The organism is Streptomyces sp. NPDC034670 (genome assembly GCF_055574875.1).
On sequence record NZ_JBVITR010000003.1, the window covers coordinates 18,480 to 61,608 of the forward strand.

Here is a 43,129-nt window from a genome sequence, read left to right on the forward strand (position 1 = left end):
GTCCCTCCTCCCGAAACATAGAAGAAAAGAACCCAGGAGGGGCGCGCCGGGGGCCCCCCCCCCCCCCCCCCCCCCGCCGGGGGTCAGTCCCGCGCGGACGCCCGCCCCCGCACCGGTCCCGCCCGCTCCAGCAGTCCCGTCCGCGCCGCCAGCGCCGCCGCTTCCAGCCGCGACCCCACGCCCAGTTTCATCAGCACCCGCTGCACGTGCGTCCGCGCCGTCGACGGGGCGATGCCCATGCCCGCCGCGATCAGCCGGGTGTCCTCGCCCTCGGCCACCCGCACCAGCACCTCCACCTCCCGCGGCGTCAGCATCCGCAGCAGCCGCTGCCCCTCGTCGTCCGGCTGCGCCGCCGGGTTCAGCAGTTCGCCGAACGCCCCCTGCAGCAACTGCGGCGCCACCGCCGCCTCCCCCGCCCGCGCCTTCATGATCGCCCGCTCGACGCCCTCGATGCGCTCGTCGTGCCGCACGTACCCCGACGCCCCCGCCGCGAACGCCGCCGCGATCCCGCGCGGGTTCGGCACCGGCCCCAGCACCAGCACCGCCACCTGCGGCCGCTCCCGCTTGATCCTCACCACCGGGTCGAAGGTCCCCGGCTCCGCCGGTGCCGCCGTCCCCAGGAGACACACCTCCGGCGCCCGGCTGATCACCAGATCCGCCGCCCCCGCCGCCGGCGCCGCCGAGGCCAGCACCCGGTGCCCCCGCAGCTTCAGCGCCGAGGCCAGCGCCTCCGCGAGCAAGCGGTGGTCGTCGACCACCATCAGCCGCACTCCCATCGGACGCCCAACCCCCCTACCGCGCGCACCCCCGTGCGCCGCCGTCCCGTCCGGACCCCCCGGCGGGTCCCCGTGGATGCCCCCGGAAGCTACACGCTTGTTCGACGTCGCGCTCCCCCTACCGGCGAGAATCGCCCCGGATCACCGAAATTCTCGTATTCGGTGGCGAGGGGCGCACGACGAGCGGTACGCGCACGGCCCCGTCCCTGACCGGGACGGGGCCGTGCGGCGGGCCGGGCGGGCGACCGGGGATCAGCCGGTGCCGAACGCGATCGCCAGGTACCTCTTCTCGGAGTCCGTGAAGCTGCTGGCGTACACGGCCGACATGTACAGCCTCCCCTGCGAGAACAGGAACTCGGCGTGCTCCGGCAGCATCCGCGTCTCCACGTCCCGCACGGATTCCGTCGCCGGGTTCTCCATCAGCTTCGTCTGCCGGAAGGAGCCCCCGTCGATGCTCACGACCTGCCCGCCCTTGTCGTACGGCGGGCGCTTGTACGCCAGGATGTTGCCGCCGTCCATCCGCAGCGGAGTGATCGTGTAGCCGTCACCCGCGTCGGCCCGCTGGCCGGTCTTCTTGCCGGTCGCCAGGTCGAAGGCCACGACCTCGTTGGTCCGGCCGTACTTGCCCGTGCTCTCGCTCTCCTCGGTCGCGATGTACAGCCGGTCGTTGCCGACCGCCAGTCCGCTGCACTTCTCGATCTTGGTGATGGTGTCGCAGCGGGCCCCGTACTCCTCGCCCGGCGCGGAGATGCGCGCGCGCAGCTCGCCGGTCCTGTTGTCGATGGAGAAGAAGTCGGAGATGCCGCTGCCGTCCCCCGCGGAGTCGCCGACGTCGGCCGCCACCACGAGCGGGTCGGTGGAGACGACACCGGCGTAGTCGATGCCCTCGTCCATCTTGTACTCGCTGATCACCGTCCCGGACTTCGGGTCGACGGTCTGGATGTGCAGCTGCTGCCGGCCGTACGGGCCGCACCTGCGCACCGCGACCAGCTTCTCGCCGCCGCCGTACCCCGCGTCGTAGCAGGAGTCGGCCCTCTTGGGGGCCCACAGCTGCTTGCCGGAGGCGATGTCCCAGGCGGCGCCCCCGCTGGTGCTGCCCGCGGCGACGGTGCCCCCGCCGAGGGTGACGTTGTTGAAGCTGATCGGCATGGTGCCGCTCTCGGCGGACTTGGACCACACCTCCTTGCCCGCCTCCAGGTCGATCAGCCCGACCCGCGTGCAGCGCTGGGGCTCGTTCTTGGTCGGCATGGCCGGCTTGTAGACGATCGCCGTCCTGTTGTCCCCGGTGACGTGGCCGCTGGCCTCGCACACCGGGCCGGGCAGGTCGATCGTCCACCGCTTGGTGCCCTTGTCGCGGTCGTAGCCGACGATCTCGGCGATGCCGCTCTTGGCGTACACCGTGTCGGTCACCCAGGACCCCGCGGTGACGACGGTCGAGCTGTCCTCGGGGACCTCGGGCGCCGGCACCTGGAAGAGGACCTTGGAGCCGGGGTCGGCCGGGGCCTTCTCGTCGCCGCCGGCGGTGGTGCCGCCCCCGCCGCCGTTCTCGGCGTCCCGGTCCCCGGTGCCGCCGGAGTCCGCTGAGGTGTTCTTGTCGTCGTCCTTGCCGAAGGACGCGTACCAGACGCCGGCTCCGACGATCAGGGCGATGGCCACGACCGCGGCGACGATGATGGCCAGCTGCGCGTTGACCTTCCGTCCGCCGCCGCCCGGCTGCACCTGCATCGGCACGGTCGCCTGCGGATAGCCGTACCCGGGCTGGCCGTACGGCCCCGGCTGCTGCGGCTGCCCGTACGGCCCCTGCTGCGGCCCGGGGTAGCCGTACCCGGCCGGAGGCTGCTGCCCCGGGTAGCCGTACCCGGGCTGCGGGGCGGCCGACGGGGGTGTGGGCGGGGCGGCCGGGGGCGACTGCGGGGCCTGCGGGTACCCGTACCCGGGCTCGGGAGCCTTGGTGAGGTCGGGTCCACCCGGAGCGGGCGGCTGCTGCGGGGACGGGGCGGCCGGGGGCGACTGCGGGTACCCGTACCCGGGCTCGGGAGCCTTGGTGAGGTCGGGTCCACCCGGAGCGGGCGGCTGCTGCGGGGACGGGGCGGCCGGGGGCGCCGGGTCCTGCGGCGGGCCGAAGCCCGGCTGCTGCGGAGGCTGGTCGGACGGCTGAGGCGGCTGGGTCATGGCGTGAGTACCTCGGGGAGGGGGACGGGCTGCGACGGGCGGGCGACCGGGCGGGGCGAGGGCGCCGGCCGTCCGGGGCCGGCCCGCCGCGCCGCCGCCGTGCGCCTCACTTGCCGTAGGCGAGCATCAACTTCTCCTTCGCCTCGTCATTGCCGGTCAGCCGGGTGGTCGAGATGTAGAAGCGTCCGTCGACCCAGTCGATCGACCTGCTGTAGAAGCTGTTCTCGATCTTCGCGACGCCCTGCGGGTTCTGCATCAGCCTGACCGGCTCGTGGTCGCTTCCGGTGGTCGGGATGGCCACGACCTGGCCGCCCGCGTCGTAGGAGGGCTCCACGTAGGCGATGAGCTTGCCGCCCTCGACCTTCAGCGGCACCATCGACTCCTCCGCCGGGGACTTGACCCGCCACTTCTCCTTGCCGTCGGCGAGGCCCACCGCGACGATCTCGTTGGCGCCGGTGGTCGCCTTGGTGGGCAGGTACAGGGTGTCGGCGTCGGCGGCGACGCCCTCGCAGCCCTGCAGGTCGCGCGCCAGGATGGCCCAGCCGCAGGTGGGGGCGAAGTCCTCGTCGAAGCCGACCTCGGAGCGGAACTCGCCGGCGGGGGTGAAGGTGGAGATGTTCCAGGCCTTCTTGTCCCTGTTGGTGCTGTAGACGACCAGCGGGTCGACGGAGTAGGCGCGCTCGACGCGCCAGCCCTTGTCGAACTTCCGGGTCCACTTCACCTTGCCGGTCTTCGGGTCGAGCTCCCGGACCTCGTCGTGCGCGTTGTCGGTGCCGGCGCCGCAGGAGGCGACCTGGACCAGCCGCGTGCCGCCCGCGAACCCGGCGGGGAAGCAGGCGTCGCCGTACTTCTTCGACTCGAACAGCTTCTTGCCGTTCGTCACGTCGTACGCCGTGCCGGACTGCGAGCGGCCCACCACCAGCGTGTTGCCGGCGAGGGTCAGCTCGATGGAGAGCGCGGAGTCGAACAGCGCGCCGTCGGCGACCTCCTCGGTCCAGCCCTTCTCCCCGGTGTCGAGGTCGACGAGCTGGAGCTGGTTGCACTTGGCGCGGTCGCTCTTGCCGCTCATGTGCGCGACGACGATCTTGTTGTCGGCCGTCTTCTCCGGGGTGACCGCACAGATCTTGTGCGGGAAGACCAGGGGCTCCCAGGCGGGCTTGCCGTCCCCGACGCGGTACGCGGACAGCTGCGTGTAGGCCGCCTTCACCGCCGTTCTGTCGGTGATCCACATGCCGGGGGCCTCGGCGCCGGAGCCGGGCGCGTCGGGCGCCTCCTTGTACCAGAGCACCTTGGACTCGCCGGCCTTGCGGCCCTCGTTGAGGTTCTCCGGGTCCTCGCCGCCGTCGCCGCTGCCGTCACCGGGGTTGACCGGGGCACCGGAGGCGCCGGACCCGGGCTTGGCGTCGTCGCTCTGCCGGGCGACCGGCTTCTCGTCCTTCTCGCCGCCGCCGGAGACCGCCCACACGGTGCCGCCGACGAGCAGCAGCGCCACCGCCGCGGCACCGACGACGAGGGCCGGCTTGCCCTTGAAGGGGTTGCGGGAGCCGGATCCGGGGGGCGGCGTGCCGGGCGCCCCGGGGAACTGCGGCTGCGGCGGGTAGCCGTAGCCGGGCTGCCCGTACGGCCCCGGCTGCTGCGGCTGCCCGTAGGGGCCGGAGGCGTACGGCCCGGAGGCGTACGGCCCCGGCTGCTGCGGGTAGCCGTACCCGGGCTGCGGGGCACCGGACGGCGGCGCCTGCGGCGGGCCCTGCGGGGGCGGCGGCGTCTGCGGCGCCCCGAACCCCCCGCCCGGCGGCGGGTCCTGCGGCGCTCCGAAACCACCCTGCGGCGGCGGGTCCTGCGGCGCTCCGAAACCACCCTGCGGCGGCGGGTCCTGCGGCGCTCCGAAACCACCCTGCGGCGGCTGGTTGGGCGGCTGAGTCATCAGCGCGTTCCCCCTTACTCACTGATTTTTAGCCACGCCCTGAGGTACGTGAGGAACCCAGAGCCGTCTGCGGACAGTTCTCAGACGGGCTCTTTCTATCACCCGGCACCGACGGCCCACCGGGCCGCTTCCGCCCCTGTTCCCAAGGGAGGACCGGCCCGTGATGCCCCTGTTACGCGCCTTCACGCCCTCTTCACGCCGCACGTGCTCCCGCACGCGGGCGCGTGCGGGAGCACGCAGGGGGTGCGCGCGGGTCAGGCGTCCTCGGCGAGTTCCAGCCAGCGCAGCTCCAGCTCTTCCCGCTGACCGGCCAGTTCCCGCAGTTCGGCGTCGAGTTCGGCGACCTTCGCGAAGTCGGTGGCGTGCTCGGCGATGGCGGCGTGCAGCTTGGCCTCCTTCTCGGAGACCTTGTCCAGCTGCCGCTCGATCCTCTGCAGCTCCTTCTTGGCGGCGCGCAGGTCGGCGGCGCTCCTCTCGGGGGCGTCCGGCCCGGTGCGGACGGCGGGTGCCGGGGCCGCGGCCGCGGCGGCCTCCGCCATCCGCCGGCGCCGCTCCAGGTACTCGTCGATGCCGCGCGGCAGCATCCGCAGGGTGCCGTCGCCGAGGAGGGCGAACACCCGGTCGGTGGTGCGCTCGACGAAGAACCGGTCGTGGGAGATGACGATCATCGAACCGGGCCAGCCGTCGAGGAGGTCCTCGAGCTGGGTGAGGGTCTCGATGTCGAGGTCGTTGGTGGGCTCGTCGAGGAAGAGGACGTTGGGCTCGTCCATGAGCAGGCGCAGCAGCTGGAGCCTGCGCCGCTCACCGCCGGACAGGTCGCCGACCGGCGTCCACTGCTTCTCCTTGCCGAACCCGAACGTCTCGCACAGCTGCCCGGCGGTCATCTCGCGCCCCTTGCCGAGGTCGACGCGCTCGCGCACCTGCTGCACGGCCTGGAGCACCCGCCAGGAGGGGTCGAGTTCGGCGACCTCCTGGGAGAGGTAGGCGAGCCTGACCGTCTTGCCGACGCGGATGCGGCCGCCCGCGGGCTGGGCCTCGCCCTCGGTGCGGGCCGCCTCGGCCAGCGCCCGCAGCAGGGACGTCTTCCCGGCGCCGTTGACGCCGACCAGGCCGACGCGGTCGCCGGGGCCGAGCTGCCAGGTGACGTGCTCGAGCAGCACCTTGGGTCCGGCCTGGACGGTGACGTCCTCGAGGTCGAACACCGTCCTGCCCAGCCGCGAGGAGGCGAACTTCATCAGCTCGCTGCTGTCGCGGGGCGGCGGGACGTCCTTGATGAGCTCGTTGGCGGCCTCGACGCGGAAGCGCGGCTTGGAGGTCCGCGCGGGCGCGCCGCGGCGCAGCCAGGCCAGCTCCTTGCGGACCAGGTTCTGCCGCTTGGCCTCCTCGGTGGCGGCGATGCGCTCGCGCTCGGCGCGGGCGAAGACGTAGTCGGAGTAGCCGCCCTCGTACTCGTACACGGTGCCGCGCTGCACGTCCCACATGCGGGTGCAGACCTGGTCGAGGAACCAGCGGTCGTGGGTGACGCAGACCAGGGCCGAGCGCCGTTCGCGCAGGTGCCCGGCGAGCCAGGCGATGCCCTCGACGTCGAGGTGGTTGGTGGGCTCGTCGAGGACGATCAGGTCCTGTTCCTCGATGAGCAGCTTGGCCAGCGCGATCCGGCGCCGCTCGCCGCCGGACAGCGGACCGATGACGGTGTCCAGCCCCTTGGGGAAACCGGGCAGGTCCAGGCCGCCGAACAGTCCGGTCAGCACGTCGCGGACCTTGGCGTCGCCCGCCCACTCGTGGTCGGCCATGTCGCCGATGACCTCGTGCCGGACGGTGGCCGCGGGGTCGAGGGAGTCGTGCTGGGTGAGCACGCCGATGCGCAGCCCGCCGGAGTGCGTGACCCGCCCGGTGTCGGCCTCCTCCAGCCGGGCCAGCATCCGGATGAGCGTGGTCTTGCCGTCACCGTTGCGTCCGACGACCCCGATCCGGTCCCCTTCGGACACACCGAGCGAGACGCCGTCGAGGAGGGCACGGGTGCCGTACACCTTGCTGACGTTCTCGACATTGACCAGATTGACGGCCATTTCACTCCTGCCTGGGGGATCGATCGGCTATCCAGCGTAGGACCTCCCGGACGGCGGCCGGCGCGCGAGGAGACGGTCACTCTTCGTGACGACGTGATCGGAGACGGGCGGCGGTCCGTTCCCCCACGTGGCCGAGCTGGACCCATCACCTGCGGGTATCCGCACACGGGCATGCACCGCGACCGGATCGGGATCGAGGTCGACAAGCCCTCCGGCATCGCCGTCGACCTGGGCCCGGTCGAAACGCGGTCCTGAGCCCCTCAGAGGACCGTCGCCCCCGGCACCGGCCCCGCCGCCGTGCGCACCGTGCGGCAGGTCCCGGACGCCCGCAGGGCGCCGGCGACCTCGGCCGCCGACTCCGCGTCCCGGACGAGGAACGCCGTGGTCGGTCCCGAGCCCGAGACCAGCGCGGCCAGGGCCCCGGCCGCGCGCCCGGCCGCGAGGGTGCCGGCGAGTTCCGGGAACAGGGACAGGGCGGCGGGCTGGAGGTCGTTGGAGACGGCGGCGGCGAGCGCGTCGGGGTCGCCCTTGGCGAGGGCGTCGAGCACGTCCCGCGCGGCCACCGGCCCGGGGACGTCCCGGCCCTCGGCCAGCCGGTCGAACTCGCGGAAGACCGCCGGGGTGGACAGTCCGCGCCCGGCCATCGCGAACACCCAGTGGAAGGTCCCGCCGACCTCCAGCTCCTGGAGCCTCTCGCCCCGTCCGGTGCCCAGCGCCGCCCCTCCCACCAGGCTGAACGGCACGTCGCTGCCCAGCTCGGCGCAGAGGCCGAGCAGTTCCTCCCGCGAGGCGCCCGTGCCCCACAGCGCGTCGCAGGCCAGCAGCGCGCCCGCGCCGTCCGCGCTGCCACCCGCCATGCCGCCGGCCACGGGGATGTCCTTGGCGATGTGCAGGTGCACGTCGGCGTCGCGGCCGTACCGCTCGGCGAGGGCGAGGGCGGCGCGCGCCGCGAGGTTCGTGCGGTCCAGGGGGACCTGGCCGGCATCGGGGCCGGCGCAGGTGATCCGCGGTCCGTCCGGCGACGGGGCGGCGGTGACCTCGTCGTACAGGCCGACCGCGAGGAAGACGTTGGCCAGGTCGTGGAAGCCGTCGGGACGGGCGGCGCCGACCGCGAGCTGGACGTTGACCTTGGCGGGGACGCGGACGGTGACGCTCACGCGGCGGGCTCCTCGTCCGGGGCGTGCTCGGCGATGCGCGCGAACTCCTCGACGGTCAGGGACTCCCCGCGTGCCTGCGGCGACACCCCGGCGGCGACCAGGGCGGCCTCGGCCGCGGCCGCCGAGCCCGCCCAGCCGGCGAGCGCCGCGCGCAGCGTCTTGCGGCGCTGCGCGAAGGCGGCGTCGACGACGGCGAAGACCTCGCGCCGGGAGGCGGCGGTCTTCGGCGGCTCGGCCCGGCGGACCAGGGAGACCAGCCCGCTGTCGACGTTGGGCGCCGGCCAGAAGACGTTCCGTCCGATGGCGCCGGCCCGCTTGACCTCGGCGTACCAGTTGGCCTTGACCGAGGGCACGCCGTAGACCTTCGAACCGGGCGCGGCGGCGAGCCGGTCGGCGACCTCCGACTGGACCATGACCAGGGTGCGTTCGATGCTCGGGAAGGTCTCGAGCATGTGCAGCAGCACCGGGACGGCCACGTTGTAGGGGAGGTTGGCGACCAGTGCGGTCGGGGCGGGGCCGGGCAGCTCGGTGACGTGCATCGCGTCGGAGTGGACCAGCGCGAACCGTTCGGCGCGCCCGGGCATGCGGGCGGCGACGGTGGCGGGCAGCGCGGCGGCCAGGACGTCGTCGATCTCGACGGCGGTGACCCGGTCGGCCGCCTCCAGCAGCGCCAGCGTGAGCGAGCCGAGTCCCGGACCGACCTCGACGACCACGTCGTCGGGGCGGACCTCGGCGGTGCGGACGATGCGGCGGACCGTGTTGGCGTCGATGACGAAGTTCTGGCCGCGCTGCTTGGTGGGCCGCACGCCGAGGGCGGCCGCCAGTTCGCGGACGTCGGCGGGGCCCAGGAGGGCGTCGGGGGTGGGGCTGGTCACGGGACAAGGGTACGGGGCGGCCGGGGCCGCCCCGGCCGGTGACCTCGGCCGGACCTCAGTAACCGAAGGCGCGGGCCGTGTTCGCCCCGAGGGCCGCGGCCAGGGTGTCCTCGTCGGTCCCCCGTACGGCCGCCATGGCGCGCACGGTCACCGGCACCAGGTACGGGGCGTTGGGGCGCCCGCGGTACGGCACCGGCGTCAGGAACGGCGCGTCGGTCTCCACCAGGACCAGCTCCAGCGGGGCCACGGCGAGCGCGTCGCGCAGGTTCCGCGCGTTCTTGAAGGTGACGTTGCCGGCGAACGACATGTAGTACCCGGCGGCGGCGCAGACCTCCGCCATCTCCGCGTCCCCCGAGTAGCAGTGGAAGACGGTCCGCTCGGGGGCGCCCTCCTCCTTCAGGACGCGCAGGACGTCGGCGTGGGCGTCGCGGTCGTGGATCACCAGGGTCTTGCCGTGCCGCTTGGCGATCTCGATGTGGGCGCGGAAGGAGCGCTCCTGCGCCTGTTTGCCCTCCGGTCCGGTGCGGAAGTAGTCGAGTCCGGTCTCGCCGACGCCCTTGACCTGGGGCAGCGCGGCCAGCCGGTCGATCTCGGCGAGCGCCTCGTCCAGCGCGGCGTCCCCGCCGGGCGCGCGGGCGCCCTGCCGGGACCAGCCGTCGGGGTCCCCGTGGACGATGCGCGGCGCCTCGTTGGGGTGCAGCGCCACGGTGGCGTGGACGGCGTCGTGCGCCGCGGCCGTCTCGGCCGCCCAGCGCGAGCCCGCGAGGTCGCAGCCGACCTGCACGACCGTCGTCACGCCCACGGAGGCGGCCTTGGCGAGGGCCTCCTCCACCGTTCCGGACTGCATGTCGAGGTGGGTGTGCGAGTCCGCGACCGGCACCCGCAGGGGTTCCGGGAGCGGCGGGGCGGTGTCCTTGCCGGTCCCGCCGGTCCTGGCGGGCCCGGTGGGCTGGTCGGGGGCGTTCTCAGGCATGTCCCCGATCCTACGGAAGGGGCGCCCCGCACCGTCCGGGCGCGGGGCCCGGCCCTCCCGGCGGACCTCCCGACAGGTCTTCCGACGGGCCTCCCGGTGGGCTTCCCGACGGACCTCCCGGTGGGCTTCCCGACGGGCCCCCGCGGAAGGGACGCGGCAGGCCCCGGGCAGGCGCCGGGGACGACGGTCCCGCGGCGGGCCTACTCCCCGGAGCGCTTCGCCGCCACCACCGCGTCGAACACCTCCCGCTTCGGCACCCCCGCCGCCACGGCCACCGCGGCGATCGCCTCCTTGCGCCGCTCCCCGGCCTCCTCGCGCGCCCGCACCCGGCGCACCAGCTCGGCGGCGTCCACCTCCTCGGCCCCCTTCTCCGGCGCCCCCTCGACCACCACGGTGATCTCGCCGCGCACGCCCTCGGCGGCCCACGCGGCGAGCTCGGCCAGCGGGCCCCGCCTGACCTCCTCGTACGTCTTGGTCAGCTCCCGGCAGACGGCGGCCCGGCGGTCGGCCCCGAACACCTCGGCCATCGCGGCGAGCGTGTCGTCGAGGCGGTGCGGGGCCTCGAAGTAGACGAGGGTGCGCCGCTCCCCGGCCACCTCGCGCAGCCGCCCCAGCCGCTCCCCGGCCTTGCGGGGCAGGAACCCCTCGAAGCAGAACCGGTCCACGGGCAGCCCCGACAGCGCGAGCGCGGTGAGCACGGCGGACGGTCCGGGCACCGCGGTGACCCTGATGTCCCGCTCGACGGCCGCCGCGACCAGCCGGTACCCCGGGTCGGAGACCGAGGGCATCCCGGCGTCCGTCACCAGCAGCACGCGTGCGCCGCCCGCCAGTTCCTCGACCAGCTCGGGCGTGCGGGCGGACTCGTTGCCCTCGAAGTACGACACGATCCGTCCCCCGGGCGTGACGCCGAGGGCCTGGGCCAGCCGCCGCAGCCGCCGGGTGTCCTCGGCGGCGACGACGTCGGCGCCGGCCAGCTCCTCGGCGAGCCGGGGCGGGGCGTCGGAGACGTCGCCGATGGGGGTGCCTGCGAGTACGAGGGTTCCGGTCACGTCCCCATCCTCCCAGGGCCGCGGACGCCGTACGCGACCGGAGCACGGCCCGGGCCCCCTCCGGAACCCGCGCGGGCGGGGCATACCGCCCATGCACGGGACTCCCCCGACGCCGTTCCCTACGATGGCGCGGTGACCAGTACCGCGTCCTCCACGGACACCCGGCAGGACCAGGCGCCGCACGAGCAGCGGCCGCCGTGGCAGCAGCGGCTGCGCCGTTTCGGCTACTCGGCGGCGGACCCCGGAGGCGACGTCCGCGACCGCCTGGTGCCGCCGTACACGGAGCCGTCGGGGCGGCTGTGGTCGGCGGTCGGGGTGCCGCCGCTGCTCGCGGACCGGATCGTGCGCTGGTCGGCGTGGGGCGGGCCGCTGCTGGTCACGCTGCTGGCGGGGGTGCTGCGGTTCTGGAACCTGGGCAGCCCGAAGGCGGTGATATTCGACGAGACGTACTACGCCAAGGACGCGTGGGCGCTGATCCACCGCGGGTTCGAGGTCAACTGGGAGAAGAACGCCAACGACCTGATCCTCTCCTCGGGCGGGAACGTCCCCGTCCCGACGGACGCGGCGTACGTCGTGCACCCGCCGGTCGGCAAGTACGTCATCGGGCTGGGCGAGCTGATGTTCGGGTTCACCCCGTTCGGCTGGCGGTTCATGACGGCGCTGCTGGGCACGCTGTCGGTCCTGCTGCTGTGCCGCATCGGCCGGCGCCTGTTCCGCTCCACGTTCCTCGGCTGCCTCGCGGGCGCGCTGATGGCGGTGGACGGGCTGCACTTCGTGATGAGCCGGACCGCGCTGCTCGACGGCGTGCTGATGTTCTTCGTGCTGGCGGCCTTCGGCTGCCTGCTGGTCGACCGGGACCGGGCACGGGAGAGACTCGCCGCCGCGCTGCCCGTGGGCCCGGACGGCCGGGCCCGGCCGGACGCGCACGTCGCGGAGCACACCCGGATCGGCTTCCGTCCCTGGCGCCTGGCGGCGGGCCTGATGCTGGGCCTGGCGGTCGGCACCAAGTGGAACGGCCTGTACGTCATGGCCGCGTTCTGCGTGATGGCGGTGCTCTGGGACGTCGGCGCCCGCCGGGTCGCGGGCGCGCGCCGGCCCCGGCGGGCGGTGCTGAGGCGCGACCTGGGCCTGGCGTTCCTGTCCACCGTGCCGGTGGCGGTGTTCACCTACTTCGCCTCGTGGATCGGCTGGATCCTGTCCCCGGCCGACGGCTCCGGCGGCTACTACCGCGACTGGGCGGCCGGGGCCGGCAAGGACAGCGCCTGGTCCTGGCTCCTCCCCGACTGGTGGCGCAGCCTGTGGCACTACGAGAACCAGGTCTACGACTTCCACGTCGGCCTGTCCTCGCCGCACACCTACGAGTCCAACCCGTGGAGCTGGATCGTCAACGGCCGCCCGGTCTCCTACTTCTACGAGTCCCCGGCCCCCGGCACGGACGGCTGCCCGGCCGACGCGGGCGAGAAGTGCGCCCGCGAGGTCCTGGCCATCGGCACCCCGCTGCTGTGGTGGGTGGCCTGCTTCGCCCTCCTCTACGTCCTGTGGCGCTGGTTCTTCCGCCGCGACTGGCGCGCGGGCGCCGTCGCCTGCGGCGTCGCGGCCGGCTACCTGCCGTGGTTCCTGTACCAGGAGCGCACGATCTTCTTCTTCTACTCCATCGTCTTCCTGCCCTTCCTGTGCCTGGCGGTGGCGATGCTCCTGGGCGCCGTCGTCGGCCCGCCCCGCTCCACCGACACCCGCCGGGTCGCGGGCGCGACGGCGGCCGGCGTCCTGACCCTGCTGATCGCCTGGAACTTCATCTACTTCTGGCCCCTGCACACCGGCACCGCCATCCCCATCGACGACTGGCGGGCGCGGATGTGGCTGGACACGTGGGTCTAGCCGGACGGGCGTCCCCGGGGGGCCGGGAGGGCGGGACGCCCCGGTCTCCTTTCGGACAACAAACGGAAACAGCCGCCCCGGCGGTCGCCCCCCGCCCATAGAGTGCTCACCGCCGAATTGTCTGAACACGTTCAGAAAGACGTGGGGTTCGGCGGTGAGGGGGAAGGCCCGATGGGCAAGGGGGTCAAGGTCGCCGTCGTCGGCGGGGTGTTCGCGGTGATGGTGGGCGGAGCCGGTTACGGCGTCTACAACATCGTGTCGGCGGTGAGCGGGGGCGGGGGCGGCGTCGCCGGTGCGCCGGTGCCGAAGTCCGGGCCGCCGGACCGGGACGAGGTCGCGGAGACGACCGGGAAGTTCTTCGCGGCCTGGGAGGAGGGGCGGGCGGAGCGGGCGGCGTCGTACACGGACAACGCGCAGGAGGCCGGCGCGCTGCTGACGGCGTACGGCGACGAGGCGCACATCGGCGGGGTGCGGATCACGCCCGGGACCGCCACCGGCACCACCGTCCCGTTCACCGTGCGGGCGACCGTCACCCACGGCGGCACGTCCCGGCCGCTGACCTACCGGAGCGAGCTGACCGTCGTGCGCGGGAAGACCACCGGGCGGGCGCTGGTCGACTGGGAGCCCTCCGTCGTGCACCCCCGGCTCCGGGACGGCGACACCCTGGTCACCGGGGAGTCCGCGCAGCCCCCCATCGAGGCGGTGGGCCGGGACGGCACCGTGCTGACGCAGGAGCGGTACCCCTCCCTCGGGCCGGTCCTGGACACCCTGCGCGAGAAGTACGGCGCCGAGGCGGGCGGCGAGGCGGGCGTCGAGCTGGTGATCCGGCACGCCGACGAGACCGCCGCCGACACCCCGCTGCTGACCCTCGCGAAGGGCAGGCCGGGCAGGCTGCGCACGACGATCAGCCCCGGGGTGCAGGCCGCGGCCGAGGAGGCGGTGAAGCGGTTCGCCGAGTCGTCGGTGGTGGCGGTGAAGCCGAGCACCGGCGAGGTGCTGGCGGTGGCCAACCACCGCCGGGACGCGTTCAACGCGGCCTTCCAGGGCCGGGTCGCCCCCGGCTCCACCATGAAGATCCTCACCGCCGCCATGCTCATCGACAACGGCGTGACCTCCATGAACGGCCCGGCTCCCTGCCCGCCCACCGCCACCTGGCAGAGCCAGACCTTCAAGAACCTCACCGGCCTGGGGCCGAACGAGGGCGCCACCCTCGCCGACAGCTTCCTGCGCTCCTGCAACACCGCCTTCGTCAAGCTCGTCGACGAGGAACCGCTCACCGACGCCTCCCTCACCCGGGAGGCCCAGGAGCGCTTCGGGCTCGGCCGGGACGACTGGAAGACCGGCATCGTCTCCTTCGACGGCAGCGTCCCCGCCTCCGCCGGCCCGGACCGCGCGGCCAACGCCCTCGGCCAGGGGCAGGTGCAGATGAACCCGTTGACCGTGGCCTCGATGACGGCCACCGCCGTCACCGGCGCCTTCCGCCAGCCGTACCTCGTCCCCCCGGACCTCGACGGCCGGCGGCTGGCGCGGGCCGAGGGCCTGTCCGCGAGCACCGCCGCCCAGCTGAAGCAGATGATGCGGCTCACCGCCACCCGGGGCACCGGCGCCGCGGCCATGGCCGGGCTCGGCGGCGACATCGGCGCGAAGACCGGCTCCGCGGAGGTGGACGGCAACGCCACCTCCGACAGCTGGTTCACCGGCTTCCGGAACGACGTCGCGGCGGCGGCCATGGCCCAGCAGGGCGGCCGGGGCGGCGACGCGGCCGGTCCGATTGTCGCAGCCGTGCTACGAGCGGGCTCCTGAACGCGCCGCGCCCGCACCGGGACTCTAGGGTGGTGGCCGTCGTGTGCGCACACGAGCGCCGCCGGCGCGCCGCGCCGCGCCGTGAACGCCACGCACCACCGCCACCACGAGCGCCACCAGGGCCGCGGGAGCCCGGCGAGCAGCAAAGGAACGGAACACAGTGGGCAACAGAGGACGCGTCGCCGGACGACGGAAGACGAGACCCGCCGTACTCGGCGGAGCGATCGCCGTGGTCGTCGGCGGCGCCGGGTTCGGCGCCTACGCGCTGTTCGGCGGCGGGACCTCCGAGGAGGGGACGCGCGCCGCCGCCCGGCAGCAGGTCGAGGTCAGGACCGGCCCGCTGTCCGACGACGAGGTCACCGCCACGGCCGAGCGCTTCCTCACCGCCTGGCAGTCCGGGAAGGTGGGCGAGGCCGCCGCCGTCACCGACGACCCGGAGGCCGCCGCCGCCCTGCTCACCGACTACGCCGAGGACGCCCGCGTCAAGGACGTCACCCTCACCGCCGGCACCCGCGCCGGCGACAAGGTCCCCTTCTCGGTGAAGGGCACGGTGGCGTACGAGGACCTCAGCAAGCCGCTGGCGTACGACAGCGCGCTGACCGTCGTGCGCCGCGCCGGGGACGGCGAACCGCGGATCGCCTGGGAGCCCTCCGTCGTGCACCCCGACCTCAAGGACGGCGACAAGCTGGTCACCGGGGAGGCGGGCACCCCGCCGGTCAGGGCACTGGACCGCGACGGCGGCGAGCTGACCGCCGCGAAGTACCCGTCCCTGGGGACGGTGCTGGACGGCCTGCGCGAGAAGTACGGCGACAAGGCGGGCGGCGAGGCGGGCGTCGAGCTGCGGGTGGTGCGCGGCAAGGCGTCCGAGAAGGCGAAGCTGTCCGACAAGACCCTGCTGGAGCTGAGCGGGGGCACGCCCGGCACGGTGCGGACCACGCTGGACCCGTCCCTGCAGGCCGCCGCCGAGGCGCAGGTGGCCAGGAAGGCCCGGGCGTCGCTGGTGGCGCTGCGCGCGTCGACCGGCGAGATCCTGGCGGTGGCGAACTCCTCGCACGGTTTCAACACCGCGCTCCAGGGCTCGCTCGCCCCGGGCTCCACCATGAAGGTGGTCACCGCCTCGCTGCTGCTCGACAAGGGCCTCGCCGCCATGGACGAGAAGCACCCGTGCCCGAAGTACTTCAGCTACGGCGGCTGGAAGTTCCAGAACCTCGACGAGTTCGAGATCAAGGACGGCACCTTCAAGGCGAGCTTCGCCCGCTCCTGCAACACGGCCTTCATCAGCCAGGCGCCCGAGCTCGAGGACGACGACCTGACCGAGCAGGCCCAGCAGGTCTTCGGACTGGCGCGGAACGACTGGCAGGTCGGCGTGCCGTCCTTCGACGGCGCGGTGCCGGTGCAGTCGAAGGCCCCGATGGCGGCCTCGCTCATCGGCCAGGGCGGGGTGCGGATGAGCCCGCTGAACATGGCGTCGGTGTCGGCGACGGTGCGGGCGGGCGTCTTCCGCCAGCCGTACCTGGTCCCGCCCGAGGTGGACGGGCGCACGCTGGCGACGGCCCCGCGCACCCTGTCGGCCGGCACGCTGGCGCAGCTGCGGGAGCTGATGTCGTACACCGCGACCGCCGGCACGGCGGCGGAGGCGATGGCCGGGGTGGGCGGCGAGATCGGCGCCAAGACCGGGTCGGCCGAGGTCGACGGGCAGAAGAAGCCCAACGGCTGGTTCACCGCGTACCGCGGGGACGTGGCCGCCGCGGGCGTGGTCCAGCAGGGCGGCCACGGCGGCTCGACGGCCGGACCGCTCGTGGCGGCGCTGCTGAAGAGCGCCGGCTGAGTCCCGCACCCCGGCGCGGACCCGGCTCCTCGGGGGCGCGGGTCCGGCTCCTCAGTGCGGCACCGGTTCCGCGGCGGCGGCGTGCGTCCGCCGCAGGAACCGTGCCAGGGGCTTGGTGTCGAACTGCACCATGGACACCCCGTGCGCGGAGTGGAACTCGACCATGGTCTGCACCCGGCCGCACGGCCACACCCGCACCCCGCCGGCTTCCGCGGGGGTGCGCAGGCCCCGTTCCAGCAGGTCCCGCCCGACGGTCCACTCGCGCGCGTCGGCGCCCTGCAGCCTCATGAGGAAGGACCGGGGGTCGTGCTCGGGGTCGTACCGCAGCACCACGGGTACGGCCCCGCCGCCCTCTTCCGGGGCATCCGTGACGACGTGGGCTCGTACGTGCTGCTCGACTACGGACATCGGTGGGCCCCTTACGCTGTGCCATCCGGCCTGACAAGCCGTACGGACCGTGTACCCGCCCCGTCCTCCATGGTGCACGCCCACCGGAATCCTCGCCTCCGCTCCTTCCCGGGGCGGACGGCGCGCGAAGGAGCGCAGGCGCGGACGGCCCCGGGACGCCGGGCGGCCGGACACGGCGGCAACATCGCCGTAACGATCGCGCCGCCCCGGCACGGCCCGGGAATCGCAGGCGGACCACGGCCGTTGCTTCCACTGTCACAGGCGGCTGCCCCGGGCGGCCGCCGCCTGCTCCCCAGCCGACCGGAAGGGACCGACGGACGTGGATGCGGACGCGAAGGCGCGGGCGGTCGTGGACGTGACCGTCCACGGCACGGTGGCCGAGGGCTTCGAACCGGTCCGGGCGGCGTTCGCCCGGAACTTCGCGGCGCTCGGCGACCGGGGCGCGGCGGTCGCCGTCTACCGGGACGGGCGCAGGGTCGTCGACCTGTGGGCCGGGGCGAAGGACGTCGACGGCACCGAGCCGTGGGAGCGGGGCACGGCCCAGGTCGTGCGCTCGGCGACCAAGGGCGTCGCCGCCGCCGTCCCGCTGCTGCTGCACCAGCGCGGTGAGCTGGACCTGGACGCGCCGGTCGGCCGGTACTGGCCGGAGTTCAAGGCGCACGGCAAGGAGCGGGTGCTGGTCCGGCACGTGCTGAACCACCGTGCCGGGCTCCCGGTCCTCGACCGCCCGCTCACCCCGCGGGAGGCGGCCGACCCGCTGCGCGGCGCCGAGGCGCTCGCCGCCCAGGCGCCCGTGTGGGAGCCGGGCACCGACCACGGCTACCACGCCCTGACCTACGGCTGGCTGCTCGACGGCCTGGTGCGGCGCGTGACCGGCCGGGGTTCCGGCGCGTGGATCGCGTCCGAGATCGCCGGCCCGCTGGGACTGGACCTGTGGGTGGGGCTGCCGGAGGACCGGGCGCACCGGGTGGGCCGGGTCGGCCCGGTCGAGGGGCCCGAGCCGTCCGGCGTGCTCCGCGCCCGCCCCAAGCGCGCGGTCTCCGACGCCTACGCCGACCCGGCCTCCCTCACCCGCCGGGCCTTCGCCGCGATCACGCCCTCCCCGGACCAGAACGACCCGGTGTTCCGCGCGGCGGCCCTGCCCGCCGCGAACGGCATCGCGACGGCGGACGGGCTGGCCCGCTTCTACGCGTCACTGATCGGCCCGGTCGACGGCGTACGCCTCCTCGACCCGGCCACCGTCGGCCTCGCCCGCGCCGAGGAGTCGGCGGGCCCGGACCGCGTCCTGGTCGTCGGCACCCGCTTCGGCCTCGGCTACATGCTGCACGGCGGTACCTCCCCCTTCCTCGGCCCGGGCTCCTTCGGCCACCCCGGCCGCGGCGGCTCCCTCGGCTTCGCCGACCCGGAGACCGGCGTCGCCTTCGGCTACGTCACCAACGGCCTGCGCAGGACCGTGACGGCGGACCCCCGGGCCCAGGCGCTGATCCGGGCGGTGCGGCAGGCGGTGGGCCGGGGGGCGGCGCCTTCCGTATGAGCCGGCGGGCCGGCGGGTCATACGTGGATCGGGTGCGAGATGCGGCCCGACGCCGCGTCGATCTCGTCGTGCGCCTTGGTCAGCAGCTGCATGGCGAGTTCGTTCAACGCCCGGGCGCCGGCGACCTCCTCACCGACCCTGGGCTGATTCGCGTCGGTGTGGTGCCGGGTCGCGTGCCCGTGCGCCCGCACCTCGCTCCCGTCGGGCAGCCGGACCAACGCGGCCGCGCGCGTGTGCTGGTCGTCCTCCTGGAACTCCAGCTCCACGTGCCATCCCACTGCGGTGTGCATCATGACGACCACCTCCGGAGGCTCTGCTTCCAGGGTGCGCCTCCCCCTGCCCGGACGCACCCGGCCGGCGGCCGGCGCCGTCTCCTACCCCGCGCGCAGCATCAGCCCGATCCCGACGACCAGCAGCCCGGCCGCCGCGACGCGCGGGGCGCCGAAGCGTTCGTCGAAGAACAGGGCCCCGATCGCCGCGCCCACGATGATCGAGGACTCCCTCAGGGCCGCGACGGGGGCGAGTTCGGCGCGGGTCTGGGCCCACAGCACGAGCGCGTACGCCGCGACGGACAGCGCGGCGCCGAGCAGTCCGAGGCCGGCGTGCGGCCGGAGCAGGGCGCCCGCCCGCCCGCGCCGGCGCCACAGCGCGTACGCCGGGATCACCGTGCCCTGGACCGCCATCAGCCAGGCAATGTAGCCGAGGGGGGAGCCGGAGGCGCGGACGCCGAGCCCGTCGAGGACCGTGTACGCCGCGATGGTCAGGCCGGTCGCCAGCGCCGCGCCGATCGCCGCCCAGTCGGGCCGGCGCCCGCGCAGCCCCCACAGGGCGACGCCGGTCAGGCCCGCGCAGGACAGGGCGATCCCGGCGGCGGCCCGGCCGTCCGGCACCTCGTGCGCGAAGACGGCGGCGAGGACCGTGACGACCAGGGGCGCGCTGCCCCGGGCGATCGGGTACACCTGACCGAAGTCGCCCAGCCGGAAGGACTTCATCAGCAGCGCGTAGTACGCGATGTGGACGGCGGCCGAGCAGAACAGGTACGGCCACGCCCCCGCCGCCGGGGCCGGCGCGAACGGCGTCAGCGCCAGACCGATCAGCGCTCCGCCGCCGGAGATCAGCGCGAACCCGGCCAGCTTGTCGGTGATCCGGTGCGCGATGGCGTTCCAGCCGGCGTGGGTGACCGCGGCGACCAGGACGGCCGCGGTGACCAGCGGCGTCACGAGGCGCGGCCGCGCACGTCCGCCGGGGTGCCGCCGGGGTGGGTGACCGGCGTCCCGGGTTCCGTGACACGGGGGCGGGCGGCGAGGGCGCCGCGGGTCGTTGTCATGGGCAGAACCGTAGTGGCGGCCGCACGGCACAGGCGACCGCCCGGTCACCGGCCCCCCCTGGCGACACCGTTTCGCACGCGCTCCGGGTCGCGTGCCCGGTCCTCCCCGTCCGCCCGAGTTGCTGCGGCCCACCCCCCGGAAAAGCATGGAGAAGGTGAGCTACCTGCGCTTGCCGCACCTCAACGGCGACCTGCTGTGCTTCGTGGCCGAGGACGACCTCTGGCTCGCCCCGCTCGACGGTCCGGGCCGGGCCTGGCGGCTCACCGCCGACCGCACCAAGCTCGGCCACCCCCGCTTCTCGCCCGACGGCCGCCACATCGCGTACACGAGCTGGCTCAGTCTCGATCCCGAGGTCCACCTCGTCCCGGTGGACGGCGGTCCGGGCCGCCGGCTGACCCACTGGGGCAGCTCCGACACCCGGGTCTGCGGCTGGGCCCCGCCCGACGGGGACGGCCACGCCGAGATCCTCGCCGTCACCTCGCACGGCGAGCCCTTCTCCTACTTCACCTGGGCCTACAAACTCGCCCGCGACGGCAGCCCGGGCCGCAAGCTGCCCTGGGGCCCGGTGAGCGACATCCAGGTCGCCGACCTCGCCGGGGAGCGGAGGTCCCTGCTGCTCACCGGCACCCCGCCGCACGAACCGGCCTCCTGGAAACGCTACCGGGGCGGGGCGACGGGCAGGCTGTGGCTGCACGGGCGGCGGCTGCTCGAAGGGCTCGACGGCCACCTGCACTCCCCCCTGTTCGTCGGCGGCCGGATCGCCTTCCTCTCCGACCACGAGGGCGTCGGCAACCTGTACTCGTGCGCGTACGACGGCTCCGACCTGCGCCGCCACACCGACCACGACGCCTTCTACGCCCGGCACGCCGCCGGCGACGGCACCCGGGTCGTCTACCAGTGCGCCGGCGACCTGTGGCTGGTGGACGACCTGTCCCCCGGCTCCGTCCCGCGCCGCCTCGACGTGCGGCTGGGCGGCCCGCGGACCGGGCGGCGCCGCTACCAGGTGCCGGCCGCGCACCACCTGGACGGCCTCTCGGTCGACGAGACCGGCCGGGCGAGCGCCGTCGTCGTCCGCGGCAGCCTGCACTGGCTCACCCACCGCGACGGCCCCGCGCGCACCCTCATCGACACCCCGGGCGTGCGGGTGCGGCTGCCGGAGATGCTCGGGGAGAGCGGACGGGTGGCGTACGTGACGGACGCCGAGGGCGAGGACGCCGTCGAGATCGCCTCCCTGCCCCGGGCCAGCGGCCACCGCCCGCCCCGGCGGCTGGCCTCCGGGAGGCTGGGCCGGGTGCTGGAGATGACGGCGGACCCGGAGGGGAAGCGGCTGGCCGTCGCCGCGCACGACGGGCGGCTGCTGCTGGTGGACACCGATCCTCCCCGGGACGGCTCCGACGGCCGGGTCACCGAGCTGGTCCGCTCCGTCAACGGGCCGGTGCGCGACCTCGCCTTCTCCCCCGACGGCGCGTGGCTGGCGTGGTCCCACCCCTGGATCGGGCGGTCGCTGCGGCAGATCAAGCTCGCCCGGACCACCGGAGCGGACCGGGGCGGGCACACGGTCGTCGACGTCACCGACGGCCGCTTCGAGGACGAGAACCCGGTCTTCACCCGGGACGGCCGCTATCTCGCCTTCCTGTCCTGGCGCGGCTTCGACCCGGTGTACGACGTGCACACCGGCGACCTGTCCTTCCCGCTGGGCTGCCGCCCCTACCTCGTGCCGCTGTCCTCGGCGACCCCCTCCCCGTTCGCCCTGAACCCCGAGGGCCGCCCGGCCGCGGGGGGTCTGGACCCGGGGGAGCACGAGGGGGCCGACGAGGGCGGGGAGAGCGGTGCGGTGGCCGTCGAGGTCGAGGGGCTGGAGAGCAGGGTCACCCCCTTCCCGGTCGCCGCCTCCAAGTACTCGGCGCTGCGCCCGGTCGCGGGCTGCGGGCTGGTGTGGCTGCGCTGGCCGATCTCCGGCGCGCTCGGCGAGACCTTCGCCAACCCGGACGACACCAGCGGCCGGCCGACCCTGGAGCACTTCGGCATCACCAAGGCGAAGAGGACCGAACTCGTCGACCACCTCGACTTCTTCGCGGTCAGCGGCGACGGCACCCGGCTGGTCGTGGCCGACGAGGGCGAGCTGCGCGCGATCCCCTCCTCCGAGACCGGCGACGGCGACTCCACCGTGTGGATCGACGCCCGCCGCATCCTGCACGAGGTCGATCCGGCGGCGGAGTGGCGCCAGGCGTACGCCGAGGCCGGGCGGCTGATCCGCGCCTACTTCTGGGAGCCCGGCATGTGCGGCATCGACTGGGACGCGGTGCTGGAGCAGTACCGCCCCCTGGTCGAACGGGTCGCCTCCCCCGACGAGTTCGCGGACCTGCTGCGCGAGGTGCTCGGCGAACTCGGCACCTCCCACGCCTACGTCACCGCCGCCCGCCGCAACGAGGGCCCGCCGCACTACCAGCGCCGCCAGGGCCTGCTCGGCGCCAACCTCGTGCCGCGCGAGGAGGGGTGGACGGTCAAGCGCGTCCTGGCCGGTGACTCCTCCGACTCCCGGGCCCGCTCCCCGCTGGCCGGCACCGGCATCCGCGAGGGCGCGGTCCTCACCCATGTCGACGGCCGGCCGGTGGATCCGGTCACCGGGCCCGGCCCGCTGCTCGCCGGTGCGGGCGGGACGACGGTGGAGCTGACGTTCCGCCCCTCCGCCCCCCACCGCCCCGCCGGGGAAGGTCCCGCCGGGGAAGGTCCCGCCGGGGACGGCTCTTCGGCGGAAGGCTCCCCGCCGGAAGGCCCTGCGGACCCCTCCGGCGCCGCGGCGGAGGAGGAGGGCCCGTCCCGCCGGGTCGCGGTCGTCCCGCTGGTCGACGAGACGCCGCTGCGCTACCAGGACTGGGTGACCAAACGGCGCGCGGTGGTGAGGGAGTTGAGCGGCGGCCGGTGCGGCTACCTGCACATCCCCGACCTGGGCGGCTCCGGCTGGGCCCAGTTCAACCGCGACGTGCGCGGGGAGGTGTCCCGCCCGGCCCTGATCGTGGACGTGCGCGGCAACGCCGGCGGCCACATCAGCGAGCTGGTCGTGGAGAAGCTGACCCGCACCATCCTGGGCTGGGACCTCACCCGCGACGCCCAGCCGGTGTCGTACGCCTCCGACGCCCCGCGCGGCCCGCTGGTGGCGCTCGCGGACGAGGCGACGAGTTCCGACGGCGACATGATCACCGCCGCGTTCAAACTGCTGGGGCTCGGCCCGGTGGTCGGTCAGCGCACCTGGGGCGGCGTGGTCGGCATCACCGGCCGGCACCGGCTGGGCGACGGCACGGTGATCACGGTGCCGATGAACGCGGCCTGGTTCGACGCCTACGGCTGGTCGGTGGAGAACAAGGGGGTCGCACCCGACCTGGAGGCGCTGCGCACCCCGCTGGACTGGGCCGAGGGCCGCTACGCCCAGCTCGACGACGCGGTCCGGCTGGCCGTCGAGTTGCTGGAGACCAACCCCCCGGCGACTCCCCCGACTTACCGCGACGTCCCCGACCGCTCCCGCCCGAAGCTGCCGCCGCGCACGTGACGGGACGGTGAACTCCGGGCGGGGGAAGGGGCGCGGGAACGCCGGAAGGGGTGCCCTTCGCCGGAGGCACCCCTCCCGGGTCGGCTCAGGGCGTCAGGCGTCGTGGTCCTGGTCGAAGCGGTCCTCGGGCTCCCGCCGGCGCTGCGGGTTGTCCCGGTCCTCGTCCTGGCGGCGGCCGCGGTTCTGCATCTGCTCCCGGCCCTGCTGGACACGCTCCTTGCCCTGCTGGGCACGCTGCTTGGCCTGCTGCTGGAGCTGCTCGGTCTTCTCCTGGAACTGGTCCTTCATACCCATGTGGGCTCACTCCCGTGTGGGGTGGGGGGAACTTGCCCGACCAGATTCACACGGGCCATCACCCTGCGCATGTCGATCAGTTACGCAGCGTGGTGCGGTGTTGTTCGTCGGCGTCGCCGCCGGCTCCGACCAGCCCCGTGCGGACGCCGGACAGCCGGTCCGCGAACCGCCGCATCTCCCGCTGCCCCACCGTCCCGATCAGTGCGGGCAGATGACCGCGCACGCCCTGCATCCCGCGCAGCCACCACTGCCCGTACACATGGCTCGCGCGCCGCTCGATCCCGTCCACGAGCCGGTCCACGGCGGGACCCAGCGGGTAGGTCCTGTTCGCCGGCCACGGCAGCCGCTGCCTCAACTCCCGCATCACGTCGTCCCGGTCGGCCCCGCGCACCATGTCGGTGTCGGTCCACGACAGGTACCCGACGCCGACCCGCACGCCCCGGTACCCGACTTCGGCCCGCAGGCTGTGCGCGTACGCCTCCACACCGGACTTGGACGCGCAGTACGCGGTCATCATCGGGGCCGGGGTGATCGCGGCGAGCGAGGCCACCTGGAGCAGGTAGCCGCGGCTGTCGATGAGCGACGGCAGGAACGCCCGCGCGGTGACCGCCGATCCGATCAGGTTGACCTCGATCACCCGCCGCCAGGACTCCGGGTCGGAGTCGACGAACGGACCGCCCGCCGCCACACCGGCGTTGGCGACCACGATGTCGACCCGGCCGAACCGCTCCTTCACCTCCCGCGCGACCCGGGTCATCGCCTCGTGGTCGGTGACGTCGGCGTACCAGTGCTCGCTGTCGCCGTGCAGCCGCGCCGAGACCTGCTTCAGCACGTCCGGCTCCAGCCCGACCAGCGCCACCCGCGCCCCGCGCGCGGAGAGCTTGCGGGCCAGCAACTCCCCCACGCCGCGCGCCGCTCCGGTGACGACGGCGACCTGTCCTTCGAGACTGACCCTGCTCATGATGCGCTCTCCTCGGCGGGTACGACGTGGGTGTGGGCGGGCGCGCGGGTGGGGGCGGAGGCGGTCACGTGGGCGGCGACGAGCGCCCGGACCCTCCCGGTGACCTCTTGCGGTGCCTCGACCGGCGTCATGTGGCCGATCCCGGGAAGCTCGGTGACGCCGAGGCAGCCGGGCAGCGCGGCGGCCAGCGTCCGCGCGTGCACCGGCGGGGTGAGCCGGTCCGCGCCACCGGTGACGATCTCGGTCGGCACCCTCAACTCCCGGACGTCGTCGTCCAGATCGAGCAGGTCGAGGACGCCCGACCAGGCGTGCCGCACCGTGCGCGGGCAGGCGTGCACGATGCGGGCGCACGTCTCGACCATCTCCGGGGTCGCGGCGGGGCCCATCGTCGCGTACTTCAGGACCCGGCGGGTGAGCGGCGTGACCGGTCCGAGCGGGAGCCGGGAGCCGAGGACGTGCCGGGTCAGCCGGGTCCGCACCCCGCCCGCGCGGATCGGCAGCACCGTCGACTCGGCCACCAGGCGCGAACTGCCCGTGCTGCACAGCAAGGCGGCCGCCGCGTGCTCGCGGAAGGCGGGCCGGGAGGAGGCGGCCATCACCGTCATCCCGCCCATCGAGTGCCCGGCGATCACCGCCCGTTCGCCCGGCGCGAGGACGGCGGCCAGCACGGCCTCCAGGTCGTCGGCGAGCGCGTCGGTGCTGCACGCGGGGCTCGCGGGGGTGCGCCCGTGGCCGCGCTGGTCGTAGGCGACGACCCGGTGGTCGGCGGCCAGGTCCCGGATCTGCGCCGCCCAGAAGGCGGTCGAGCAGGTCCAGCCGTGGGCGAGGACGACCGCGGGCGCCCGCTCGGGCCCGTGCACCTCGACGTGCAGCCGGGAGCCGTCGGCGGAGACGGCGGTCAGTTCGCGGGAGGGGACGGGCGGGGCGCAGGGCCCAGGGGCCGTGGGGGCCTGCCGGTTCACGCGGCCACCTCCTCGCCGCCCCGGGCGACGGCGGTGTCCCGCGTGGCGCCGGTCCTCCTCGCGGACGGCCGCAGGACGGCGTACTCGGACAGGTCCACGTGCCGGGTGGCCCGCCGGAACTCGGTGGTCGTGCCCGGCCAGACGGTGGTGTTGCGTCCGTTCGCGTCCAGGTACCAGCTGGTGCAGCCGCCGGTGTTCCACACCGTGCGCCGCATCCGCTCCTGCACCCGGTGGTTCCAGGCGCGCACCGCGCTCGGCCGGGCGTCGAGGGCGGCCCGGCCGCCCAGGACGTCGAGCTGGCGGAGGTAGTCGGCCAGGTAGTTCAGCTGGGACTCGATCATCAGGATCATGGAGGAGTTCCCGAGGCCGGTGTTGGGCCCGATGACCGTCAGGAAGTTGGGGAACCCGGCGGCCGTGGCACCGCGCAGCGCCTGCATCCCGCCGGACCAGGCCTCGGCGAGGGTCCTGCCCTCCGCGCCGACGACCCGCTCGGCGATGGGCATGTCGGTCACGTGGAACCCGGTGCCGAACACGATCGCGTCGACCTCGGCCTCGGTGCCGTCGGCGGCGACGACGGTCGACCCGCGCACCTCGGTCAGCCCGCTCGCGACGACGTCGACGTTGGGCCGGGCGAGCGCCGGATAGTAGGTGTTGGACAGCAGGATCCGCTTGCAGCCGATGCGGTAGTCCGGGGTGAGCTTGGCGCGCAGGGCCGGGTCCTTGACGGCGCGGGCCATGTTGCGCTTGGCCAGCCGTTCCACGAAACCCAGCTCGCCCGGGTGCTTGGTGAACGCCTGGACCTGCAGCTCCCGCACGCTCCACAGCAGTCCGCGGCGCAGCTTCGCGGTGAGGGGCAGCGCCCGGTGCACGGCGCGCTCGGCGCCGCTGATGGCGCGGTCGGCGCGGGGCAGGACCCAGGCCGGGGTGCGCTGGAAGAGGGTGAGCCGGGAGACCAGCGGCTGGACGGCCGGCACGATCTGGATCGCCGAGGCGCCGGTGCCGACCACGGCGACCCGCTTGCCGCGCAGGTCGTAGTCGTGGTCCCAGCGGGCGGAGTGGAAGACCTTGCCGGGGAAGGCGTCGAGCCCCGGGACGTCCGGGACCTTCGGCTCGGACAGCGGGCCGGTGGCGGACACCACCACGTCCGCGCCGAGGCTTCCGCTGCTGGTCTCGATGTCCCAGCACAGCCGCTCGGCGTCCCACGCCATCCGCTTCACCTCCGAGTCGAAGCGGATGTGGGGGCGCAGCCCGAAGACGTCGGTGACGTGCTCGAGGTAGGCGCGGATGTGCTCCTGGCCGGAGAAGGAGCGCGGCCAGTCGGGGTTGGGCGCGAAGGAGAACGAGTACAGGTGGGACGGCACGTCGCACGCGCAGCCGGGATAGCTGTTGTCCCGCCAGGTGCCGCCGACGGCGCCCGCCCGCTCCAGGACGACGAAGTCGGTGATCCCCTCGCGCCGCAGCCGCACCGCGGCCCCGAGCCCGCCGAACCCGGACCCGATCACCGCCACCCGTACGTGCTCGCGTCCGCGTCCGCGCCCTTTTCCGTTCCCGTGCTCGTGCTCGGCCATCCCGGAAGCCTCCACGTCTCGCCCAGAACTTTGCCAGTGAACACTGGCGCAATGGGGAGCGTAGAACAGCCCCGTACCGATGGGTAGGGGGCGCGCAGCGAAAGTTACCCCCGGTACGCCCTAGGCTGCTGACGTGGCAGAGGACGCAGACGACGCAGAGGGCACCGCGGGCTCCGGCGAGCGGCGCGAGTACCGCATGGAGGAACTGGCCCGGCTGGCCGGCATCACGGTGCGCACCCTGCGCTTCTACCGCGAACGCAAGCTGATCCCGCCGCCTCGCCGCGAGGGCCGCATCGCCTGGTACGACGACCACCACCTGGCCCGCCTGCGCACGATCACGGCCCTGCTGGAGCGCGGCCACACCCTGAACGGCATAGCGGAACTCGCCGAGGCCTTCGACCACGGCCGCGGCGTCGGCGACCTCCTCGGCGTGGAGACCCCCACCGAGGAGACCCCGGTCCGCCTCACCCCCGAGGAACTCGCCGACCACTTCGCCGGCCAGGTCACCCCGGAGAATCTGGCCGCCGCGCTGGACCTCGGCTACCTCGGCGTCGACGGCGAGGAGATCGTCCACGTCAGCCGCCGCCTGCTGGACGTGTCCTCCGCCCTGGTCCGCGAGGGCATCCCGCTCGCGGAGGTGCTCCGCGCCGGCCGGGAGGCCCGCTCCCACGCCGACGCCCTGGCCGACCTCTTCGCCTCCCTGATCCTCCGCCACGCCCCCGAGGAGGCCCTCCACCGCCTGCGCCCCCTGGCCCGCAGCGTGGTCGACGCGGAGCTGTCCCTGGCCCTGGACCGGCGGCTGCGCAGGAAGGACTGACCGCCGCGGGGGCACGGACGGCCCCCGCCCCGCGGCCGGTCAGGCGTCGGCGAGCTCCGCCTGCCAGCGGGGGCTGGCGACGTAGTGGTTGTCGTACCGCTCGGAACTGGCCTTGATGTCCTCGACGGTGGCCTCCCCCCGGTACACGCGCTCCAGCAGACGGTAGTAGTCGAAGCGGTCCGTGCCGGGGGTGAAGGCGACCAGCACGTCGGCCTCCTCGCCGGGGGCCGGGGCGAAGGCGTGCGGCAGCCGCGGCGGCACCGTCACGAAGTCGCCCGTCCCCAGGGTGACGATCCGGTCGCCCAGCAGCACGCGCAGGCTGCCGCCGAGCACGAAGAACATCTCGGTCGCCCTGGTGTGGAAGTGGGCCGGGGCGCCCGGGGACCCCTTGCGCAGGGTGGCCCGGTTGGCCGTCAGCGCCCCCTGCGTCCGGTCGGAGTCGGCGAGCAGGGTGATGAGGCTGGCGGCCCCGTCCTGCAGCGTCCGTGCGGAGTCGGCGCGGACGAGGACGGGACGGGCGGACGCGTCCACCGGGTCGTCCTGGATCCGTTCGGGCATGGGGCTCTCCTCGGGCGTGGTCGGGCGGGTGCGGCGACGAGGAGCGGGCCCCCACGGGCCCCCGGGTCCCCACGGGTCCCCGGGTGGTCCGGGACCGCCCCGGACCGGTCCCGGACCCGGGAGGGCCCCGGACCGTCCGCGGTCCCGGCGTCGCGCCGGGCCCCGTCGGCCCCGTTCCTCGTGACCACCACGCTAGGCCCCGCGAAGACCCCGCGTAGGGTGCATTCCCGTGACGGATTCATGGGTCAATCCGGCCGGGCGCACCGGCAGCGACCTCCACCTGGACCTGGATCTCGACCCGGCCGGAGGCGGCAGCCGCCGCGCCGTGCTCGGCCGCGCGCTGCGCGAGGCGATCCGGGAGGGACGACTGGCACCGGGCACCCGGCTCCCTCCCTACCGGTCGCTCGCCGCCGACCTCGGGCTGGCCCGCAACACCGTCGCCGAGACCTACGCCGAACTCGTCGCCGAGGGCTGGCTGGTCGCCCGCCAGGGGTCGGGGACCCGGGTGGCGCCCAGAGCGAGGCCGGCCGCGTCCCCACGCGCACCCGGGCCCGTCCCGGCCCCTCCGGAGCCGCCCGCCCACAACCTGCGGCAGGGCCTGCCGGACGTCGCCTCCTTCCCCCGCACGGCCTGGCTGGCCGCCGCACGGCGGGCACTGAACGCGGCGCCCCACGAGGCGTTCGGGCCCGGCGACCCCCGCGGACGGCCCGAACTGCGACGCGCCCTCGCCGGATACCTGTCCCGTGTGCGCGGCGTGCGCGCCGACCCCGAGGCGATCGTCGTGTGCTCCGGTGTCGCGCACGCCCTGCGTCTGCTCTTCGGCGGGAAGGTGCTGCGCGGCCCCCTGGCCGTGGAGTCCTACGGCCTGCCGTTCCACCGGTCGGTCCTGGAGGCCGCGCGGGTACGGACCGTGCCCCTGACGCTGGACGAACACGGCGCCCGCACCGCGGAGCTGCCCACGCTGGAGGGGGTACGGGCGGCGCTGCTCACCCCCGCCCACCAGTTCCCCACGGGAGGGCCGCTGCACGCCGGGCGACGGGCCGCCGCGGTGGACTGGGCGCGCGGGAGCGGGGGCGTGCTGCTGGAGGACGACTACGACGGGGAGTTCCGCTACGACCGGGAGCCGGTCGGCGCCGTCCAGGGCCTCGATCCGCAGCGCGTCGTGTACCTGGGCTCCCTGAGCAAGAGCCTCTCCCCCGCACTGCGACTGGGCTGGATGGTGCTGCCGGACCACCTGGTGGGGCCCGTGCTGCGCGCCAAGGGCGAGCGCGAGGCCTGGGCCGGGGTCACCGACCAGCTGACCCTCGCCGAGTTCATCGAGTCGGGCCACTACGACCGGCACATCCGCCGGAGCCGGCAGCGCTACCGGGACCGCCGGGACCGCCTGGTCTCCCTCCTCGCCCGCCGGGCGCCGCACATCGCCCCCACGGGCGTCGCCGCCGGACTGCACGCGGTGCTGGGCCTGCCGCCCGGCACCGAACGGTCGGTGACCGGGGCCGCGGCCCGCCGGCGCATCGCCGTGGACGGACTCGCCGGCTTCCGGCACCCGGCCGCCACCATGCCCGCCCACGACGGTCTGGTCGTCGGCTACGCCGCACCCCCCGACCACGGTTTCGCAGCGGCGCTCGACGCCCTCTGCGGCATCCTGCCGCCACCGCCCGACGGGAGCTGACGGCCCCGGCGTACCGGTGCCGACGCCTGGCCGGCGGGCTCCCCACCGACCGGGACCGGCACCGCGCCCCGCGTCGTCCGGGCGACCGGGCACCCGCACCGGCCCGTCCGCCGCGGGCCGCCTACGCGAAGACCACCGTCACCGGCGCGTGGTCCGACCAGCGCTCGGCGTGCGTGGCCGCGCGCTCCACGTACGCCTCGACCGCGCGCTCCGCGAGCCCGGGGTCGCCATCTGATAGTCGATGCGCCGACCGATCACGGTCTTGATCCGGCCCAGGGTCCAGCGCTGGTCCTCCCAGCCGTGCGCGGCCGGCCCCTTGGCCAGCTCCGCCTCCAGCTGGGCGAACTGCTCGCCGCTCAGCCTCGGCAACGACGCCGGGCCCTGCGACCGCAGAGCACGCGGCCCGCCCTCGTCCCACGCCCGCCGCCATCGCTGCACCGACCGGACACTGACGCGCAGGTCCTTGGCGATCGCCGAACTCGCCTCGCCGCGGGCGAACCGCTCGGCTGCCTGAAGCCGTAACCCCTCGCGGAACTGCTGTCGTTCGGCGGTCAGCCCGCCCCCTTGCGGATACCGCATGCACCGGTGATACCGCAGGCGACTGCCGCCCGTCAGCCCCTACGACACCACGAGTTCAACCTCAGTAACGATCGGGCTCCCGCCGGGCAGTCCGGCGGAGGGACACCACGGAGGACGACATGGCGACGAAGGCGGCGAAGCTCGTATTCACCACCACGGCGAAGGGGACCCGCGTCCGCAAGGACGGCTGCCGCTACGCGAAGACCGCCGCCCCTGTCGACCGGCTCGCGGTCCTGGATGCCGCGAAGCTGGCCACGTGCTGCCGCCCGAAAGCCGTCGACGTCGACGCCGTCCGCGCGAAGCTGACCGCCCGAGAGGCCGCCGCCGCCAAGTCGCGGAAGTCCGCCACGAAGGCCGCGCCGAAGCGGACGCGGAAGGCCACCCCGGCGAAAAAGGCCGCGCCGGTCGAGTCCCGCCGCATGAAGTCATCGGCCACGGAAACGAAGCTGTTCGCCGCGAAGCGGACCCTGGCCGATGACCAGATGGTCCCCGAGGGCGCGCGCTGATTTCGCCGGAACCGGCTCGGTTCGCTCGTGGCGTCCGTCGACCTGTGGGTCGCGAACGGCGACGACGGCGAGGCGTTCCGCTGGGGCTCCGTGTGCGTCACGCACGGGACCACGGTCCGGCATCGCACGCACCGCGACGTCTGGAAGGTCCTTCCGCACTCCGCCGCCTGGTGCACCGGATGCCGCAAGGGCCGCTGACGCCCCACCGAACGCCCCGACACATCGCCCCGGCCCATCCCGGTCGGGGCGTTTGTGTTGCTCGCATCCGGCGGCCAGCAGTGCCGTCTTACACGTCGAATACGGCCGTCACGGGAGCATGGTCGGACCACCGCTCAGCGTGCGAGGCAGGGCGTTCTACGTACGCCTTCACGGCCCGGCCGGCGATGCCAGGCGATGTGCAAATGAGATCGATCCGCCACCCCGTGTCGTTGTCGAACGCCCGCCCCCGGTACGACCACCAGCTGTACGGCCCGTCGACGTCCGGGTGCAGCCCGCGCACCACGTCGACGTACCCGCCGTCGGCCGGGTCCAGGACGCGGGAGAGCCACTGGCGCTCCTCCGGCAGGAAGCCCGAGTTCTTGGTGTTGCCGCGCCAGTTCTTCAGGTCGGCCTTCTCGTGGGCGATGTTCCAGTCGCCGCAGACGACGACCTCCCGCCCCTCCCCGGCGGCCCGCTCGCGCAGCTCCTTCAGGTACGGCAGGAACTCGCCCATGAAGCGGAGCTTCTCCTCCTGCCGCTCCGTCCCGACCTCGCCGGAGGGCAGGTAGAGGGAGGCGACGGTGACGCCGGGCAGGTCCGCCTCCACGTACCGCCCGCTGCCGTCGAACTCGGCCGAGCCGAACCCCACCCGGACCCGGTCGGGTTCCCGCCGGGTGTACAGCGAGACCCCCGCGCGCCCCTTCGCGGCGGCGGGCGCGTGCACCACGTGCCACCCCTCGGGCTCCCGCACCTGCTCGGGCAGCTGCTGCGGCTCCGCCCGCACCTCCTGCAGGCACAGCGCATCGGCGGGGGTCCGCGCGAGCCACTCCACGAAGCCCTTCTTCGCGGCGGCACGCAGTCCATTGACGTTGACGGAGGTCACGGTGAGCATCAGGGCACGATACCCGCGCACTGGACCAGGTCCAATTCCGGACGGAAATCACACTCCCGGTCACCCCGGAATCTGTTTTACCGTGCTCGGCATGAACATCCGCCCAGTCCCCTACGACCACCCCGACGCCGTGAAGCTGGACGCCGAGGTCCAGGCCGAGTACCACGTCCGCTACGGCGACGGCGGCGACTCCACCCCCATGCACCCGGCGGACTTCACACCCCCGAACGGCGTCTACCTGATCGCCTACGACGAGAACGACGTCCCCGTGGCCTCCGGCGGCTGGCGCGCCCAGGACGCCAACGGCGAGGGCAACCGCGACGGCGACGCCGAGCTGAAGCGGATGTACGTGATCGAGCAGATGCGCGGCCGGGGCCTGGCCCGCCGCATCCTGGCCGCCCTGGAGGAGGACGCCCGCGCGGCCGGCCGCGTCCGCATGGTCCTGGAGACCGGCACCAAGCAGCCGGAGGCCATCGCCCTGTACACCTCCAGCGGCTACGAGCCCTGCGAGAAGTTCGGCTACTACCGCTTCCACGAGGAGAGCCGCTGCTACGCCAAAGCGCTGTAGCGGACCGCCGGGCGGGGCGCCCTCCACGGTGACCGGGGCCCCTGCTCGCCCGGCCCATCACGGCGTCTTGCTCCCACCGTCGGGCCGCAGGGAGCTGCCGTATGGCCGATCTGGGCTTCCCGACCGTAACCGCCTTGATGACGTATGCCGGTCCGGGTCCCCGGGGCGGTAGCGCCGTAGGACCGCCGTTTCGGGCTTCCCGACGGGGCCCGGCCGCCCGCGCCCCCCCCCGCACGTCTCCCTCCGTCCTGCCGGCTCGTCGGGACGGGAAGGAGCGGTGTGCGGGGACGCGGGTGGTCTCAGCGGGTCATTGCCAGAAGATCTCTTCCACGATGATCTGAGGGTCCTCGGTGCGCGGGATGAAGGTGTAGCGCAGCCAGCCGTGTCCGTGGTCGAACAAGAGGACACGGCTGCCCTGGGGACGGTCGGACCGCACCGGCTGGACCTTCATGTCCGCGGGGAGGTCCGCATCGGCGTCGACCCCTCGGAAGTAGGGATCCTTCGCCGTGACCAGTTCGGCGCGCACGGCGTCGATCATTTTCCGCACGTGCTCCGGCAGAGCGTCGCGAACGGCTTGGGCCTTGAGTGTCCAGTCCATCTGCCAGGGCGGTCCCATGAAGCCGTCACCGGTCACTGACCGGGCTCCAGCCGCTGTACCTCGTGCCGGATGTGGGAGGCCTCCTCCAGAAGCGCCTTGGCCTCGGCGAGGTCGGTGGACTCCTCCGCACGGTGGTGGAGATCGGCCATGTGGGCGTCGAGCTCCGGATCCCGGGCGACCGCGAACTCACCCCACCAGCGCGCCATGAACGCGGGCACCGTGCTGATGTCGTACGCGTCAGCGACGGCCCACCGCCAGTGCTCGTCGAAGCCGGGCAGGAGCTGGGGAGTGTGCTGGGCGATGGCAGCACGCAGCGCCTTCGGGTTCCGCTCGGGCATGGGCGGAACGGTCGGCGTGGGTTCTGCGGCGTGTGCGGTCATGACCGGGGGTACTCCTTCGTGCTCCTTCGGCGCACCGTTCCTACGACGATAGCCCGCCTCGATGACCCGGGTGAGCCCTTCGATGCCGGGGCGTCGGCGCCGGGCCCGGTATGCGACGCGTGCGCTCGTGCGGGCGCTCCCGGGGTGCGGTCATCGGTTCCGCCGCCGTCCATCGCGTCGCAGGGCTCGGCGTCGGTGTCCCCCGCCGGGGGCAGGCGCCGCCCCCGGGAGGTCTGATCCACCTCGCCGGGGTCTTCTTTACCCACAAAGCTGTATCGGTCTACATCCCTCTGCATACGAGTGCAGAGGGATCAACTCGTCCGTGGACGTAAAGGGACGCCTACGTCGGACACATGAGCGACACAGAAGAGTCCACGCCGACCCTGGATCCGATGAGCGCGCGACCGCTCTGCGTTCAGCTGGCCGACGTGATCGCGAAGAAGATCGAGTCGGGTGAGCTGGCGCCGGACAGGCCGATCCCCTCGGAGAACCACTTGGCCGAGGAGTACGGAGTCACACGACTCACCGCCCGCCGGGCCGCGCAGGAACTCCGCGAGCGCGGACTCATCGTGACCGTACGAGGCAAGGGATCCTTCGTCGTGGATCAGCCGCCGTCCGGCACGGCCCAGGACGAAAGCGGGACCGCCCACTGACACCCCTGGAGTTCGCCCTTTCTGGGCGATAGCGCCCGGATGACTTTCAAAGTGCTTTCGAAGTCATGAGCGCTGACAACGCCGCGGTGAACTTCTCCGAGCTGGTGAAGCGGACCGCACCCGGGCGACCTGCTGGATCACCTTCGCCGGCACCAGGCAGCCACGAGCCACGGATCGACGAAGGCGGCTCACAGGCGGCGACGCACCGCTTCCCGCTCTCAAGGACGGCGGCAGCCAGCCCGGTCGGCGACGCGTCACCCAACGTCGACGCGGATCAACGGAAAGAGACCGGCGAAGGCGTCTGCGCGGACCCGTCCCGCCCCGCTCGCTTAAGCCGGCCTTAAAGACTCATTAAGCGATCCGCCGAAGAGTCTTGTGGCGCCAAGTAACCGCAGCTCAGAGCCTGTTGGGATACAAACCGGGCAGTTTGTTGCGCTGTCAACCGTCCGTAGCATCGGAGTTCCCCCCACGGGGTCCCCACTCCCCCCACCACCCCCCACGCAACTTCCCCACAGACGAGGTGTGTTCAGTCATGGCCGCTCATCGTGCGCGCCGGTGGTCACTCGGCGGGTCCGTCCTGCTGGTCTCCACCGCGGTCGCCGCCGCCTTCACCTTCCTCACCGCGGGACCGTCCGCCGACCGTGCCGACGCCGCCCCCGCCCCCGCCGCACTGACCTGGTCCGACGAGTTCGACGGCCCGGCCGGCAGCGCCCCGGACTCCGGCAAGTGGACGCTGGAGACCGGCGGCAGCGGCAACGGCAACCACGAACTGCAGTACTACACCGACAGCAGGGACAACGCCGCCCTCGACGGCAACGGCAACCTCGTCATCACCGCCCGCAAGAACACCGACCCCAACCTGAAGTGCTGGTACGGCACCTGTCAGTACACCTCCGCCCGCCTCAACACCGCCAGGACCTTCACCCAGGCCTACGGCCACTTCGAGGCGCGCATCAAGGTCTCCCGCGGTCAGGGCATGTGGCCCGCGTTCTGGATGCTCGGCGACGACCTGGGCAAGGTCGGATGGCCCCACAGCGGTGAGATCGACATCATGGAGAACGTCGGTCACGAGCCGGGCACCGTCCACGGCACCATCCACGGCCCCCGCTACTCGGGCGGCGGCGGCATCGGCGCCTCGTACAAGCTCCCGAACGGCGCCGCCTTCGCGGACGACTTCCACGTCTTCGCGGTCGACTGGACCCCCGAGTCGATCACCTGGTCCGTCGACGGCACCGCCTACCAGACCCGCACCCCGGCCGACGTGCGCGGCAACAAGTGGGTCTACGACCACCCGTTCTTCCTCATCCTCAACCTCGCCGTCGGCGGCGACTGGCCCGGCAGCCCGAACGCCGCCACCGCGTTCCCGCAGACGATGACCATCGACTACGTACGCGTCTCCGGCAGTCCCGCCGGGAACGGCGGTGCCACCCGGACCGGTGCCATCAAGGGCGTCGGGGGCATGTGCGTCGACGTCGCCGGCGCCTCGTCCGCGGACAGCACCCCGATCCAGCTGCACGACTGCACCGGCGTCGACGCGCAGAAGTGGACCCTGGGCGGCGACGGCACCGTACGCGCCCTCGGCAAGTGCCTCGACGTACGCGGCGCCTCCACCGCCGACGGGGCGCCCGTGCAGCTCTACACCTGCAACGGCACCAAGGCCCAGCAGTGGACCTACACCTCCGCCCGCGACCTGACCAACATCGGTGCGGACAAGTGCCTGAGCACCAGGGGCGGCTCCGCCGGCGACGGCACCCCCCTGGAGATCCGGACGTGCACCGGCGCCGCCGACCAGAAGTGGACGGTCGCCTGACCCCCTCTCCCCACGCGCACGCCCCCCGGCTCGGGATCGAGCCGGGGGGCGTGCGCGTCCGGTCGGGCGCCAACCGCCCACGGGTGCGCCGACGGGATCCGCAGCGCCTTCAAAACCGTGTCCTACGTGGTGATGCGGTCGTTGGGCCCGTCACGGGGCGGGGTGCGTGGAGTTGAATTGTTCCGGACGGGCTGTGGGAGATCGCGGAGCCGCTGATCCCGCCGTCGGGGGTGCGGCCGCAGGGTGGCGGGACGCCGGTCACGGTGCCGGACGCCTCCGCTGCAGCAACCAGGTACCCCCTGTCACTGTCCCCGTCACCGATAAGCCCACTGTCAGCGACTTCCTGAACTCCTCCACCTTGCTGCCGTCGTCCGCGACAACCACCGACAGCACCGTGATGACGACCGTGATCACTAGCCCGATGGCCAGGTTCTTCCGCACTCGCGATTTCAGCAACTGTTCCTCCTTCTCGATGCGACGCCGCACCGGGTTGCCATCCGTGCGGGTCGGGCAATGGTCGGTCAGTACGGTCTTGCGCCGTGTCCGTTACGGACGCCCCGTCCGCCCCCCTCGGACGGGGCGTCATGCTTCTCATGGCCGGCCCGCGAGCTGCGCCTTCAGGATCGGGACGACGCACGGTTACTTCCGGATGTGAGCCGGAGCCGTTCTCTGCGCAGTCCCGTTCCGCCCATCAACCGCACACGCCGCCACCGAACGGGCGTGCACGTCCAACCCAGCACTCGTGCGCTCGATATGCACCGGCGCCTCCCTGTGAACGAGGCCCTGCCGACCCCCATCGCCGGCAACCCCCGTCCGTCTTCACGGGCGAGGCGTCGGGCCCGCAGACCGCCTAGCGCGTGGCGGACTGTGATCCGCCTACGGCGGACAGGGAAGGCGGCTCATAGTCGTACAGGTATCCCTGCGCCCGTTCGAAGAACGGGAGGAGTACGCGCATCTTCGCCGCGTTGATCTGTCGCTTCACGGCGCCGGGCCTCTTGCTCTCACGGGCGTTGTGCCCGTGCTTGAGCAGCTTGTCGATGCGCGGGCGACGTGTCGCGTCGTAGGCCTTGAGTGCCGCTGGGACGGTCGGGGCGCTGCCCAGCGCCGCCGCGAGTTCCAGTGCGTCCTCGATGCACATCGAGGCGCCGTGTCCGACGCCGACAGGGTGGGCGGCGTCGCCGACCAGGACCATGCGCCCACTGTGCCACTTCTGGACCGGGGCGCAGACGTTCAGACAGCCGGACGCGACTATCGACGTCGCGGCTTTGACGATGGCCCTCGGCATCGCCTCCGGGAACAGCTCGGTGACGCGCCGCAGCCATTGCGCCTCGTCGACGCCCCGCAGGTCGGGCTTGACCGGATCCCCGATCTGCGCCGTCCACCACTGGGTTTGTTCGTCGATGCTGGTGTATACGAAGGCACCGTTGCGCGCGTAGGTGAGGTTCCAGACGCCGGGCTCGACACCCGGCATGGTGGAGATTCCGGCGACCCCGTAGAGCCCCGCGTACTCCGCGCGCGGCGCGGACGAGTCGATCAGCCCGCGCACGGTTGACCAGACGCCGTCGGCGCCCACGAGCAGCTCCGCGGTGTCGCGCCGGCCGGAGGCGAATTCGGCCACCACGCTGTCCGCTGACTCCGTCGCGCCCACCAGGCGTTCGCCGGTGACGATCTGCGCACCCGCGTCGAGCGCCGCGCGCCGCAGGACTGCCACGAGCCGTCCGCGCTGGAGCGAGATGCTGCGCATCGAGTCGGCATCGCGCCGAAGGCGTGGCACGTCGCCCAAGAGGTGGCCGCCCGCCGTGTGGAACCGCATCCGGTCGATGGGGAATCCGACCGCCTGTACGTCGCGTAAGCAGCCCAGCTTCTCCAGTGCGCGCAGGCCGTTGACCGCCAGACTGAAGTGGGCGCCGACGTCCTCGACCGGAACGTCGTACGCCTCGTAGACGGTCACGTCGTGACCGGTCCGCTGCAGTGCGAGGGCGATGGCGGGTCCGGCTATCCCGCCACCGATCACGATCGTCCGCACGATGCCTCCCTGAATTGACTTTCACTGAATATCGATTCAGCGTAAGTGTGTTCCGATACGCTGGCGTCTGTCAACAGCCGATGGAGGACGACATGCCGCAGGCGAGCACCGCCAGTCGAAAAGTCCGGGCGGCCCAGACCCGTGCCGCGCTGCTGGACGCGGCGCGGGGGCTGTTCAACGATCGCGGCTACCTCAATACGAAGATCACCGACATCACCGCCGCGGCCGGACGCTCGACCGGCTCGTTCTACGAACACTTCGCCGGCAAGGACGAGCTGCTCCAGGCGCTCCTCGCCGAGATGGAGGATGCGATCGACGAGCGCATGGTCGGCCTGGAGCATCCCCGCGACCACGACCTGACCGACCGTGACCAGCTGCGCGACCACGTCGGTGTCGCGTGGACGGTGATGCGGCAGAACCGCCCGGTCACGCTCGCACTGTTTCAGGCGATGGTGGCCGACGACCCCGGCACGGGCCGGGCCTGGCGCGACCTGCGCGAGCAGACAGGAACCATTCGGGAGCATCTGGAGTACCTGGTCGAGCGCGGACACCAGCTGCCCGGCGACCCCGAGTTCATCGCGGCGGCGATAGGCGCGATGCTCGTCACCCTCAACTACGCCGTGCTCACGCCTCCCGGCGGCGAAGACGACCAGCGCGTCATCGACACCCTCACGGATCTGCTGTTGCACGGGCTGACCGGACCGGCGTCACGATCAGCGGATGCACCTTGAAAGACCACGTGCGCGTCGGTCCCGCGCTGATCGACGACCTGCAGACCCGGTCGCGGGAGGCCGAGACGCACCTAAAGCACCTCGCGATCACCCGCAAGACCGTCACCGGCCTCGCCGACCGGCTCCCGGCCGGCCCGCCGGGGCTGCCCGAGCACCCGGACCACCCCCGCATCCTCCACGCCTTCCACCACGCGGCCGGGCCGCTACGGGCCAGGGCGTCTGCGAGGCCCTCGGCCACGAACTGCTGCCGAAGAACGTCGAAGGCACCCGCGCCAAGCTGAAACGCCTGGCCAAGCTCGGCATGCTCACCGGGATCGACACCGGCAGCTCCGCCAGGAAGAGGATCGACGGACCACGAGACCGCAGGCACACGGCCCCACGCCCGCGGTCCCCGCGGCATGCCCGCGTCTCCACCGCCGATCCCGACCCGCCGCCCGGAGGGCGTCGCCCCAGCGGGCAGGCGGGCAGACTTGCGTACTCACCGCGCCTGAAACGACGAGATCCCGACCCGACGGTGACCGTCTGATCGGGATCTCGCGAACCGTTCACGAGCTGACTCGCGAACGGCCCTTGCGTGGACCTGAGGGGATTTGAACCCCTGGCCCCCTCGATGCGAACGAGGTGCGCTACCGGACTGCGCCACAGGCCCTTGCAACGAGTGAAACTTTAGCATCCCCATCGGGCTGCCCGGAAATCCGTTGCCGGACGGGGGCGGACCGCGGGGCCCGGGGCTACTCGTTGGCGGCCCGGGGCCGGTCCCCGTCCTCGTACTGGTCGAACAGCGGGGTGCGGCCGCGTTCCCGGGAACGCCGGGCCGAGGCCGCCCGGCGGTCGGTGCGCTCCTCTCCGTCCTCGCCCTCCCCGGTGCCGGCCGGGGCCGTCTCCTCGGCGGAGACCGGCGCCTCCTCGGGCGGGACGGCGCTGGAGCGGGCCGAGCTCCAGGCGTCCGGTGCGCCGAGGTCCACGCCGCCGGTGGCGCGCGGGGCGACCGGGGCGGTCACGTACGTGGGCAGCGGCACCGGGACCGGGTCCCAGCTGTCGCCGCCCTGGCCGGGCCGCCGCTCCCGCTCGCGCTGCTGGTCGACCCACTCCGCGTGGTCGGTCTGCTCGACGAGCGCGCGCCGGTCCGCGGCGAGCGCGGAGAGGCCGAGGTCGGGGTCCGGGGCGACGCCGGCCTCGGGGCCCTCCGGTTCGTCGGCGTCGGCGTCCTCGAGGTCCGGGTGGCGGCGCGTCCGGCGCTCGCGCAGCCGCTGGGCGGCGATCTCGGCCTGGCGCCGGTCCATCAGGTACACGAAGCGGCGGCGCTCCTGGGAGCGCAGGTACGCGATGTACGCGCTGAGCAGCACCGCGGGCACGCCGGGCGCCCACAGGAAGGCGAGTCCGCCGACCGCGGCGACGATCGCGCCGAGCGTGAAGGCGAGGAAGAGAAGCGTGGTGGTGCGCCGGCGGCGGGCGAGCACCTTGGAGCGCCGGGCGCGCGCCGCGGCGGCCTGCGCCGCGCGGGCCCCCTGGGCGTCCTGGGCTCCCCGGGCCGCGGGTCCGCGGCGGGCGGCCGGGACGCGCGCGTGCACCGGGCCGGGTCCGGGTTCGGGTCCGCTCCCGTCCGCCCGGTCCGCGCGCTCGGGCGAGGACGGGCCGTCGGGCCGCTCCTCGGGGAGGGGCGGCACGGGCACCCGCGTGTGCGGGCGGGTCTGGGACACGGCGAAGGCCCGGACGTCCACCGAGTCGGTGATCGCATCCGGGTCGTGGACGCTCTGCTCCCCCTCGTCGGCGGAGCGCGCCCGCAGGTCCTTGGCGTAACGGCGCTCCATGCCCGCCCGTCCGGACAGCAATCGGATGGCGGTGCTGAAGCGTTCCGTTGGACGGGCCTCGTTCAGCTCGTCCTGCCTACGGAGCCACATCGGCACCAAGTAGGCGGCCCAGGCCCCGACGATGACTGCGTAGATGAGGCCGCTGCTGCTCACGCCTCACACCGTAGAGGGGTTTGCGTGGGGCCATCTGCCAATTGGGCCGGTGTGTCGCACGATCTGGCTGATATTTCGAACTTTTTTTGCGACCGGTGCGATCAGCGGACCACCAGGCCCGGGAATTCCTTGCCGGAAGACGGTCGCCCCCGCTCAATTTCGAACAAATATTCAATTTCCGGGGTGCGCGGTATTCCGGGACGGGAGTCACTCGCTCCCGGACCGTTCGCTTCCGGACAGCCCGCTCCCCGACCGCTCACGCCGGGAGCGGGCCCGGTGCCAGCGGTCGAGCAAACCGTCGGGGACTTCTTCCGCCGTGAGCGCGAAGACGAGATGGTCGCGCCAGGCTCCGTCGATGTGGAGATAGCGCGGACGCAGGCCCTCCTCGCGGAATCCGAGTTTCTCCACCACCCTGCGGCTCGGCTTGTTCTCCGGGCGAATGCACACCTCGATGCGGTGCAGTCCGACGGTGCGGAAACAGTGGTCCACGGTCATCGCGACGGCCGTCGGCACCACTCCGCGGCCGGCCACCGCCTCGTCCACCCAGTAGCCGACGTGCCCCGAGCACATCGAGCCCCAGGTGATCCCGGCGACGGTCAACTGGCCGACGAGGCGCCCCTGGTACTCGATGACGAACGGCAGCATCCGGCCCGCGTTCGCCTCGGACCTGAGGTGGCGGACCATCTGACGGTAGGTCGGCCGGTGGGTGACCGGGCCCGCGGGCGTGGGCGGCGGGATGGTCGCCTCCCAGGGCCGCAGCCAGTCGCGGTTGCGCCGGTTGATCTCGCGCCAGGCCTTCTGGTCGCGCAGCCTGATCGGCCGGAGGACGATGTCGTCGTCCACCAGCTCGGCGGGCCAGGGGGTGCGGTTCAGCTCGCACCCCCGTCACTGGCGTCCGGCCGGGGGTGGTCACCGCCGCGCAGCTGGTCGACGGCGTGCCGCAGCAGCGGCTCCAGCACGGCCAGGCCGTCCTTCACCCCGCCGCGGGACCCGGGCAGGTTGACGATCAGGGTCCGGCCCGCGACCCCGGCCAGGCCCCGGGAGAGGGCGGCCGTCGGGACCTTCTCGCGGCCGTGCGCCCGGATGGCCTCCGCGATGCCGGGGACCTCGTGGTCGATCACCCGCCGGGTCGCCTCGGGGGTGCGGTCGGTGGGCGAGACGCCGGTGCCGCCGGTGGTCACGACGACGTCGTACCCGGCGTCGGCGCCCTCACGCAGGGCGGCCTCCACGGGATCGCCGTCCGGGACCACCCGGGGGCCGTCGACGGCGAAACCGAGGCGCCTGAGGCCGTCGGCGACCAGCGGGCCGCCCGTGTCCTCGTAGACCCCGGCGGCGGCCCGGTTGGAGGCGGTGACCACGAGAGCGCTGTACGGCGCGGACAGCGCGCCGCCGTCCGGCGCGTCGGGAGTCACGCCCGGCTCCAGTCGCCCGACTTGCCGCCCGTCTTCTCCTCCACCCGCACGTCCGTGATGACCGCCTCCTTGTCGACCGCCTTGACCATGTCGACCACGGTGAGCGCGGCGACGGACACCGCGGTGAGCGCCTCCATCTCGACGCCCGTGCGGTCCGTCGTGCGCACGGTCGCCGCGATCTCCACGGCGTCGTCCGCGACCGACAGGTCCAGTTTCACACCGGACAGCGCCAAGGGGTGGCACAGGGGGATCAGATCGGGGGTGCGCTTGGCGCCCATGATGCCCGCGATCCGCGCGGTGGCCAGGGCGTCGCCCTTGGGGACGCCCTCGCCGCGCAGCAGCTCGACCACGCGGGGGGAGACGAGGACCCGGCCGGTGGCGCGGGCGGTGCGCGCGGTCACGTCCTTGCCGGACACGTCGACCATGCGGGCGGCGCCCGCCTCGTCGAGGTGGGTCAGACGGTCCTGCGCACGGCTTTGCTCAGAAGGTCCGGGGGTCCTCCCCCGGGACGGTACGGTCATGCTCGATCGGCGCTCCCGGTCCTGGCCCGCCGCGGTGGGGGGGGAAGAAAAAAGCTGGTGTGAGACAGCAACCCCCCCCCCCAGGGGCCCCCCGCAAAGAGCCACCCCGCCCCCCGTCCCCCTCGCGATAGGGGGAAA

Annotated in this window: 39 protein-coding genes, 1 tRNA gene and 3 pseudogenes; 15 read left to right on the forward strand and 28 right to left on the reverse strand. The window is 73.7% G+C overall.

Annotation, left to right across the window (positions count from 1 at the left end):
* Positions 1-83: 83 nt before the first annotated feature.
* The 8 genes from ACZ56B_RS02785 to rsmI form a co-directional block, all read right to left on the reverse strand.
* Positions 84-776, reverse strand: a complete 693-nt coding sequence (locus tag ACZ56B_RS02785; protein WP_468785520.1) for a helix-turn-helix transcriptional regulator — start codon at positions 774-776, stop codon at positions 84-86.
* A 252-nt stretch (positions 777-1,028) separates the two neighbouring features.
* The gene (locus tag ACZ56B_RS02790) at positions 1,029-2,948 is read right to left on the reverse strand and encodes an outer membrane protein assembly factor BamB family protein (RefSeq protein ID WP_468785522.1); all 1,920 of its coding nucleotides are present in this window, start codon (positions 2,946-2,948) and stop codon (positions 1,029-1,031) included.
* Positions 2,949-3,054: 106 nt separating this feature from the next.
* Positions 3,055-4,872 (reverse strand): outer membrane protein assembly factor BamB family protein, encoded by a 1,818-nt coding sequence (locus ACZ56B_RS02795; RefSeq protein WP_468785524.1) that lies wholly within the window; start codon positions 4,870-4,872, stop codon positions 3,055-3,057.
* A gap of 254 nt (positions 4,873-5,126) precedes the next feature.
* A complete protein-coding gene (locus ACZ56B_RS02800; protein ID WP_468785526.1) occupies positions 5,127-6,941 on the reverse strand; it encodes an ABC-F family ATP-binding cassette domain-containing protein in 1,815 nt (604 codons plus the stop codon).
* A gap of 260 nt (positions 6,942-7,201) precedes the next feature.
* The gene (locus tag ACZ56B_RS02805) at positions 7,202-8,098 is read right to left on the reverse strand and encodes a 4-(cytidine 5'-diphospho)-2-C-methyl-D-erythritol kinase (protein ID WP_468785528.1); all 897 of its coding nucleotides are present in this window, start codon (positions 8,096-8,098) and stop codon (positions 7,202-7,204) included.
* Positions 8,095-8,973 (reverse strand): 16S rRNA (adenine(1518)-N(6)/adenine(1519)-N(6))-dimethyltransferase RsmA, encoded by an 879-nt coding sequence (gene rsmA, locus ACZ56B_RS02810; RefSeq protein WP_468785530.1) that lies wholly within the window; start codon positions 8,971-8,973, stop codon positions 8,095-8,097. Before rsmA ends, ACZ56B_RS02805 begins: the two co-directional genes overlap by 4 nt.
* Before the next feature lie 55 nt (positions 8,974-9,028).
* A complete protein-coding gene (locus ACZ56B_RS02815) occupies positions 9,029-9,946 on the reverse strand; it encodes a TatD family hydrolase (RefSeq protein ID WP_468785532.1) in 918 nt (305 codons plus the stop codon).
* Between the two features lie 200 nt (positions 9,947-10,146).
* Positions 10,147-10,995: a 16S rRNA (cytidine(1402)-2'-O)-methyltransferase gene (gene rsmI / locus ACZ56B_RS02820; protein WP_468785534.1), complete on the reverse strand. Its 849-nt coding sequence runs from the start codon at positions 10,993-10,995 to the stop codon at positions 10,147-10,149.
* 132 nt (positions 10,996-11,127) lie between these two features.
* Between rsmI and ACZ56B_RS02825 the strand changes: the two genes are divergently transcribed.
* The 3 genes from ACZ56B_RS02825 to ACZ56B_RS02835 all read left to right on the forward strand — a co-directional run bounded on the left by ACZ56B_RS02825 (position 11,128) and on the right by ACZ56B_RS02835 (position 16,504).
* On the forward strand, positions 11,128-12,873 hold the full coding sequence (locus ACZ56B_RS02825) for a dolichyl-phosphate-mannose--protein mannosyltransferase (protein WP_468785536.1): 1,746 nt from the start codon (positions 11,128-11,130) through the stop codon (positions 12,871-12,873).
* 171 nt (positions 12,874-13,044) lie between these two features.
* Entirely contained in the window at positions 13,045-14,676 is a 1,632-nt protein-coding gene (locus tag ACZ56B_RS02830; protein ID WP_468785538.1) for a penicillin-binding transpeptidase domain-containing protein, read from the forward strand.
* Positions 14,677-14,836: 160 nt separating this feature from the next.
* Positions 14,837-16,504 carry a penicillin-binding transpeptidase domain-containing protein gene (locus ACZ56B_RS02835; RefSeq protein WP_468785540.1) on the forward strand — a complete coding sequence of 556 codons (1,668 nt, stop codon included), beginning with the start codon at positions 14,837-14,839 and terminating at the stop codon, positions 16,502-16,504.
* Between the two features lie 51 nt (positions 16,505-16,555).
* Here the strand turns inward: ACZ56B_RS02835 and ACZ56B_RS02840 are convergent, their stop codons facing one another.
* A complete protein-coding gene (locus ACZ56B_RS02840; RefSeq protein ID WP_468785542.1) occupies positions 16,556-16,912 on the reverse strand; it encodes an SsgA family sporulation/cell division regulator in 357 nt (118 codons plus the stop codon).
* 355 nt (positions 16,913-17,267) lie between these two features.
* Here ACZ56B_RS02840 and ACZ56B_RS02845 point away from each other — a divergent pair, with 355 nt between their 5' ends.
* A complete protein-coding gene (locus tag ACZ56B_RS02845; protein ID WP_468785914.1) occupies positions 17,268-18,446 on the forward strand; it encodes a serine hydrolase domain-containing protein in 1,179 nt (392 codons plus the stop codon).
* 17 nt (positions 18,447-18,463) lie between these two features.
* Here the strand turns inward: ACZ56B_RS02845 and ACZ56B_RS02850 are convergent, their stop codons facing one another.
* Positions 18,464-18,739, reverse strand: coding sequence for a DUF1876 domain-containing protein (locus ACZ56B_RS02850; RefSeq protein ID WP_468785544.1), 276 nt, complete (start codon positions 18,737-18,739; stop codon positions 18,464-18,466).
* 81 nt (positions 18,740-18,820) lie between these two features.
* On the reverse strand, positions 18,821-19,666 hold the full coding sequence (locus ACZ56B_RS02855; RefSeq protein ID WP_468785546.1) for an EamA family transporter: 846 nt from the start codon (positions 19,664-19,666) through the stop codon (positions 18,821-18,823).
* A gap of 262 nt (positions 19,667-19,928) precedes the next feature.
* Here ACZ56B_RS02855 and ACZ56B_RS02860 point away from each other — a divergent pair, with 262 nt between their 5' ends.
* Entirely contained in the window at positions 19,929-23,321 is a 3,393-nt protein-coding gene (locus ACZ56B_RS02860) for a S41 family peptidase (protein ID WP_468785548.1), read from the forward strand.
* Between the two features lie 93 nt (positions 23,322-23,414).
* Here ACZ56B_RS02860 and ACZ56B_RS02865 read toward each other — a convergent pair whose 3' ends face one another.
* From ACZ56B_RS02865 to ACZ56B_RS02880, 4 genes are all read right to left on the reverse strand, one after another.
* A complete protein-coding gene (locus tag ACZ56B_RS02865) occupies positions 23,415-23,615 on the reverse strand; it encodes a hypothetical protein (RefSeq protein WP_468785550.1) in 201 nt (66 codons plus the stop codon).
* A 76-nt stretch (positions 23,616-23,691) separates the two neighbouring features.
* Complete coding sequence (locus ACZ56B_RS02870; protein ID WP_468785552.1) at positions 23,692-24,576, reverse strand: SDR family oxidoreductase; 885 nt, start codon at positions 24,574-24,576, stop codon at positions 23,692-23,694.
* Positions 24,573-25,538: an alpha/beta fold hydrolase gene (locus tag ACZ56B_RS02875; protein WP_468785554.1), complete on the reverse strand. Its 966-nt coding sequence runs from the start codon at positions 25,536-25,538 to the stop codon at positions 24,573-24,575. Before ACZ56B_RS02875 ends, ACZ56B_RS02870 begins: the two co-directional genes overlap by 4 nt.
* Entirely contained in the window at positions 25,535-27,106 is a 1,572-nt protein-coding gene (locus tag ACZ56B_RS02880; protein WP_468785556.1) for a flavin-containing monooxygenase, read from the reverse strand. Before ACZ56B_RS02880 ends, ACZ56B_RS02875 begins: the two co-directional genes overlap by 4 nt.
* A 196-nt stretch (positions 27,107-27,302) precedes the next feature.
* Between ACZ56B_RS02880 and ACZ56B_RS02885 the strand changes: the two genes are divergently transcribed.
* Positions 27,303-27,923 carry a MerR family transcriptional regulator gene (locus ACZ56B_RS02885; protein WP_468785916.1) on the forward strand — a complete coding sequence of 207 codons (621 nt, stop codon included), beginning with the start codon at positions 27,303-27,305 and terminating at the stop codon, positions 27,921-27,923.
* Positions 27,924-27,962: 39 nt separating this feature from the next.
* On the opposite strand, the gene ACZ56B_RS02890 is transcribed toward ACZ56B_RS02885, so the two are convergent.
* Entirely contained in the window at positions 27,963-28,481 is a 519-nt protein-coding gene (locus ACZ56B_RS02890) for a cupin domain-containing protein (RefSeq protein ID WP_468785558.1), read from the reverse strand.
* 229 nt (positions 28,482-28,710) lie between these two features.
* Here ACZ56B_RS02890 and pdxR point away from each other — a divergent pair, with 229 nt between their 5' ends.
* Positions 28,711-30,153, forward strand: coding sequence for a MocR-like pyridoxine biosynthesis transcription factor PdxR (gene pdxR, locus ACZ56B_RS02895; protein WP_468785560.1), 1,443 nt, complete (start codon positions 28,711-28,713; stop codon positions 30,151-30,153).
* A gap of 121 nt (positions 30,154-30,274) precedes the next feature.
* Here the strand turns inward: pdxR and ACZ56B_RS02900 are convergent.
* Positions 30,275-30,405, reverse strand: a pseudogene (locus ACZ56B_RS02900) (exodeoxyribonuclease III); the annotation flags it as partial.
* A 153-nt stretch (positions 30,406-30,558) separates the two neighbouring features.
* Positions 30,559-30,732, reverse strand: a pseudogene (locus tag ACZ56B_RS02905) (helix-turn-helix domain-containing protein); the annotation flags it as partial.
* 119 nt (positions 30,733-30,851) lie between these two features.
* Here ACZ56B_RS02905 and ACZ56B_RS02910 point away from each other — a divergent pair.
* Both ACZ56B_RS02910 and ACZ56B_RS02915 read left to right on the forward strand, forming a co-directional pair.
* A complete protein-coding gene (locus ACZ56B_RS02910; protein ID WP_468785562.1) occupies positions 30,852-31,238 on the forward strand; it encodes a hypothetical protein in 387 nt (128 codons plus the stop codon).
* Positions 31,239-31,265: 27 nt separating this feature from the next.
* Positions 31,266-31,436 (forward strand): hypothetical protein, encoded by a 171-nt coding sequence (locus ACZ56B_RS02915; RefSeq protein ID WP_468785564.1) that lies wholly within the window; start codon positions 31,266-31,268, stop codon positions 31,434-31,436.
* Positions 31,437-31,524: 88 nt separating this feature from the next.
* Here the strand turns inward: ACZ56B_RS02915 and ACZ56B_RS02920 are convergent, their stop codons facing one another.
* Complete coding sequence (locus ACZ56B_RS02920; protein WP_468785566.1) at positions 31,525-32,328, reverse strand: exodeoxyribonuclease III; 804 nt, start codon at positions 32,326-32,328, stop codon at positions 31,525-31,527.
* Positions 32,329-32,419: 91 nt separating this feature from the next.
* Between ACZ56B_RS02920 and ACZ56B_RS02925 the strand changes: the two genes are divergently transcribed.
* Positions 32,420-32,896, forward strand: a complete 477-nt coding sequence (locus ACZ56B_RS02925) for a GNAT family N-acetyltransferase (RefSeq protein ID WP_468785568.1) — start codon at positions 32,420-32,422, stop codon at positions 32,894-32,896.
* A gap of 307 nt (positions 32,897-33,203) precedes the next feature.
* On the opposite strand, the gene ACZ56B_RS02930 is transcribed toward ACZ56B_RS02925, so the two are convergent.
* Positions 33,204-33,530 carry a hypothetical protein gene (locus ACZ56B_RS02930; protein ID WP_468785570.1) on the reverse strand — a complete coding sequence of 109 codons (327 nt, stop codon included), beginning with the start codon at positions 33,528-33,530 and terminating at the stop codon, positions 33,204-33,206.
* Complete coding sequence (locus ACZ56B_RS02935; RefSeq protein WP_468785572.1) at positions 33,527-33,874, reverse strand: DUF6247 family protein; 348 nt, start codon at positions 33,872-33,874, stop codon at positions 33,527-33,529. The genes ACZ56B_RS02930 and ACZ56B_RS02935 overlap by 4 nt, the downstream gene beginning before the upstream one ends.
* A gap of 353 nt (positions 33,875-34,227) precedes the next feature.
* Here ACZ56B_RS02935 and ACZ56B_RS02940 point away from each other — a divergent pair, with 353 nt between their 5' ends.
* From ACZ56B_RS02940 to ACZ56B_RS02950, 3 genes and pseudogenes are all read left to right on the forward strand, one after another.
* Complete coding sequence (locus ACZ56B_RS02940) at positions 34,228-34,527, forward strand: GntR family transcriptional regulator (protein ID WP_468785574.1); 300 nt, start codon at positions 34,228-34,230, stop codon at positions 34,525-34,527.
* 532 nt (positions 34,528-35,059) lie between these two features.
* A complete protein-coding gene (locus ACZ56B_RS02945) occupies positions 35,060-36,337 on the forward strand; it encodes a family 16 glycosylhydrolase (protein WP_468785576.1) in 1,278 nt (425 codons plus the stop codon).
* Between the two features lie 176 nt (positions 36,338-36,513).
* A pseudogene (locus tag ACZ56B_RS02950) lies at positions 36,514-36,639 on the forward strand (IS5/IS1182 family transposase); the annotation flags it as partial.
* Here ACZ56B_RS02950 and ACZ56B_RS02955 read toward each other — a convergent pair.
* Entirely contained in the window at positions 36,596-36,823 is a 228-nt protein-coding gene (locus ACZ56B_RS02955; protein ID WP_468785578.1) for a hypothetical protein, read from the reverse strand. The pseudogene ACZ56B_RS02950 and the gene ACZ56B_RS02955 overlap by 44 nt on opposite strands.
* 364 nt (positions 36,824-37,187) lie before the next feature.
* Complete coding sequence (locus tag ACZ56B_RS02960; protein WP_468785580.1) at positions 37,188-38,363, reverse strand: FAD-dependent oxidoreductase; 1,176 nt, start codon at positions 38,361-38,363, stop codon at positions 37,188-37,190.
* Positions 38,364-38,443: 80 nt separating this feature from the next.
* Between ACZ56B_RS02960 and ACZ56B_RS02965 the strand changes: the two genes are divergently transcribed.
* Positions 38,444-39,094: a TetR/AcrR family transcriptional regulator gene (locus tag ACZ56B_RS02965; RefSeq protein WP_468785582.1), complete on the forward strand. Its 651-nt coding sequence runs from the start codon at positions 38,444-38,446 to the stop codon at positions 39,092-39,094.
* Complete coding sequence (locus ACZ56B_RS02970) at positions 39,091-39,375, forward strand: hypothetical protein (protein WP_468785584.1); 285 nt, start codon at positions 39,091-39,093, stop codon at positions 39,373-39,375. Before ACZ56B_RS02965 ends, ACZ56B_RS02970 begins: the two co-directional genes overlap by 4 nt.
* A gap of 294 nt (positions 39,376-39,669) precedes the next feature.
* On the opposite strand, the gene ACZ56B_RS02975 is transcribed toward ACZ56B_RS02970, so the two are convergent.
* The 5 genes from ACZ56B_RS02975 to moaC all read right to left on the reverse strand — a co-directional run bounded on the left by ACZ56B_RS02975 (position 39,670) and on the right by moaC (position 42,991).
* Positions 39,670-39,743 (reverse strand) — tRNA-Ala (locus ACZ56B_RS02975).
* 82 nt (positions 39,744-39,825) lie between these two features.
* On the reverse strand, positions 39,826-41,058 hold the full coding sequence (gene sepX / locus ACZ56B_RS02980) for a divisome protein SepX/GlpR (RefSeq protein ID WP_468785586.1): 1,233 nt from the start codon (positions 41,056-41,058) through the stop codon (positions 39,826-39,828).
* A 207-nt stretch (positions 41,059-41,265) separates the two neighbouring features.
* Entirely contained in the window at positions 41,266-41,901 is a 636-nt protein-coding gene (locus ACZ56B_RS02985; RefSeq protein WP_468785588.1) for a GNAT family N-acetyltransferase, read from the reverse strand.
* A gap of 26 nt (positions 41,902-41,927) precedes the next feature.
* Complete coding sequence (locus tag ACZ56B_RS02990; protein ID WP_468785590.1) at positions 41,928-42,470, reverse strand: MogA/MoaB family molybdenum cofactor biosynthesis protein; 543 nt, start codon at positions 42,468-42,470, stop codon at positions 41,928-41,930.
* Positions 42,467-42,991, reverse strand: a complete 525-nt coding sequence (moaC, locus tag ACZ56B_RS02995; protein ID WP_468785592.1) for a cyclic pyranopterin monophosphate synthase MoaC — start codon at positions 42,989-42,991, stop codon at positions 42,467-42,469. The genes ACZ56B_RS02990 and moaC overlap by 4 nt, the downstream gene beginning before the upstream one ends.
* Positions 42,992-43,129: the final 138 nt, after the last annotated feature.

Excerpts from the sequence above, each read along its gene's own strand:
- ACZ56B_RS02785 (WP_468785520.1), bottom strand. The coding sequence starts at position 776 with ATGGGAGTGCGGCTGATGGTGGTCGACGACCACCGCTTGCTCGCGGAG.
- ACZ56B_RS02925 (WP_468785568.1), top strand. The coding sequence starts at position 32,420 with ATGAACATCCGCCCAGTCCCCTACGACCACCCCGACGCCGTGAAGCTG.
- ACZ56B_RS02940 (WP_468785574.1), top strand. The coding sequence starts at position 34,228 with ATGAGCGACACAGAAGAGTCCACGCCGACCCTGGATCCGATGAGCGCG.
- ACZ56B_RS02880 (WP_468785556.1), bottom strand. The coding sequence starts at position 27,106 with ATGGCCGAGCACGAGCACGGGAACGGAAAAGGGCGCGGACGCGGACGC.
- ACZ56B_RS02890 (WP_468785558.1), bottom strand. The coding sequence starts at position 28,481 with ATGCCCGAACGGATCCAGGACGACCCGGTGGACGCGTCCGCCCGTCCC.
- ACZ56B_RS02910 (WP_468785562.1), top strand. The coding sequence starts at position 30,852 with ATGGCGACGAAGGCGGCGAAGCTCGTATTCACCACCACGGCGAAGGGG.
- ACZ56B_RS02865 (WP_468785550.1), bottom strand. The coding sequence starts at position 23,615 with ATGGGTATGAAGGACCAGTTCCAGGAGAAGACCGAGCAGCTCCAGCAG.
- ACZ56B_RS02830 (WP_468785538.1), top strand. The coding sequence starts at position 13,045 with ATGGGCAAGGGGGTCAAGGTCGCCGTCGTCGGCGGGGTGTTCGCGGTG.
- ACZ56B_RS02935 (WP_468785572.1), bottom strand. The coding sequence starts at position 33,874 with ATGACCGCACACGCCGCAGAACCCACGCCGACCGTTCCGCCCATGCCC.
- ACZ56B_RS02945 (WP_468785576.1), top strand. The coding sequence starts at position 35,060 with ATGGCCGCTCATCGTGCGCGCCGGTGGTCACTCGGCGGGTCCGTCCTG.
- moaC (WP_468785592.1), bottom strand. The coding sequence starts at position 42,991 with ATGACCGTACCGTCCCGGGGGAGGACCCCCGGACCTTCTGAGCAAAGC.
- ACZ56B_RS02790 (WP_468785522.1), bottom strand. The coding sequence starts at position 2,948 with ATGACCCAGCCGCCTCAGCCGTCCGACCAGCCTCCGCAGCAGCCGGGC.
- ACZ56B_RS02920 (WP_468785566.1), bottom strand. The coding sequence starts at position 32,328 with ATGCTCACCGTGACCTCCGTCAACGTCAATGGACTGCGTGCCGCCGCG.
- ACZ56B_RS02885 (WP_468785916.1), top strand. The coding sequence starts at position 27,303 with ATGGAGGAACTGGCCCGGCTGGCCGGCATCACGGTGCGCACCCTGCGC.
- ACZ56B_RS02815 (WP_468785532.1), bottom strand. The coding sequence starts at position 9,946 with ATGCCTGAGAACGCCCCCGACCAGCCCACCGGGCCCGCCAGGACCGGC.
- ACZ56B_RS02840 (WP_468785542.1), bottom strand. The coding sequence starts at position 16,912 with ATGTCCGTAGTCGAGCAGCACGTACGAGCCCACGTCGTCACGGATGCC.
- ACZ56B_RS02795 (WP_468785524.1), bottom strand. The coding sequence starts at position 4,872 with ATGACTCAGCCGCCCAACCAGCCGCCGCAGGGTGGTTTCGGAGCGCCG.
- ACZ56B_RS02850 (WP_468785544.1), bottom strand. The coding sequence starts at position 18,739 with ATGATGCACACCGCAGTGGGATGGCACGTGGAGCTGGAGTTCCAGGAG.
- ACZ56B_RS02800 (WP_468785526.1), bottom strand. The coding sequence starts at position 6,941 with ATGGCCGTCAATCTGGTCAATGTCGAGAACGTCAGCAAGGTGTACGGC.
- ACZ56B_RS02965 (WP_468785582.1), top strand. The coding sequence starts at position 38,444 with ATGGAGGACGACATGCCGCAGGCGAGCACCGCCAGTCGAAAAGTCCGG.
- ACZ56B_RS02870 (WP_468785552.1), bottom strand. The coding sequence starts at position 24,576 with ATGAGCAGGGTCAGTCTCGAAGGACAGGTCGCCGTCGTCACCGGAGCG.